Source organism: Orbaceae bacterium lpD02 (assembly GCA_036251875.1).
GTDB classification, from domain to species: domain Bacteria; phylum Pseudomonadota; class Gammaproteobacteria; order Enterobacterales; family Orbaceae; genus Orbus; species Orbus sturtevantii.
Map to the genome: position 1 here is coordinate 461,371 of CP133960.1, position 57,671 is coordinate 519,041.

Sequence of the window (57,671 nt, forward strand, 5' to 3'; positions counted from 1 at the left end):
GCTGAATTACAGCCGGCAGGACAACGGCTATTTAATTCATTATTTGTTTTTGAAAATTATCCACTCGCTAAAAATCACGAGGATAATGAATTAAAATTAAACTTTATTGGCACAGAAGAAAAACAAGATTATCCATTGGTAATGACCGTGCTAGACGAAACGAAGCAATTGATATTAACGCTACATTACGCTGCTGAGCTATTTGATAACACGTTGATCGACAATCTATTCGTGACGTTTAAACAAATCGTGACGCACATTATTAAATCGCCGCAAGCACAGCAAAATAATATCGATTATCTAAATGAGCAGCAGTATCAGATGGTCATTTATGATTGGAATAATACCGCATCTAATTACTATGCAGATAAAACCGTTATTAGCCTATTTGAACAGCTAGTTGATACATATGCTGATTATCCTGCTGTATTGTTTAATGACATTACCTTAACTTATCGGCAGCTAAATCAACAAGCTAATCAGCTTGCTCATTATTTGCAAAGCATTTATCAACTAAAACCAAACGATTTTGTCGGATTATATTTAACACGCAGTGAAAAAATTGTGGTAAGTATTCTGGCGGTGCTTAAAACTGGGGCGGCGTATGTGCCAATGGATATTGATGCACCTGATGAGCGTAATCAATTTATTGTCACTGATACGAATATGCAAGCAATTATCACTGAGCAAATTAATTATGCAAAAGTGAGTTTATTTACATCCAATATCATTGTAATTGATCGAGCTGAAACGACGACAGCACTGTTAACAAAAAATCCTAACGATCCTATCAATAATACCCAAAGCCATGATCTTGCTTACTGTATCTATACGAGTGGAACCACGGGTAAACCAAAGGGAACACTCATTAGTCATCGCAACATTAATCGTTTAGTCGTTAATCCTAACTATACTCATATAACGCAACATGACCGATTATTGGCTATTTCTGGCTACCAATTTGATGCCTCAATTTATGATATTTTTGCTACATTACTTAATGGTGCTAGCGTCGTTATTGCGGAAAAACAGCTGTTTTTAGATCTTAATAAACTTAACATATTAATTCATAAAAATAGAATAACTAATTGCTTTATTACCACGGCTTTCTTTAATACGCTAGTCGACGCAGAACTAAGTAGTCTCGCACACTTAAACTATGTGTTAGTAGGCGGTGAAACGTTATCAACTTATCACATTAATCGTTTTAGAAAGCTTTATCCCAATGTTAAGCTTGCCAATGTGTATGGCCCAACTGAAACCACCACATATGCGACGGCATTTTTAACCAATATGATTGATACAGAATTCAATTATTCAGTCCCTATCGGTAGGCCGATTAATAATACAACACTCTATGTGCTTAACAATGCATTAAAACCTGTCCCTATTGGTGCCGTTGGTGAGTTATATATTGGTGGTGGGGGAGTTGGACTTGGTTATCTCAATAATGCTGAACTAACAGCAAAAGCCTTTATTAATAATCCATTTCAAACAGAAGATCAGCTGCAGCAAGGCTATAATGGTCGGCTTTATAAAACAGGCGATTTAGTTCGCTACCTCTCGGATGGTAACATCGAATATTTAGGCCGAAATGATTTACAAGTTAAAATTCGTGGCTTTAGAATCGAATTAGCTGAAATAGAAGCTCAATTAATAAAATACCCGACTATTCAGCAAGCGCGAGTTATTGTGAATGATAATGGACAAAACGATAAACACCTGATTGCTTATTATGTGGCATTACAACCCATCAGTCGAGAGCAATTATTTGATTATCTACAGCAAAGCTTACCTGATTATATGCTCCCAAAAGCCTTAGTTCATCTTGAGGCTTTACCATTAACGATTAATGGTAAAGTTGATCGTGCCGCGCTATCAGCGGCAACGTTTGATATTAGCCATGAGCATATGGCTCCTGTGACTCTGACAGAACAACAAGTTAGCCAATTCTATAGTGAATTATTAGCTATTAATAGTGATCACATCAGTACTAATGATGACTTCTTTCGATTGGGTGGCAATAGTATTTTGGCAATTAAACTCGCGAGTCGGCTCGCTACAATGAGTGGTAAAGCGGTTCATGTGGCAGATATTTTTAATCATAAAACCATTCAATCACTAAGTCGGCATATTGATAGTTTGAATAAAGAACAACTCGTTATTACCGTGAGTAAAGTTAATCGAGCACAAGAACAATACCTCTCATTTGCTCAAGAACGATTGTGGTTCATTGATAGCTACGAAGGCGGGACTAATGCTTACAATATTCCATTAACACTAAGCTTAAAGCCAACATCATCATTAACGATTTTAATTAAAGCGCTTAATAAAATTATTGAACGCCATGAAATACTTCGTACCGTTATTAAAATAAATGAGCAAGGTGAAGGCTACCAATATGTTTTAGATATCAATAGTGCCAAATGTAATATTGTTAAGCAGATATGCCAAAATATTGATGAACTTAACCATAATATTAACCGCCATGTACATCACATTTTTAATTTATCATCGCAAATGCCATTATCCGCCGAAAGCTATCAGCTTGATGGGCAAACTTACCTTAGTATTGTCATTCATCATATTGCATTTGACGGATGGTCAATCGATTTACTGAATAAAGAGCTCACCTATTACTATCATTTTTATAATCAAAAAACCGATTTACCTGATTTACCCGATATTGCTGTTCAATATAAAGACTTTGCACTATGGCAACGCGATTATTTACAAGGAGAAAGACTCGAGTCTCAATTAGATTATTGGCGGGTAAAATTGCATAATTATCAATCATTAGATCTGCCTATTGATTATGTAAGGCCACCCAAGGTTGATTATAGTGGTGACGATATTTATTTTAGTTTAAGCAAACAGACCAGCGACAAATTAAGGCAAGTAGCGGCTCATTTAAATGTAAGCTTATATACCGTTCTACTGAGCGGCTATTACTTGTTACTTAAAGCCTACAGCAATCAGCTAGATATTATTCTTGGCACGCCAATTGCCGGAAGGCACTATCCGGGTATTGAAAATACATTAGGTTTTTTTGTCAATACATTGGCATTAAGGCGACAAATTAGCGATGAAGAGAGTCTTACTGATTTTATTCAAGCAACGGCCGGTTTACTTAGTGAAGCACAGCAGCAGCAAGATCTTCCTTTTGAAAAATTAGTTGATGCGCTTCAAATTGAAAAAGATCCAGCAAGACATCCGCTATTTCAAGTTATGTTTGGCGTGCAATCATTTGGTTCACTTGCGCAAACTGACTCACAAGCACTGTTTACGTCATATCAAACAAAAATGGCACAATATAAAGTCGCTAAATTTGATCTTTCAACCATGCTTGATGATAGTAAAGACGCGATCAGTGGTATTTTTAACTATGCAACAGCGTTATTTAAAGCCGAAACAATAGAGGGCTATATTAAGACCTATTGTTATATTTTAGAACAAGTTAGTGATTTAGCCGTATTACAAGAACCAATAAAACAATTACGTTATCTTGATGAACGCCAATACCAAACGGTAATTTATGATTGGAATAAAACTGAGTGCGATTATTATGCCGATCAAACCGTAATAAGTTTGTTCGAAGCGCAGGTGATCAAGTCAGCACATTACCCGGCGGTTATTTTTAATGACATCACATTAAGTTATGAACAATTAAACCAGCAAGCTAACCAGCTCGCTCATCACATAAAAAGCCAATACAGTATAAAACCTAATGATTTTGTCGGTTTATACCTAAATCGTAGTGAACAAATCGTTGTAACAATGCTGGCGGTGTTAAAAGCCGGCGCGGCTTATGTTCCGATTGATCCTGATACACCAAATGAACGTAATCGTTTTATTATTAGCGATGCAAACGTTAAGGTGGTGATCACCCAACGGTGTTATCAAACTAAAATTGCGACATTTTCCCCTGATGTACCTTTAATCGTGATTGAACAAAGCGAAACTGATGCCATATTATCGTTACAACGTCACGATAATATTATTACTGCGACAAAATCGACCGATTTAGCCTATTGTATTTATACCAGTGGCACAACGGGTAAGCCTAAGGGAACACTTATTACCCATCGTAATATTAATCGTTTAGTAATAAACCCTAACTATACTGAAATTTCGCCAAATGACCGATTCCTTGATATATCCGGTTATCAATTTGATGCCTCAATTTATGATATTTTTGCCGCCTTACTCAATGGCGCTGGCGTAGTAATAGTTGAAAAACAGCGTTTTTTAAACCTAACCGATTTTAACCAGCTGATTCTCGATAATCAGATCAGTAACTGCTTTATTACTGCTGCATTTTTTAATACGCTCGTCGAGGCTGAGTTACCAAATTTAGGGCGATTAAATTATATTTTAGTCGGCGGTGAGGCATTATCGGTTTATCATATTAATCGTTTTAGGCAGCTTTACCCAACCGTTAAATTAGTTAATGGTTATGGCCCGACAGAAACTACAACATTTGCGGTTACTTATCAAATTAACTCAGCGAACGTGGCCTTTAGGCATAGCGTGCCAATAGGTCGACCGATTAATAATACTTCGTTATACATACTCGATAGTTGCTTGCGTCCCGTACCTGTTGGGGCTGTGGGGGAATTATATATCGGTGGAGCGGGTGTCGGTTTAGGTTATTTAAATAATCCACAATTAACCGCTAAAGTCTTTATTGATAATCCATTTCAAACACTGGATCAGCGGTTAGCTCAATACAATGGCCATTTATATAAAACGGGCGATCTGGTTCGTTATCTTGCTGATGGCAATATTGAGTATCTTGGACGTAATGACTTTCAAGTTAAAATTCGCGGTTTTCGTATTGAATTAGCTGAAATTGAGAGCTATTTGCATCGATATTCGACAATAAAACAAGCATTAGTTATTGCGAATACGGATGATAAAGGTAACAAGCAACTCGTAGCCTACTATGTTGCAGGAAAACCTATCAGTCACGGTGTATTATTTGATTATCTGCAGCAAAGCTTGCCTGAATATATGATCCCGTCAGCATTTATACACCTTAGTGCTTTGCCATTAACGTTAAATGGTAAAGTAGATCGCAATGCACTGCCGACTGCTGCTACTACCGATATTGAGGGTGATTATATCGCGCCAGCTAGCCCTACAGAGCAACAAGTAACTGCGCTTTATGCTGAGTTACTCTCTGTTAATACTGATGAAAGTATTAGTGTGATGGCTGATTTTTTTAGAATGGGGGGGAATAGCATCCTTGCTATCAAACTAGCGAGCCGTTTATCTCACCGTTACAGTAAAATAGTTCATGTCGCTGATATTTTCAGTTATAAAACGGTTCGTGGCTTAAGTCATTATATTGACACTTTAGCCGGCTCACAATATACCATCCAGTCTCAAAAAGTTGAGCATGCTGAACAGCAGCTATTATCTTTTGCACAAGAACGATTATGGTTTATTGATAGTTATGCAAGAGGCAGTAACGCTTATAACATCCCTATAATACTAAAATTAAGCCCACAGATATCACTAGAAGTATTAGCTAAAACGCTAAATAAAATCATTACTCGGCATGAAATCTTGCGAACTATCATTAAAACTAACCGGAGCGGTGAGGGATACCAAAACGTTTTACCTATCGACATGGCAACGCTAACGATTGACCATAAACCATGCCACAATATTGGTGAACTCAATAGCTATATTGCTGAACATGTACATAATATTTTTGATTTAGCTACACAAATTCCATTATCGGCTCAAAGCTATCAACTTGAAAAACAGACTTATTTTAGTCTTGTTATTCATCATATAGCCTTTGATGGCTGGTCAATCGACTTATTAATCAAAGAATTACACTATTACTATAACGTATTTAGCTCATCAACTGCGTTACCCGAGCTGCCCCCTGTAAAGGTTCAGTATAAAGATTTTGCCTTATGGCAGCGTCAATATTTACACGGTGCTCAATTGCAGTCACAGCTAAATTATTGGTGTGACCATTTGCAAGATTATCAACCACTGAATCTTCCACTTGATAATCCGCGTCCGTTGCAAATTGATTATAGTGGAGCTGATCTTTGCTTTAATTTAACCAAAGAGACCAGTCAAAACCTTAGGCAACTTGCCGCTAATTTGAATGTTAGCTTATATACCGTCTTGCTGAGTGGTTATTATTTGCTACTCAAAGCATATAGCAATCAATCTGATATTATATTAGGTACGCCAATAGCAGGTAGACACTATTTAGGTATTGAAAATACGATGGGCTTTTTTGTTAATACCTTGGCATTAAGGCATAAAATTGATAATAACATGCCGGTTATTGATTTTATTAAAGCAACGGGCGAGCTGCTCAGTCAGGCGCAGCAGTATCAAGATCTCCCATTTGAAAAGCTAGTAGACACGTTAGTCGTCGAACAAGAGCCGTCAAGACACCCATTATTTCAAGTAATGTTTGGTGTACAATCTTTTGGTGCGGCAAATCAACCACTTAATGAGTCACTTTTTACCCCTTATCAAACCGATTCTCTTCAATACAATATTGCCAAATTTGATCTGACCACAATTCTCGATGATAGCGCAGAGGCGATTAGTGGTTATTTTAACTATGCTACGGCATTATTTAAGCCAGAAACGATCAGTGGCTATATTGACACTTATTGCCATATTCTCGATGAAATCATTAAACTCAGTGTGCAACAGCAACAAATTAAGCAATTAACTTATTTAGATAATACAACCTATGACAAAGTTCTCTATCAATGGAATCAAACGCAATATGATTATCCTAGAAATAAAACGATTGCACAGATGTTTGAGGCGCAAGTGGCAATAACACCAGACAATATTGCGCTGGTTTATGAAGGTTATCGCTTAACTTACCGAGCATTAAATGAACAAGCCAATCAGTTGGCGCATTATTTACAAAATAGGCTGATGTTGCAAGGTGATGATTTAATCGCGATCTGTTTAGATAAAGCCCCTCAGCTGATAGTCACTATTTTAGCCGTATTAAAAACTGGGGCAGCTTATGTACCATTAAGCCCTCAATTGCCTGCAGAGCGAAAGCATTGGCTAATTGATGATACGCAATGCAAAGCGATCATAACCATCTTAGCCTATCAAACAACCTTAAATAAGGTATTAAACAATAGCAATGCTCTTGTCGTCTGTCTCGATGATGCCAATGTGCAAGAACAATTAACCGCACATCGTATAGAGAATACTGCAACCACTACAATGGCAGACAATTTAGCCTATGTTATTTATACGAGTGGCACAACAGGTAAGCCAAAAGGCGTTATGATAGAGCATCACTCCGTTATCAATGCAACCTTTGTACAGCAAGCAGCAATGGGGCTGCAAACCTGTAATGTTGATACGACCAGTAAAAATACGTTATGGTACTCTGATTATACGTTTGATGCTCATGTACTTGATATTTTCACACCATTATTAACGGGTAATTGTTTACATATTTTTGCTCAGAATAAACGGTTAGATTTACCAGCATTAATTGACTATGCAAGTACGCAACATATCGATTATGCCTTTATTCCACCTGTTTTATTGGATAAAAATCAAGTTATCCCTATTGGCACTATATTGGTAGGTGGAGAGATGATTTCACAAAATATTGTTGATTATTATTATCAGCAGCGACGGCCACTAATTAATGCTTATGGACCAACTGAGGCCTCAATTTGGGCAACTTACCGACAATATGGTGAAGGCGATATTAATAACAATATTGGCAAACCTATTTACAATGTCTCGGTTTATATCTTAGATAGCGAGTTAAGACCGGTACCAATTGGCGCATACGGCGAGCTTTATATAGGTGGAGCGGGAGTTGGACGTGGTTATTTAAATAACATTGAATTGAGTGATAAAGCCTTTATTACCAATCCATTCCAGAGCGAAAAACAAAAAATCACGGGTGAAAATAGCCGGCTTTATAAAACAGGCGATATTGTGCGTTACTTTATTGATGGCAATATTCAGTACCTTGGGCGTAATGATTTGCAAGTTAAAATTCGCGGCTTTAGGATTGAACTCTCAGAAATTGAAACTCGCTTGCTAGAACATCCTTATATCAAGCAAGCGCTTGTACTTGCTCATGATAGTAGTTTAGGTGATAAACAACTCATTGCATATTATGTTGCAGAGAAAACCATCGACCATGAGGAATTATTTGATCATTTGCAACAATCATTACCTGAATATATGATACCTGGCGCGTTTATTTATCTTGATACTTTGCCATTAACATTAAATGGTAAAATAAATAAGGCTGTGCTACCCGCTGCTCACATCAATATTACTGCTAATACGATTAATCCGCTTACTGACACAGAGCATAAAGTGACCGAAATCTATTGCGAATTATTAGCGATTGAGGCCAATGCGATCAGTGTTACAGATAATTTCTTTCGCATGGGGGGAAATAGTATTTTAGCAATGAAGCTTGCTACTAAATTATCTGATAAAACAGGTAAAGCAGTTCATATTGCTGATATTTTTAACTATAAAACAATTCAAGCGATCAGCCAATATATTGATAGTATTGCTAGTCATCAGTTAATGATTATGCCTTTTAATGTGCACCGAGTACAAGATCAGCAGCTTTCTTTTGCGCAAGAACGGTTATGGTTTATTGATAACTATGAAGGTGGTAGTAACGCTTATAATATTCCCCTGACATTAATGTTAGGAAAGCAGGTATCATTGGCTATTCTCACTAAAGCGCTGCATAAAATCATTGAACGGCATGAAATATTACGAACGGTTATCAAAGTTAATATAGACGGTATCGGGTACCAAGATGTTTTAGCCGCAGACAGTATTGAAATGACGATAGAGCATACTATTTGTGACGATACAGCCGGGCTAAATTTACACATCAGCAAACATATTAATCGTGTTTTTGCATTAGCTACGCATATTCCATTATCAGCACAAAGCTATCAACTAGGTGAACAAACATACCTAAGTTTGGTTATTCACCATATAGCCTTTGATGGTTGGTCTATTGATCTATTGATAAAAGAGCTAAATTACTATTATCGCTTCTTTGAGTCACTAAGCGCGATGGACGAGTTACCCGCAATACAAGTTCAGTATAAAGACTTTGCGCTGTGGCAGCGGCAATATCTGCGAGATGAGCGATTGCAATCTCAGTTAGACTATTGGTGTAATCGATTAGCCGATCATCAACCACTAAATCTGCCAACCGATCATCCTCGTCCAATAAATGTTGATTATCATGGTGCCGATATTCGCTTTAATCTAACGCTGGATAGTAGCCAAAAGCTTAGACAATTAGCCGCTGATTTGAACGTTAGCTTATATACCGTTCTGCTAAGTGGTTATTATTTATTACTTAAAGCCTATAGCAATCAATCGGATATTATTTTAGGCACGCCGATAGCAGGGCGCCATTATCCTGGTGTTGAAAATACGATGGGGTTTTTTGTTAATACTTTAGCGCTACGCCGTGAAATTGACCCAATGCAGAGTTTAACTGACTTTATTCAAGCAACGGGCAGATTACTTAATGAAGCGCAGCAGTACCAAGATTTACCTTTTGAAAAACTGGTTGACGCATTAAAAATTGAGAAAGATTCATCCCGGCATCCCTTATTCCAAGTTATGTTTGGTTTACAATCTTTTGGCTTAAACGATAAAACTGGCAGCCAATCACTGTTTACGCCGTATCAAACAAATTCAAGTCAATATAATATTGCAAAATTTGACCTTTCAACGATGCTTGATGATAGCCAAACTGTGATTAGCGGTAATTTTAACTATGCAACCGCACTATTTAATGCTGAAACGGTAAAAGGTTATATTGACGTTTATTGCTATATACTTCAGCAACTAAGTGACTTAGTTGCGCAAAAAAAATCCATCAAACAAGTAAGATATTTAGACGATAACAACTACAACCTCTTAATTAACCAATGGAATCAAACAAGGCAAATTTATCCGACTAATAAAACTATTCATCAAATGTTTGAGGAGCAAGTCGCTAGAACGCCAAATCATACTGCGGTGATTTATAAGGATAATCGATGGACATATTGTGAGCTTAATAGTAAAGCGAATCAATTAGCGGGCTATTTAAGAGATAACTTTACGACTGAGGTTGATAATTTAGTTGCGCTCTACCTTGATCGTTCTCTTTATATGCCAACGGCAATATTAGCGGTATTGAAATCAGGTGCTGCTTATGTGCCAATTGACCCTTTAGCGCCAAGCGACCGAGCGCATTATATTTTAACTAATACTAAAGCAAAGGTAATTCTAACGGTAAATCGTTATTATGATAAATGTTGTGAACTTGCGCAGGAAGGGCAAATCGTTGTTAATTTGCAGTCCTCGATGTTGATTGAGCAACTATCACACTATATAGGCACCAACCTATCACCTCGCGCTAAGCCAAATAGTTTAGCTTATGTTATCTATACCAGCGGTACTACTGGTAATGCAAAAGGGGTAATGATCGAGCATCAAAGCGTCATTAATAAAATTTATTGGCGACAGAAAAAATACCCACTTACTGAAAATGACCGAGTTTTACAAAAAACAAATTACGCGTTTGATGTTTCAGTGTGGGAGCTGTTTTGGGCTAACTGGTATGGGGCAACTATTGTATTTGCTGACTCAGAGCTTTATAAAGATAATCTCTATTTGGTTGAACTTATCATGCAAGAAGGGATCACCACATTACATTTTGTACCCTCTATGCTCGCTACATTTCTTGAAACATTAGAAGGGCAAGTATCACTCAGAACTAAGCTAAAGAGTTTAAGATATTTGTTTTGTAGTGGCGAAGCATTAAACCTTGAAGACGTTAAAAAATGCCATCGCCTTATTCCTGATTGTCAAATTCATAATCTATACGGGCCAACAGAGACAACAATAGAAGTAACATATTATGATTGCAATAACCCAAATCTTACTAGTATTTTCATCGGCAAACCTATCGCGAACACGTCGATATATATCTTAGATGAGTCTTTACAACCCGTTCCCACGGGCGGTATTGGCGAGTTATATATTGGTGGCGATCCTGTCGCGCGCGGATATCTATACAATCAAGTATTATCAGATGAGCGGTTTATTATTAATCCGTTCCAAAATGAGCAAGAAAAACACGAAAACTATAATAGCCGCATCTATAAAACCGGAGATGTTGTTCGTTACATGCATGACGGTAATATCGAATATTTGGGGCGTAATGATTTTCAGGTGAAAATTCGTGGCTATCGTATTGAGTTAAAAGAGATTGAAGCATGTTTAACTAAGCATTCTGCTATTAGCCATGCGATTGCTATTGCCTATGAACGACCAACTAAAGACAAATATTTAGTTGCTTATTACGTTGCGCATAGTGAACTTAATGATGATGTCATTATTCAGCATTTACGTCAAACATTACCTGAATATATGTTACCTGTTGCGTTTGTACATTTAACTACATTACCTATTACTTCAAATGGTAAATTAGATCGGAGCTTACTACCAAAACCCGAGTTTAATAATACGGTGGCGCATATCTTGCCTAACAATGAAGCAGAAAAAATACTTTGTGAAATTTTTTCTGATACATTAAATATTGCGAGCAGCGAAATTAGCATGGAGCATAGTTTTTTTACATTAGGTGGTAATAGTATTTTAGCCATGAAGCTTAATAGCCGAATTAATCAAGTGTTTCAAGTTAGATTATCGTTAGTCGATATTCTAAATTCACGCACCATACGAGAGCTTGCGCTTAAAGTAATGACCACCGATAAACTAGAGTTTAACCCCGTTGTGCCATTAACGGCTATCAGTGATAAACCACAAATTTTTATGATCCATCCAGGCATGGGCGGTTGTTCCGTTTATTTATCTTTAGCCAATAAGCTGGCTAGCCATTATTGCTGTTATGGCGTCGACTCTTATAACTTCTATCATGAGAATAAAATAGATCAACTTGATACATTAGCTAATTATTATTTATCCTATATCGATAGAGTATTAGATGCCTCTAAACCTATCACCCTGCTTGGTTGGTCGTTAGGAGGGCAAATTGCATTAGAAATAGCGACGATATTGGAGGCTCGGAATATTCGAAATATTACCATTTGTGCGCTAGACACATGGTTACTTAATCCCGATGATCTTACTACCGATATACCGATCATTGATTTAGACAAACTGATGGCAGAATTAAATATACCGAAATACTTACGCCCAAACGTGGTATCGGTCACTGAAGTCGATAAGTCAATTTCTTTGCAACCTATTTCGGCTAAGCTCAAAGAGACGAATGTGATTTTATTTAAGGCAATAGAAGAACTGCAATTTGGTGCTTTGCATAAGAAATATTTAGTTAACAATATTGATAGCTATCTTTGCTCAGCGCAACAATTAAGCGTGATTGATTTGGCGACGGATCATTATCGAATGTTAGAAAAAGAGCAAGAGATAATGGATGTCTTAATCAATCTGCTTTAATTCTATTTTGATCGGTGCCGGCTTACGCTTTCTTAAAAGGGCGTAAGTCGGGTTTAAAGAGAGTATAAAATGAATTATATTTATACTATTTGTCTACATGGCGTAAGCTGGGCTGAACTTGCTGCTTATCAATCCATTTTGCCCTTAATTGAGCAGCAAAAAATTAACCAACTACATATGGATGACGATAAATCCCGCTCTCTACTGGGTAAATTATTACTGCTTTACATACTAAAAAAACACTTATCGTATCGAGCATCACAGTTACCTAATTTAAATTATAACCACTATTTTAAACCATTTATCGCAACTATGCCGGGGAGTTTTAATATTTCACATGCGGGTGATTGGGTGGTTTGCGCATATAGTCAGCAGGGGATGATTGGTGTCGATATTGAGCAGCAACAACCGCTCAATATTGATGAGTATCATCAAGTCTTAACGCTCGCCGAACTTAACGCTATTCGACTGGATAAGCTGGAATTTATTCAGTTATGGACCTTGAAAGAAGCCATCATTAAAGCAGATGGTCGGGGATTTCACTTAGCGCCCAATTCATTTGCACTACCAATCCCTTTTATAAACCATTCACCTGTCACGGTAGATGGCAATATCTGGTTTTTACATTGGCAAAAAATTGCCTCTAGATATGCGTTAGCCATTGCCTGCTCAACCCCAACTGATAATACAATAACGAAAAGATTAGATATCAAGCAATTAATTACAACCTGTTATTGTTGAGGCTTTATAAACAGTTGCTCTCTACCGCGGGTTAGGTTGGCAATAAATTTATTCAGCTCTTGAAACTTATCGTCGGTGATGGCGATAAATAGCGATATGCCCTCGGCATCAAAAGTTTGTTCTTCAATGATTGCTTGAATATCTTTAAGTTTATTTTCAAGAATAGGCCATTCATTATATAAACACGAGACTCGGTAAGATTGACGCAAAATAATTGCTGTTAACGGCGCTTGCTGTAAACAATGACTGGCGCTGCCGCCATAAGCGCGCATTAAACCACCCGTACCAAGTTTTATCCCGCCAAAATAACGTGTTACAACAATAACCACATTATCACAACTTTGTCCTTCAATAGCAGCAAGAATAGGGCGTCCAGCGGTACTTGTTGGTTCGCCATCATCACTAAAGCGGTATTGATGCGATAGCTTCCACGCCCAGCAATTATGAGTGGCATTTATATCACTCACATGCGCAATAAAATCGACCGCTTGCTCGGCACTATTAATCGGCGCTGCGTTGACAATAAATCGACTTTTTTTTATCTCTTCGTTGATCGTAAAAGGGGTAATTAGTGTATATAACATGCTTAATTCTGTTAGAATAATCAAACGCCCTTAATCATACTGAACCAGAAGAAAATGTCTATTAATTTAGCACAATTAAAGCTGCAACAAATCGAATATGCTGAGCGTATTATTTTACGCGATGATTTTGCGTTTAAAATTCCCACGATGATTGGTGGGGCGGATGTCGGTTTTGAAGAGGGCGGGAAAATAACACGGGCAGCAATCGTCGTGCTAGCTTACCCTAATTTTGAACTTATCGAGTACAAAATTGCTAAAGTACCGACAACATTGCCTTACATTCCAGGTTATTTATCTTTTCGTGAGTACCCAGCGCTACTTGCCGCGTGGCAACAAATAACAGATAAGCCACAATTACTATTAGTCGACGGTCAAGGTATTGCTCATCCAAGAAAGCTTGGCATTGCAAGTCACTTAGGCTTATTGTTAGATATTCCAACGATTGGTGTGGCTAAAAAGAAATTGTATGGCCAATATGCTCCCTTAGCTAATGAATTATTTGCTTATCAACCGCTATTTAATAAAATAGGCGATGAACAAATTGGTAGTGTATTACGCAGTAAGGTTAAATGTAATCCGCTATTTATTTCATCAGGTCATCGTATTAGCCAATTATCTGCATTAAATTGGGTAAAAGCCTGCTTGAAAGGTTACCGCTTACCAGAGCCGACACGATTTGCTGATGCCGTTGCATCCAATAAACCTGTATTACAAAAACTGTTACACCACTCTTAACACAACGATTAGCGAAATAATTTATGACTGAATTGCGCAAAAATGGCTTTACCTTTAAACGCTTTTTTATTGCTCATGATAACAGCCCCATGAAAGTAACAACCGATAGTTGTTTGCTCGGCGCATGGAGCCCTATAACGGCAAGTACAAAAAAAGTTCTCGATATTGGTTGTGGCTGCGGAATTATTTCGTTAATGCTCGCTCAGCGTCTGGAACATTGTGATAGCCATATCGATGCTATCGATATTGATGCGAATGCGGTTGTGCAGTGCCAAGATAATATTGTTAACTCACCTTTTAATAATATCACGGCTAAGTGCATAGATATCAATCGATACCAGCTAACTAACCCATCTTATTACGATTTAATCGTCACTAATCCCCCTTATTTTGAGCCAGCGGTAGATTGCCGCAATCACCAGCGCCAGCAAGCCCGTTATACTGAAAATTTAAATCATACACAGCTCATTACAGCGGCCAAAAGGTTATTAACCATTACCGGTCGTTTTTGTGTGGTATTACCTTATCATTTATCACATGCATTTATTGAGCTCTGTTTGTCACATAATTGGTACTTGGCGCAGCAGATGCAGATACAATATACCGATAACAAACCTATATCGTTAAGCTTGCTCTGCTTTAGTTTGCAAGCAGTTGAATTACCGGTTCTGCAAAGCTTGACAATGCGCGATAATGAAAACCGCTATAGTCGCGATTTTCGTCAATTACTCAATGATTTTTATTTATTTCAAAAGTAAGCCATCTAAACCGTTCACAATGTAAATACTATAAATATGATTTATAGTATGTTGATTATATTCAAATCGTGACTACTTTATTTATTTGAATGAACGAGAATCGATAGTAAATATTTTGCTATTATTCTTAATGTTATTAAGCCTAATTTGACTTTTCTACTCCTCATGAATCATATGCTTAGCATAATACCATTTTATTTTTCTATCTTATTTCTTCTCTCTATAAGTTTAAATTATAGAACATATAAAAAAACAGACTTAGACAACTAAAAAAACAATCAAGTAATATGCTTAAAATGATATCTGTTGACGGCACGATTAATCATTGCGATATCCATTTATTAATAATTTACCTACAAGGAGAAATCAAATGGTTCATGACAAAGTTGTTTTTATTACGGGTGCGGCAAGTGGCATTGGTAAACAAATTGCTTATACATTTTTGCAAAATGGCGCAAAAGTTGTTTTTTCAGATATTAACGAAAAAATACTTAATGAGATAACCAGCGAATATCAAGCAGCAGGGTTTGATTGCCTAGGTATTAAGTGTGATGTGACTAAAGAAGCTGAAATTAACGCTGCTATCGATCAGGTTGTACAACATTATGGCACAATCGATATTTTAATTAATAATGCGGGTTTGCAACATGTCTCTATGATTGAAGATTTTCCGACCGAGAAATTTGAGTTTATGTTAAAAATGATGCTAGTAGCGCCATTTATTGCGATTAAACGTGTTTTCCCTATTATGAAAAAACAAGGGTTTGGACGCATTATTAACATGGCATCAATTAATGCTGTAGTTGGTTTTGCAGGTAAGTCTGCCTATAATTCAGCTAAACATGGTTTAATTGGTTTAACAAAGGTTGCGGCACTTGAATCGGCTAGCAGTGGTGTCACTGTTAATGCCATTTGCCCCGGATATGTCGATACTCCACTCGTTCGCGGGCAATTTGACGATCTTTCGCGGACTCGTAATATTCCATTAGAAAAAGTATTAGAAGAGGTTCTTTACCCGCTCGTACCGCAAAAACGCTTATTAGATGTGCAGGAAATCGCAGATTATGCACTATATCTATCAAGTGATAAAGCAAGAGGGATCACCGGGCAAGCCTGTTTATTAGATGGTGGTTATACGGCGCAATAACTCAAAGTATATCGACCTAATAAGCTCATATTACTCAGTGATTACAAGGTCGACTTATATAAAAAGGCGGCATAATGGATCTCATTTCATCTTTAGGTGTGGTTTTAGCAGTTATAGCGATTATTTATTTTTCTCTTAAAGAGATTAATATTCTTATTGCAGCGCCAATAGCAACATTGCTTGTCATTCTTACCAACCAAATGGATATTATTAGCGCTATCTTTGGTATCGGTAAAAATGACTATATGGGTGCTTTAGGCTATTATATTATGAATTTTTTTGCTATTTTTTTATTAGGTGCTATTTTAGCAAAATTTATGGAAGAGAGTGGGGCAACGATATCAATAGCTGACTTTATTCTTAAACGATTTGGCAGCCAAAAACCTTATAGAGTATTACTGGCGATTTTTTTTATTAGTGCGATTTTAACTTATGGCGGCATTAGTCTATTTGTAGTTATGTTTGCGATAATTCCGCTTGCTAGAATACTATTTAAAAAACTAGATATTGCTTGGAATTTAATTCAAGTACCATTATGGCTGGGTATGGCAACGGTAACGATGACCATTCTTCCTGGTACTCCAGCAATACAAAATATTATTCCTATCCAGTTTTTAAATACCTCGCTTACCGCTGCTCCTATCCCGAGCTTATTTGGCGCTCTAGGGTGTATTACTTTTGGTCTATGCTACATGAAATACGTACTTAATCGCAGTTTGAAAAAGGGCGAGAACTACGCAACTTATGTCACAAATGATAATTCGGCTGCCTTAGGTCGTAAATTACCTAGCTTTATCACCAGCATTTTGCCCTTAATTTGTTTAATTCTCATTGCTATTTCTGGCAGTATTCTGGGGAATGACGTGGTCAAAAAGAACATTATTTATGTTGCACTGATTGTGGCTATTTTATTATCCGTTTTACTCTTTCACTCATTTTTACCAGATAAAGTTCAGACGTTGAGCATTGGCGCGAGTGGGTCGGTTGGTCCTATTTTTGCCACTGCGTCTTCGGTTGCTTTTGGTACCGTAATTATGATCGCGCCAGGTTTTAGCTTTTTTAGCCAGCTAATCATGTCTATTCCAGGTAATCCATTAATTAGTTTGACGGCATTAACGGCTTTAATGTCGGGGGTAACAGGCTCATCTTCGGGAGCATTAGGGATTGTGATGCCAAATTTTGCACAGTATTATTTAGATACTGGTATAGCTCCAGAGCTGATCCATCGAGTAGCAGCCGTAGCGTCAAATATTTTAACCTTGACGCCACAAAGTGGCGTTGTGTTAACGTTTTTAAGTTTAACTAAATTAACCCACAAGACCGGTTTTAAAGATACTTTTATTGTGGTGACTGTTGGAACGTTAATTGCCGAAGTGATTATTATTAGCCTTGGCTTAATCATCTATTAATTATCTATTTTGTTATGATTTATTTATAAAATATGATGTTAGCTTAAAGTAACGTTTTGTTAAACTAACATCATAATCAACTATCATAACAATGGCATAATATAAAAATAAATAGCAGCAACAATAGCCAATAAAATGATGGTAATAGCATAAAACTTATCATGTAAATAGCTAAACGCGCTTAGTTTTCTTTGTTTCCGGGCATATAGATAAAATGCTAGGCCAACAGCATATAAGATCATCGAAAGCAATAAGTAGACAATTCCACCAGCATAAATTAGCCAGAAGCCATAAATTGTTGCTGAACAACCAATGAAAACCAAATAAAGATTACGGCTTTTTAGCGCTAATTTAAGCACAAATACCGCCGATAACAGGTAAGGAATAAGTACCATGGAGGTTGATAACTGAATTAGGGTGTTATAGCCACTTTGATAAAAGTGGGCAAGGATCATTAAAATGGTAATAAAGAAACTCGTTAACCACAGTGCTTTATAGGGCGTTCCAGTAGAATTTAATTGACCAAAGCAGCTTGGCACTGTGTTTTTATCCCCTCGACCAGCCAGATAGAGCATTTCAGCTGCTAACATAAGCCATGAGAGTAACCCTCCACATACTGAAACAACTAAGCCGATATTAATAAATGTCGCTCCCCAGCTCCCCACGACTCGCTGAATAACTAATGCCATAGATGGGTTTTTCATCATAGCTAGCTCTTCTTGCGGAACAATTCCCAATGATAAAACTGAAACACAAACTAATAATATACTGGTAATTAGAAAACCGAAAAATGTCGCTCGGCTAATACTAATCATATTTTTAGCTCTTGATGCATATACCGTTGCGCTTTCGATGCCCAGATAGACCCAAACGGTATAAAGCATTGTATGTTTTATTTGCTGCATGATTGAACCTAGTTGTGGTGACCCCCAGAAGTCGAGTCGAAAGGTCTCGAACCTAAAAGCCAAAACAATACAGATAATAAATAAACCGATTGGCACAATTTTCGCTAACGTAACTAAGCAGTTCAAGGTAAATGCGGTATATATACCTCGTAAAACGAAAAAATGAACGATCCATAAAAAGCTTAAACCCCCTATTACGGCAGATAACGTTGTACCATCGCCAAAATAGCTAAAACAATCAAATGAACCTAATGCACTAAAGAGTATCACTAAGTAGCTTGCGCAGGCCATCCACGCTGAAATCCAATAGCCCCAGGCCGCATTAAAGCCAATATAATCACCAAAACCTTTACGCACGTAGCCATATAATCCATCATTAATTTTATAAAAACGTAATGACAAATATTGAAATACGCGAGTTAGCATTAACATGCCAAAGAGGGTAATTACCCAGGCAATCAGAATTGAGGCGGCACCCGCGCCTTCTGCCATATTTTGTGGCAGGCTAAAAATACCGCTACCGACAATGCCTCCGACAACAAGCAATGTGAGCGGTAATAGCCCTAGTTTTTTTCTAACGGGATTATTCATCATATAATCTTATTGTTTTATTTTAATAATTAAAATCGTAATGACATGCAGCTTACACCGCCATCTATTTTACGGTATTCAGATGTATCAACTTCGATCACCTGATAACCTAATGCCACAATTTTAGCTTTAGTAAGCGGATAACCAGATGGCATAATCACGTTACCATTAACCCAAATGCAGTTAGCGGCATAGCTCTCTTCTTCAGGAATTTCGATGATATTTAGATGGCTAAATTCTGCTTTAGTTATAAATTCACCTGCGGCAAGTAAGTTATTCTTTTCTAAATAAGAGAGCCCGGTTTTTAAGTGTAAAACTTTATCTAGCGTAATAATTGAGCCAGTTAATCCGTATTTATTTAATATTGCGATCATCTGCGTGGCGCCTTCATGATTGGTTCTAGCCGATAAGCCGATATAATAATGAGTACCAACCATCATAATATCTCCAGCTTCAACGTTGCCTGGTGCCAAAATTCTTTCAACATTATTAGGGTAAAATTGAGTAATAGCGCTTTCAATAATTTCAATTTCTTTAAGGCGGCTTTTAGCGCCAGGTCTTGTGATAATCGCACAGTGAGGGGTACAAAGCGCGGTATCTTCAACAAAAACAGAATCAGGAAATTGTTCATTAGGTGGCAGTATAGTTACCTCAACAGCGCATTGCTGTAGTGCTTTAATATACTCGTGATGCTGCTGTAACGCTTTTTGATAATCGGGTTTACCAAAATTGACAGAGGTTAATCCATCCACTAATGTTTGACTCGGGGTTCTTACTATGGCATGTTTAAATTTAAGCATAATGCGTCCTTTTTCGTTATTTATTCTTAATTTGTGCATAATAATTCATTTTTGAATAAATAATCAAGTTTTTATTGATTATTTATTCAAGTTGATCGTAAAAATTAAAAAACAATCCGGCTTTGAATTCACATTGTTGATAATAAAAAACCGCAAATAACTTTAGTTATTTACGGTTTTAGCCAACTTGCATCAATAATATCGATGCGAAATAGGAATTGAGTAAATGTTACAATTAAGCGAACTCAACTAATGAAAAACAGTTAACGCCCATAGCGGTTAATTTTGCTTGACCTTCTAAGTCAGGTAGGTTAATAACAAAGGCTGCATCTTCAACAATGCCGCCTGATTTACGAATTAATTTAGTCGTTGCAGCAACCGTGCCGCCAGTTGCTAGTAGGTCATCAATAATTAGCACGTGTTCGCCAGACTTAATTGAGTCAGTATGAATTTCTAATGTGTCAGTGCCATATTCAAGTTGATACTCTTCTTTAAATACATGACGGGGCAACTTATGCGGTTTTCTCACAGGGATAAATCCGACACCTAAAGCCAAAGCGATTGGCGCTGCAAAAATAAAACCACGTGCCTCAGTACCCACAACTTTATCGATTTTTTTATCTTTATAGTGCTCAACAAGTAATTCAATGGTCAATTTAAATGCTTGTGGATTTTCTAATAAGCTGGTGATATCCCGAAACAACACCCCTTCTTTCGGGTAGTTTGGGATGGTAATGATACTCTCTTTTATAATGGCTAATTTAGTTTGTTGGTTTTGCATAGCGCATTTTCCTTATTTACAATTAAATTATTTTCTAACAATACATTTACTATAAACATAACCAAGTAGCGCCCCAACTAATGCAGGAACAATCCAACCAAGACCTTGTTCATATAGCGGTATATAACGGGTTAATATCTCATTACTATATTGAATACCCTTTGTCACATTAGGCAAATAGATAGATAGTTCAGAACCTTGGGTCATTGCCGAATTAAGTTCAAACAAAATACTGGTTAATAATGTTAGATAAATTGCCCCAACATAAATCGATTTACGGCCGTTAAATAATCGATGGAAGAACATTAAAATAATTAATACGATAGTAACGGGATAAATAATAGATAAAACCGGTACTGAAAATGAAATTAGGGCTGTTAAACCAATATTTGCAAATAGTGCACTAACAACTGAAAAAATAACCGCATATTGGCGATAAGATAGCTTAGGACAAAGTGAAACTAAATAGTTTGCACATGCATTAGTTAATCCGATATTTGTTGTCATACAAGCAACCGTAACCATTATTCCTAAAATTAAATTACCCCAGACACTAAAATAGTAGGTTGAAACCCTGGCTAAAATTTGGCCGCCATTTTCGAGAACACCTAATTTGGTGACACTTGTTGCACCCATATAGACTAACGAGATATAGAAAAAAGCTAAAATAGCACCAGCAATTAAACTTGCTTTAAAGCAGGCTATCATTATCTTAGTTTTATCTTTAATGCCATAATTCATAATACTTTGTACGACGATAATACCAAAAACAAGGGATGCAAGAGTATCCATTGTTAGGTAGCCTTGAGTAAAGCCAGTAAAAAAGGGTAAATTTTGATAATCCTCATTGACCGCCGGTAAGGTTTCGCCCATCGGGAAAATTAAGGCGGCTAAAATTAATATCAGAATAAAGGTTATTTTTAATGGTGTAAGAATTTTACCTACTATATCAATAAACTTCCGAGGATTAAGGGCTAGAAAACAGCATGTACCATAGAAAAAAATCGTAAATAAAGCTAAACAAACGGTATCAAATTTTTCATCTACAAATGGTTTTAGGGCAATTTCATACGAAACACTGCCGGTTCGAGGCATAGCAAATAAAGGGCCGATAGTAAGATAAAGCGTGGTTGCAAAAATAAGCCCGAAAACAACACCACAGCGCTGAGCAATTTTTAAGAAATCTTTTTCCCCAGAGAGACCTACCGCCATAACACCAAGCAGTGGCATCATTACCCCAGTGATAACAAAGCCTAACGCAGCGAGGTCAAAATTATCGCCAGCTAGCTGACCTAACATAACAGGAAAAATAAGATTACCTGCACCAAAAAATAAGGCAAAAAGAGTGATGCCGATTAGAATAATACGCATAATGTTTAATTTTTTAATAACAAAGTGAGCGATTATAGCGTAAAAATTCAGTTATACACACAAAAAAATATGTTTCACGATCAGTCATTAATCGTTATTAATGCCTTTTTGTTGAATTTTTTCTAGACTAAAAAAGTCTTAATATTGAATAATAGCAACTACAAAATAGTTACTAATAAATGGTAAGGATAATTATGAAAAAAATACTATTAGCATTATTCACACTAATTCTGGCTAGCAATGCTCAGTCAAGAACATTTACAGAAATTAAATCATCGGGAATGCTAGTCATTGGGGTGCCTGCTGATTATGCACCGCTTGCCTATTATAACAAACAAGGAAAATTAGTGGGTTTCGATATTGATATGGCTAAAAATTTAGCTAACTCACTTAATTTAACAGCCGTTTTTTTTATAACTAGTTGGCCAACGCTTTCCCAAGATTTAATCGATGATCGATATGATATTGCAATGGGCGGGGTTACCTATACTAAAGCGAGAGCGGAGCAATTTGCACTTTCTAACCCAATTGTACCTAATGGCAAAATTGCATTGGCCAGCTGTCAGTCAGCAGCTAAGTTAGTCGATTTAGACCATATTAATCAAGCCGATGTTAAAGTCGTTGTCAATCCAGGTGGGACAAATGAAAGCTTTGTAAATAATTATATTCATCAAGCACAAATTATTAGAGTGAAAAATAATATCGATAATATTCAATCGTTAAGAGACAAAACCGCTGATATGATGGTTACTGATTTAATCGAAGGGTACTACTATCAATATTCGGAACCAGGAGTATTATGTTTAGCGACTAAAACACCATTTTTAGGTACTAAAAGTTATAAGGTATACATGCTTAGTCAGCAAAATCTGGATCTGCTTGATGCGATAAACAACCAGTTAACTCAGTTAGATATTCATAATATTGCCCAAAAATGGGGAGTACATACCCAGCTTGAGTAAGTTTTTTTGGATAGCGCTTAAATTGTGCTGTTACAGGTATCGACTTCTATTAACGTTGATATCGATATGAACGGCATTTATGATTACGGCGAGCAGAATTAATAGTAATCTTGTTGTCTATACGTTAAATTAAACGATTTTAAATTAAAAGCGCCTTATTTATTACAAAGCGCGTTTACTATGGCTACATTTTTTCGATAGTTTTTATCCCTAACATATCTAAACCAATTTTTAATGTTTTAGCCGTTAAGGCTGCTAATTTTAAACGGCTTTGTTTAAGTTGCTCTGTTTCCGCTGATAATACAGGGCAATGTTCATAAAAACTTGAAAATAGGGTAGCGATATCATAAAGATAAGCACACAGTACATGCGGTAAGCCATCATTAGCTACCACATTAACGGCCTCATTAAATTGTAATAATTTAACAGCTAAAGCGCGTTCTTTATCATGTTTGAGGTTAATATAACCATCTAAATTATCTACCGACAAATCGGCTTTACGGAAAATAGATAGCACTCGTGTATAAGCATACTGTAAATAAGGTGCCGTATTGCCTTCAAACGATAGCATGTTATCCCAATCGAATACGTAATCAGTGGTTCGATTTTTTGATAAGTCTGCATATTTAACTGCACCAATAGCTACGGCATCAACAATTGTTGCGAGTTCTTCATTAGATAAATCAGGATTTTTGGATTTAATTAATGCTGTTGCGCGTTCAGTTGCTTCATCTAATAAGTCATTGAGTTTTACTGTATCACCCGAGCGTGTTTTAAATGGTTTGCCATCTTTACCAAGCATCATTCCAAACATATGGTGTTCAAGTTGTAATGATGATGGAATGTAATTAGCTTTATGGGCGACTTGCCAGACTTGTTCTAAATGTTGATGTTGCCTTGAATCGGTATAATATAAAATACGATCAGCATGCAGCTCTTCATAACGGTATTTTACCGCTGTAATATCGGTTGTGGCATAAAGGTAGCCACCATCACGTTTTTGAATAATCATGGCCATCGGTTCGCCTTCTTTATTCTTAAACTCATCTAAGAATACAACCGTTGCGCCATCACTTTCAACTGCAATTCCTTTTGCTTTAAGGTCAGTAACTACGTCAGGTAACATCGAATTATAGATGCTTTCCCCCATGGTGTCTTCTAGTGACAATGTCACATTTAGTCGTTTATAGGTGGCGATATTTTGAGTCATAGTAATATCTACCAATTTACGCCACATAGCGCGACAATACTCATCACCACCTTGTAATTTAACCACATAATTACGTGCTTTTTCTGCAAAAATCGGATCTTCATCATAATGTTTTTTGGATTCACGGTAGAAGCTTTCCAAATCGGATAGCGCCATATCATTGGCATTTTCATTTTGCATTTTTTCCAGATAAGCAATTAGCATACCAAATTGCGTACCCCAATCACCGACATGATTTGCCTTAATGACATTGTGCCCTAAAAACGATAACACACGCACCGATGCATCACCAATAATAGTCGAACGCAGGTGACCGACATGCATCTCTTTAGCAACATTAGGTGCGGAATAGTCAATGACAATATTTTGGGGTTTGTCTGCGAGTGTTAGATTCAGTTTTTCATTGAACAGTGTTAGATCTGCTTGCTTAGCAAGCCAGTGTTCATTTAAAAATAGATTAATAAAACCTGGCCCAGCAATTTCAATTTTACTGACATAATCAGCAATCGATAGATGCTTAACGACTTCTTCCGCTAATTGTCGAGGGTTCATGGATAATTTTTTAGCTGCCGCCATAATACCGTTGGCTTGATAGTCGCCAAATTGAGCTTTAGCAGATTGTTTTATTAATGCATCACAATCGCTTGGTGCACCTGCTGCAACCATAGCTTGTTTGATCTTGTCAGAGAGTAATAATTGAATATTCACTGTACTTACCTAAATATTGATAAAATATTGGCGCATATAATACCTGCAAAGGTAAAAAAAGTCATTCTTCCAATAAAGATGATTTACTTTATCGTTTAATCCGCTAGAATAAATTGTTCTCAACGGGGAGCCGTGGTGAAAACCAAAGCTGAGAGTTGCGCAAGCATGACCCGTCGAACCTGAACCGGCTAATACCGGCGGAGGGATTGAGCATGTCAAAGATAGTGTTATCTTTTATTTACTCAAACCTTTTGTCTTAAAGTATATATTATTTATATACTTAAGTTGTATAGCTAAGTTACATAATTAGGTTACATAATTAAGTTACATAGTTAAGAGGGCAAAATGTTACGTATTATCTCTTTTTTTATTATCTTATTATTAGGTCTGCCACTGTTTGCTAAAGATAAACCGGTATTAACTGTCTATAGCTACAGCTCTTTTCTATCGGAGTGGGGACCGGGCAATAAAATTAAACAAGACTTTCAAACGAAGTGTGACTGTTTAGTTAATATGGTGAGTATCGATGATGGGGTGATGATCCTAAATCGCTTAAGATTAGAAGGTGAGCGGAGTAAAGCTGACATTATTATTGGTCTCGATACTAGCTTGATAGGTCAGGCTAACAAGGCTGATTTAATTCAGCCCCATCAAATGACAAGACCCACTAATTTAGCTATAGATTGGTGGGATAAGCAATTTATTCCTTATGATTATGGTTACTTTGCTTTCATCTATAACAAAGAGCATATTACTTCACCACCACAGAGCTTTGCCGAACTACTTAATCACCCCGAGTGGAAGATCGTTTATCAAGATCCCCGTACCAGCACGCCGGGGCTAGGTTTACTACTTTGGGTTAATAACATTTATGCGCAAGATTCTGCCAATATCTGGCAAAAACTTGCCAAGCAAACATTAACGGTAACCAAAGGATGGAGTGAATCGTATGGCTTATTTTTGCAAGGTGAAGCCGATTTTGTGTTAAGTTATACCACATCACCCGCGGTACACATGATTAATGATAACGATCATCGTTATCAAGCCGCAATATTTGATGAAGGCAATTATCGACAGATAGAGCTCGCGGCGATAACTAAGTATTCCCAGCAACCAGAGCTCGCCAAGCAGTTTCTGGCTTTTTTATTAACTCCTGCAGTACAACAATTAATTGCTGAAAAAAACATTATGTATCCAGCAGTTAATACCACTGTACCAGCGGCTTATGCCGAAATACCGCAAGTAACTAAATCGTTATCATTTAATGAAAATGAGGTGTTTAACAATCAAAAAAAATGGATTAAACAATGGCAACGAGCCGTCAGCCAATAGCGGCGTACTTACCGGGTATAATGGTGGTGATATTTATCACTACCATTGTTGTGAGCGCTCTAGCCTCATTATGGTGGTTCGCTTTTACTAATAGCGATGAACCTTTTTATTTTGATAGCTACCTTTGGCAAATTATCTTATTTACCTTTATACAAGCTACATTATCAACGATTATATCCGTCATCTTAGCGGTATTTTTTGCTAAAGCGATATATCAAAATCATTTCATTGGTAAAGCATGGCTGCTACGGCTGCTATCATTAACCTTCGTATTACCGTCATTAGTTGTTGTAACAGGTTTAATTGCGGTTTATGGCGCTCATGGCTGGATTGCTAAATTATGTCTGTATATGAACATGGATTATTCATTCTCGATTTATGGATTAAATGGTATTTTAATTGCGCATGTTTTCCTCAATTTCCCTTTTGCCAGTAAATATTGCTACCAATCATTATTATTGATCCCTAATCAACAAAGGCAGCTAGCAGAACAACTCGGTTTAAGCCCTGTATATACTTTTCGCTATTTAGAGCTACCAGTATTAATTAAGCAGCTGCTACCTCTTAGCGGGCTTATCTTCATGTTATGTTTTTCAAGCTTCGCGATCGTTTTAGCGCTTAGCGGTGGGCCTAAATATACCACGATAGAAGTTGCCATTTATCAAGCTGTACGCGATTTTGAGCTTAACCAAGCCGTCATTTTATCATGTATTCAATTACTCTTTTGTTGTGGTTTTTTATTACTATTAAAACGCTTAGAGCCTAAAAAATCACCACTTTTGATTAATAATAACCAGCCTTATGTTAGTCGCCGCAATCAATGGCAAAATTACGGTAGTTATAGCATCGTAGCCGTTGGTGCTTTATTTATTAGCTTGCCATTATTAACGATTGTTTTTGAAGGAATTTATCATGCTTCCTATCTTTTTTTGACGAAATCACTCGTTGTTGCAACATTTACCTCGATTATTGTTGCGGTATGCTCGGCCGTGTTGGCGATGTTGCAAGCCATTTTGCTATTATGGACAAATAGTCGATTACAATTTGTGGGCAAAAATAAGCTAAGTGAAATATTAATGCTATTAGGTACACTCATTTTAGCTGTACCGAGTATGGTGCTATCAGCGGGATTCTTTATTGTATTTTATCGCTTTAGTGACACATCAGGAGTTATCTTTATCTTAGTGGTGATTAGTAACAGCCTATTAGCATTACCGTTTATTTTAAAGCAACTCTCAGTACCGCTAACTGATTTGACTAAACAATATGGCTTTTTGAGCCAATCACTTAATATCAAAGGCTTTCGTTATTTTTATTTAATTGAATTTAAGGCACTAAAAAAATTATTTGTTTATAGTTTTACCTTAGCGTGCATTATGTCGCTGGGCGATTTCGGTATTATAGCACTGTTTGGTGGGCAGCAATTTATGACCTTACCTTATTACCTTTACGAACTCATTAGCCATTATCGTTACCCAGAAGCATCATTTAGTGCACTGTTATTATTGCTAATTAGTTTTTTATTTATGACACTATTTGAGTACTCCCATGATGATCGAACTTAATCAGGTTGTTTATCTTTATGATGCTAAAAAAATGACGTTTAACTTTAGCGCTGAGCGAGGTGAAATTGTCACTATACTGGGTCCGAGTGGCGCAGGTAAAAGTACCCTATTGAGTTTAATAGCGGGTTTTATTCGCCCTACATCAGGCGACATTCTATTAAATCATCAAGATCATACCAATACGATGCCAAGTAAAAGACCCGTATCAATGCTGTTTCAAGATAATAACCTATTTACACATTTATCGGTGGAGCACAATTTAGCATTAGGGCTATCACCAACCTTAAAGTTAACTGCGGCTCAGCGTCAGCAATTAACGTTTATTGCCCAACGGATTGGGTTAGATGATTATTTGGCGGCTTATCCCTCTCAACTTTCTGGCGGGCAAAAACAACGCGTTGCGATAGGGCGCTGCTTATTGCAACGTCGCCCCATTTTACTGCTTGACGAGCCATTTTCTTCGTTAGATCCTAAACTTAAAAAAGAGATGATTGAACTGATGCAGCAAATTCAGCAAGAGTATCAATTGACCGTTTTAATGGTCACTCATCAATTAGACGATATTAGCGCGGTTAATAATCGCTGCGTTGTGATTGTAGAAGGGCGAATTATATTTGATGGCAACTATGACCACCTCCAAAATAATAGCGATATTGCTGCCTATTTGGGGTTGGGCAGTTAAATTAACTTTTATCCAGCTATTTTAGTCATAGTTTCATTTTAATGCTAAGTTATCGCATTAAATAAAAGCATCAAATCCTGCCACATATTTGGCCGGTATAAATTCAATGATCTCGTAGTTAGCAATGTGGTGTAAGGAAAAAGGGTCCGCTTGTATAATATCGATTACCTGCGCTTTACTTTCCGCTCTACACAGTATAACGCCGCCTATTCGAGGCTCTTGTGGGCCAGAAGCAATAAAATGACCAGAAGCATAATGCTCATCAAGATAATCGCGATGCGCGGGTAAGTATTGTTCAACTTTATCAAGTGGCTGTTGGTAAGTTAGTGTAATAATAAACATAATATTTTTACTCAAATGAAATCAATAATTGTATTCGCAAATTAGCAACGAGCAAGCTAAAAATAACAATTTTCAAGCAAAATATATTTTGCTATTTTAATTAAATCATTATATAACTTTGACAGTTCAATTTTTAATGATAAAAGGTGAGTGAAATGGAGCAACAAATCGGATTTATTGGACTTGGTAATATGGGCAGTGCAATATTACAAGGCATTTTAGCCAGTGGCACCGTTTTACCATCACAACTGCATGTCTATGATATTAACACCGAAGCAACTGACTCGTTGACACAACAATTTGCTATCAATGTTTTGGACTCAGCAAAAGGTGTGGCTAGAGACGCCGATATTGTGTTTATTGCCGTGAAACCCCATCATGCACATGATGTGTTAGTTGAAATCCAAAAAGAGCTTAAAAAATCAACCGTAGTTGTATCTATTGCTGCTGGTATTACACTAAAAGCGATTGAAAAAGTAATCGGTTATGAGCAAAAAGTTATTCGGGTTATGCCAAATACCCCAGCATTAGTCAATTCAGCAATGTGTTCGATTACCCCAAATACCGAAGTTTCGGCCGAAGAGCTACTAACGGTAAGGGCGTTACTCAATTGTGTTGGTCTAACAGAAGTCCTGCCTGAATACCAAGTTCATTCGGCAACGGGGATCGGGGGAAGTGCGCCAGCATTTGTATTCATGTTTATTGAAGCATTAGCCGATAGTGCAGTTAAAGGTGGCATGACACGCAAGCAGGCTTATAAATTTGCGGCACAAACGGTTATGGGCTCAGCCAAATTAATGTTAGAAACCGGTAAACACCCTGGTGAATTAAAAGATATGGTCTGTTCGCCAAGTGGAACGACGATAGACGGTGTTCAGGTACTAGAAGAAAAAGGCTTTAGGGCGGCGGTGATGGACGCGGTTGAAGCTTGTATTAACCGCTCTAAAATTCTTAGCGGTGAAAAATAATCCTATTTAATCGATTGGCTCATTAACGCGCGAGCCAATCGCCATTCTTTTTATAGCAAATTTACTATATCAACCAACTAATTAATTAAATATTTCGTAATTTATTCTCTTCGTTAACATAACGATAGAGCGCCATATAATATTCCAAACTTAAAAACTAAATTTAGATTTTTAGTTTGATAATAGTAATTTTAATTTTTTTTAAATTAAAATTTATTGTAAATAATTTGAAATTATTTTTTTTCTTTGATTTAATGGCGAAGATTTTTTATTTATGATAAATCATGCAATCTATTTCAAATAAATACTAATAAGGAAAAATTTAATGCGTTTTAAGCAGTTAGCAATCGCTATTACATTAGCGTCAATTTCAACCGCAGCTCTTGCTGAAAATACTGGATTTTATGTGGGCGGTAAACTTGGTGCCAGTATTATGCAATCGAAAGATATTCAATCGCGTGGCTATGATCGTACTAATACTGATTATGACTATATTTTATTGGGGAATAAGAATAAGGCTGTTTTCAATATGGGAGTCAATGCTGGTTATGACTTCAACGTGTCTTATCAACTGCCAATTCGTGCCGAACTTGATTACACCTATCGTTCAGATGCTAAAATTAGTACATCGGAGTATGTTTTCTCATCAATAGCTGGTAATGCTGGTGGTGCTTATAGTGATGAAGATGCTAATTTAAAAATTGGTCAATCGACATTAATGGTAAATGGCTATTATGATTTTTATAATAGCACTGACTTTACGCCTTACGTCGGTGCCGGGCTTGGCATGAGTTTTATTAAATATAAAGATGAATATACTAATGTATCAAAAACACAACTAGCCTGGTCTGCTATGGCTGGTGTAAGCTATAAGGTAATGCCTGATTTAACAGCAAGTCTTGAGTATCGTTACCTTGACAGTGGTAAGGTGAAAGATAATGAGAATGATGGTGATTGGCAAGACAAACATTCAGCGAAACTGAATTCAAATGATATCAGCATTGGACTTCGTTACGCATTCTAATCTAGCTATCGATAGGGTGTAATTTTACTATCGATAATTATGACAATCTAGTTTTGTAATGATAATTACAAAACTAGATTATTTTCAAATAGCTTTCCCACTCAAATAATCTTTTATAGCAAACCATGCTAATGACTTAATTAGCGTAATATTAGCGTACATATAACCATTAATAGCAGAGTAGCTAACGCGATAGTATATTTGCGTTTTACTCTATACTGTTTGGTTTGTCCAAATCCTGAGTCGATGTGACGGTGTTTGTTACTATAATAGTAATAAATAGGCAAACCAAGTAGCGTTACAATAATAGAGATAACACCGTTTAAGGTTTGGTAAATTAGCATGCCATAAATAACATAAGCTGCGCCGCAGATCGCAATTAGCGGTATAATTGGATAGCCAATCACTTTATAAGGTCTTGGTACATTAGGGAATTTTTTGCGGCCAATGATAACGCCAATAAAGGTTAATAAATAAAAAATCCAGATCGAAAACATCGATATTTCTGATAATCGATCGGCATCAAGTAACGTGACATACAAAAATGCTAAAACAGCTAACAATAAAATCGCATTAATCGGTGAGCGGCTATCATCATCAATGGTGCTAAGGAATTTTGCGCCAATAATATTACCACGCTCGCCCATACCAAAAATCGTACGCGACAAGGTCATGATATAACCGTTAATTCCCCCTAAAATCGATACCATAATACCTACCGCAATAAGGTTACCGCCAAGCTGACCAAACATATGTTGCGAAGCAACGGCTGAAGCATCATGCCCAAGCGAAACCATTTGTTGAACTGGTAAAATTTTAAATAGTGCAATATTGATACAAGCATAAACAATAATTAAAAATAGGATCCCTAAAATAATCGCTTTCGGCAAAATCTTAGCAGGGTTATTTATTTCCCCTGCGACTGATGCGACTTGCGCCCAACCATCATAAGCAAAAAGTGTCGCAAGGATCGCTACCGCAAATGGCGCCATTGATTCAATACCTTGACCGCTGGCGTTAAATATTGCTACTTGGCCATTACCTTTAAACAAGCCAAACACGGTGAGTAACAAAATAGGGATCAATTTACAGATGGTAGCAATCGTTTGTAAGTAGGCAGCTTGCTTTACACCAATCGCATTAATAACGGTGATAAAACCTAACACCGCAATACTAACCACCATTTGATAATCATCTGAAATCGCAAACAATAAACAAAACACCGAGCTAAAATAACCAACTAATGCCCCAACAAGAGCGGGCGAAAAAATAATAGTAATCATCCAGCCATACAGATGGGCAACTTTTGGACCATAGATTTTTTCTAAATAAACGAGTAGACCGCCAGTACGAGGGAACATGACACCCAATTCACATAGAGTTAATCCGCCACAAATAGAAACGATACCACCAATAATCCATGCCAATAATGCATAATTATAATCACCAGCGATTTCGAGTACGGCAGGGGGTTTCATAAAGGCACCGGCACCAAGTACCATGCCAACAACTAAGGATAGAGCTGAAACAAGTCCTAGATCTTTACGTAATTTGTTTTCTATATTATGGTTTTTTTCAACATCTGCCATGCAGATCTCCTAAACGAATAGCTTTTGTAATGGCACAAATACCTATTAGCCATTATAAAAAAGTAGTCTCATTTTTTTGATTGAGGGCTATTTTAAAGAAATTTATCACACAACGCACCGATTTTTATCGATTATGACGGTTTACTATTATACGTTGCTCTCTTTCATTAATCGTTAAGCTATTTATTTGTCTCAAAAAAAATACTATAACATTTTCATTTATTTATATTTTTTATAAAATTAAAGAGTTGATATTCGCTATTTTTGCATTAAACTCGCTGCAGTTAATATCAATTAGGTAAGTGGATTTGAAACGCTCGCTCGTAAAAACGATAGAATTATATTTTGCACGAACTATTTTTATCCGCATTTATTCTAATTTCATCTCCTCCATTTGGGGGATTTTTTTTGTCTAAAACTTAACTATCACACTCGTTAAAAATGGGGATTATTATGACTAATAAAGATGTTCTATTAGCAAGTAGAGATCAGAGCTTAAAAGCTTTCTTGATGAAGAGTATTAAAAATCAAGGTGGTTGGATTAATGCGCATATGCATGCCGATCGCGCTTTTACCATCTCTCGTGATAGTTTTGATATCTACCAAAAGCAAACGCTAATTGAAAAATGGGATACATTAGATAAACTAAAAGCAGCCATGACTGAGGATGATTATTATCGTCATTTTAGCATGGCGGTTGAACGTATGATTGAGCAAGGCGTCACGGCGATGGGATCATTCGTTGATATTGACCCAATTGCACAAGAAAGGGCAATTAGAGGAGCCCTTAAAGCGCGAGAAAACTATAAAAAAGAGATTATTATTAAATTAGTTAATCAAACCTTAAAAGGCGTGATTGATAAAGAGGCGCGTTATTGGTTTGATAAAGGTGCCGATTTAGTCGACATCATCGGTGGGCTACCAAGACGTGATGAACGCGATCATGGGGTAGGAATGGGGCTTGTTCATTTGGATGTATTAATGCAAACGGGTAAAAAACTCGGTAAAATGGTGCATGTGCATGTGGATCAATTTAACTCTCCGGATGAAATTGAAACCGAACAATTAACCGACAAAACGATTGAACACGGTATGCACGGTAAAGTTGTTGCGATCCATAGTATTTCCATTACGGCTCATAGTCTTGAATATCGGCAAAAACTTTATACTAAAATGAATGAAGCAAAAATGATGGTTATTGCATGTCCGTTTGCTTGGATTGATAGCCCAAGACGTGAAGATCAGGGACCAACACGAAATTCACTCACTCCAGTAGATGAATTGTCCGCGGCAGGAATTCCTGTTGCGATAGGGACTGATAATATTAGCGATTATATGTTACCTTTCTCAACGGGCAATATGTGGGAAGAGTTAAAGCTGCTGGTAACGGGGTGTCGCTATACCGATTTAGATAATGTTATCAATGTTGCAACAACAAATGGCCGCCTTGTATTAGGCATATAACAAGTTATCAACATTTAAATGATAGGTTAATTAATGAAAAACGCAATTATTCCTTTTTATGATCCATTATTAAGTTATGAAGATAATTACCAGCAGGGGCCTTTTGGTGATTTTGCTCGTCAGCCTAAGCATATCATTGAGATGGCAAAACCTACACATTTTTTAAATTTAGCGGTAAATTTACCATTTGGTATTCCCGCAGGTCCTTTACTGAATGCAAAGTATGTCAAAGCGGCTTTAGCATATGGCTTTGATTTATGCGTTTACAAAACAGTGCGCACCAAAGCACATAAAAGTCATCCATTACCGAACGTATTATCAATCCACCCTAAAGGACAATTATCTCATCAAGTTGATACCGTGCTTGCTGATCGTAATTACCCATCGCCTATTTCAATTACTAACTCATTTGGTGTACCATCATTTGACCCTGAAATTTGGCAAGAAGATTTAGCCGAAGCGGTGACGGCAGCTAAAAAGGGCCAATATATTATTGGTAGTTTTCAAGGGACAATCGGCAATCAAGCAACGATAGAGAAGGATTATGCTTTAGCTGCCCGTTTGGTCGCCCAAACCAACGCGCCTATTCTTGAAGCTAATTTAAGTTGCCCTAATGAAGGTGTACACAAATTGCTCTGCTTTGACTTTGATAAAGTTGAACGAATTGCCAAAGAGATTAAACATGCCGTGCCCGATAAGCCATTATTTTTAAAGTTAGCCTATTTTGCTAACGATGATGATGTAATGCCATTACTCAAAAAATTACAGGGTACAGTTGATGGATTTAGTACTATTAATACGCTGTCAGCAAGACCTATTAATGAAGTGGGGCATCCTGCACTTGGTGATGATCGGCCAGTCGGCGGTGTATGCGGTGATGCTATTCGTTGGGCAGGGCTCGAGATGGTCAAACGCTTGGTACGATTGCGTAATGAACTTGCAAGTAATTTTGCCATTATCGGTGTTGGTGGGGTTAGCTCGGCTTTACACTATCAACAATATATTGATGCAGGTGCTAATGCGGTAATGAGTGCAACAGGCGCGATGTGGAATGCCAATTTAGCTTTTGATATTAAAAATAGCCTTACCAAGTAACCGTATCAATTATTTTAACTATCTACCCAATCGACAGGAGATAAATATGAGTAAGTTAAATATTGTCGCAATTTTGACGATTAAACCAGAATTTAGTCGCGACTTTCAAATTGAGTTTAAAAAAGTCGTGGCAGCAAGCCGTAAAGAACCAGGTTGCATTCAATATGATCTTAATCAAGACACAAAAGACTCTCATACTTATATATTCACTGAATCGTGGCAATCAGCACAAGCGATTGATGAACACAACACTACCTCACATTACAAAAAATTTGCCGAATTTGCTGATGGTAAAGTAGCAAAAAAAATAGTTCATATTATGAAACAGGTTATTTAATTGATTAGCGACAATTCTCACTTCTTTACATATATAACTGCTATTCCAAAAATTAAGCCGTGTAGGCTCATTCTATTTTTATAAATCAAAATTAACACTAAAACCATAAATATATGGTTTTTTTGTTTTTTTACGCATTTAAAAATAATTAAGTATTGAATTTTATTGTTTTATTTACTATATTGAGCGGTTTGATATTTTAGTAACGGTAAAAGTATAAAAATGCGAGTTATAACCAAGATTGTATTAGCCATACAAATCCTATTTCCCTTATTTGTTAGTGCGAGCTCTGTCTCGTCTGCCATCGAGTTGGATGCAGAGGCCACCAAAAATCATGCCGCACTGTCAAAGGTTAAAAGTCGTTTACCCGAATTAGCGAGCGGGTCAAAATTTGATAGCCATTTTTCAAGTGAAGACCAGTTTGCCTCGGCTCTATCGCAAACCGGTCAGATTATGTCGGGTGATAATCGTCATGATACCGCTAAGAATTGGCTAGAAAACTCAGCGTATGGCTATTTAAGCGGTCAAATGCAAAGCTGGCTTAATCAATATGGTAATAGTCGTATTCAAATTGATAACAGGGCCTTTAGTGCTGAACTGTTATTGCCGTTATTTGAAAATAGTCGTCATTTAATTTTTTCTCAATCTCGACTCAGTCGAGAGGATGAAAATAGAAAAACGCTAAACGTCGGATTAGGCTATCGACACTTTGCTGATGAGTGGATGTGGGGATTCAATAGTTTTTATGACCGAGATTTAAATAACAATAATGCGCGATGGGGAGCGGGTTTAGAGCTTGGCGCTAATTATGTCAAACTTGCAACCAATGGTTATTTTCGTTTAACGGATTGGCGTCAATCAAAATTAGCTAACTTTGCCAGCTATGATGAAAGGCCAGCCAATGGGTTTGATATAAGGGCGGAAGGGTTTTTACCTATTTACCCTAATATCGGCGCCAATTTACAATATGAAAAATATTTTGGTGAAAATATTAACCTTAAGAGGTCAAACTCACTAAGTAACCTAAAAGATGATCCAGAAGCTTACCGTGTCGGCTTATCGTATACGCCGGTGCCTTTAGTATCATTTAAGCTAAACCAAACGATGGGCGACGTTAATGAAACAATCGGCGCCTTTGAATTAAATTACCGCTTAGGTGTGCCGTTAAATCTGCAACTCGATAGTCAATTTGTTGCAGAAATGAGGACACTCAAAGGTTCGCGTTATAATTTCGTCGATAGAAATAATGCCATTGTAATGCAATACCAAAAGCAAGCCTTATTAAGACTTTCGTTACCAAAAGCGTTAGTCATGCGGGCAAATGAACCAGCACACTTGCAGCCAACGATCAGCAAAAATGAGTATCAAGTCGATCATATTGAGTGGTCAGCCTCATCACTAACCGCGAAGGGCGGGACATTAGTATCGACTAGCTCTTCTCCTTATTTGGCCACAATTACGATGCCGTTTTATGATGCAACCGACTCGTTGGATAGCAATCGTTATGAAGTTACGGCGGTAGCGGTGGATATCAAGGGTAATCGCTCAAATATGGCTACCACCCATATTACGGTCACACCCGCGGCGGGTAATGAAACGATTGCCAGTATCGATATTTCACCAAGCTCGGATATTGTTGCTGATGGTGAAATAGCTGGGATCGTGACCTTACAGGTAAAAGATACCTCGAGTGGGCAGGCATTAGCGGATGTTGCGGTTGATTTTAGCTTAGAGAGTTACGATGGTAAAAAAGTCAGTGGCGTTAAACTTGATGGCAAGGACGAGGCAACCTTAACACGAATAACCGACAGCAAAGGGTATATCTCTTTTCCTATTACCAGTGTTAAAGCGGGTAATTACCGATTAAATAGCTCAATTGATGGGCGAGAGCCAACTAGCAGTGATATTTCATTTATCGCCGATAGCCGTTATGCACAAATCAGTGAAAATAACATCACGACCATTGGCGATAGTACCATTGCTAATGGAGTGGAGACCTACCGCCTAAAAATCAGAGTCACCGATGCGAATGATAATGGTATCGCAGATCAACTTGTTGATATCACGGCGGATAATGACGCTGTGGTTGCGCCAGTTAAGCCGACAGATCCTAACGGTGAAGTGATTGCCACAATTAGTAGCACCAAGCCCGGCTTGAGTAATGTTACGGCAGCGATTGGTGAGTTTAAACAGGTTTTTGCAGTTGACTTTACGATCAACCGTGTTCCAGCGCAGATTGCCGATGGTGCGATTAGCGTAGAAACTAATCATGCGGTCGCTGATGGAGTAAATACAAATAAAGTTAAAGTCAAGGTCACCGATACTGAGGGTAATGGCTTAGCAGGTAGAGTAATCAGCTTAACAGCTGATAATAGTGCGGTGGTAGGTACAATCAGCCCAACCGATGTTAATGGTGAAGTGGTTGTGACGCTAAGCAGTATTAAATCTGGCTCAAGTAATATTAAGGCGAGAATAGATGATTCTACACAAGCGTTCACAGTTGATTTTATTGCCGATAGCAGTACCGCGCACTTCGATGACGAGTCATTATCTTCCAGTTGGGATTCCTTTCCAAAACCTAATGGAATCGACTCGCACCATATAACTGCAAAAATTGTTGATGCTAACGGCAATCCAATTGGCGGTACTGCGGTTAATGTAACTGCGAATAATGGGGCAATAGTTGAGTATTCTGGTTTTGCTAATGAAGCTGGGGAGTTAAGTATACGTGTAACTAATAAAAAACCTGGTGATACAATTACGACCCTATCAGTAGGTAAATCACAAAAGACAGTATTGCTTAAATTCTGGTCGGATAGAAGTAAAGTTGAAATTAAGGCTGACTCACTAAATGTGATAACTAATGGGGCCTTAGCAGATGGAGTAAGCACCAATAGCGTTAAAGTAAAATTGACTAATAAAGATGGCGAGCCGGTGGAAGGAGTATTAATTGCCTTAACGGCGGATAACGGTGCCATCGTGGGTCCGATTGATTTTACTGATCAAAATGGTGAGGTGATTGTCACATTGACGAAAAAAATAATAGGCACAAGCACGGTTACGGCAACATATATAAATCCTAGCTCCAGAGAAGAGAGTAGCCAAAAAACTAGCGTTTATTTTATAGGGCATGATAAGGGTGCTCAGATTGATAACAATAATTTTACGGTTATAGATGACGGCGCGATCGCCGATGGTATAAGTTCTAACCGTGTTAAAGTCAAAGTAATCGATAAAGACGGTAATCCATTAGCGGGAGAAGTTGTTTATTTGACCGCTAATAACGATGCTATCGTAAATGATGTTGATTTGACGGATATAAATGGTGAAGCGACTGCAACGCTAACCAGTATGAATGCTGGAGAGAGCGTAGTGACCGCTATCGTTGGCGGATCTAAACAAACAACGATAGTTAATTTTGTTGAAGATAGTGCTATTACTAATATTAGCAATATTTCTCTTTCACTTATCAAAAATGATGCAGTAGCAGATAGCGTAAGCACTAACAGTATTAAAGTTAAAGTACTTGATGCCAATGGTTTTCCATTGAAAGGGAAAAAAATTAAGTTGAAATCATCTCCTTTAGATTTTTATCAGAAAAATAACCTTGTTTTTGGTAACATTAATCCAACGGATGACAATGGTGAGGTGATTATTACTTTAACTAGTAGTCACTCTGGTGGGCATGAAATTATTGCTAGTATGGGTGAATTAGAAGAGCGTATTAATGTTAACTTTACCATAAATAACCGTACAGCTAAAATTGATGATATTTATGCAGTAAATAGGAACGCAATTGCAGATGGTATCAGTTCTATTGTAGTAACAATAACAGTAACTAATGCGGATAATAAGTGGTTAGAGGGGCAAGTTGTTAACGTAATCGCTGATAACGGTACTGTTGTAAGTGCTATTGAACCAACTGACAATTATGGTCATACATATGTGACATTAACAAACACATCGATAACGAATTCGACAGTTAAGGTCTCTCTCACAAACCAAGAGGGCCAAACAACGAGTGAGGAAATCAACGTAACTTTTAGTGCTGATAGCAAGAGTGCTCAAATTGATAGCGGAAACTTAACCGTTATAAGTAATGGTGCGGTAGCAGATGGTGTAAGCACGAATAGTGTCAAAGTTAAAGTGACTGATGCAGAAGGTCATCCACTCGCTAACCAAGGCATTAGTTTAGATACGCATATGATCTTTGATTTTGACAAAATAGATTTAACCGATGAAAATGGAGAGGTGATTGTGATGTTAACTAGTCACATTGCAGGCGATTATCTAATTACTGCGTTTATTGGCGAATCTAAACAAGAGGTAAAAGTTAGTTTTATTGCAGATACTAGCACGATATCAAATTATTTAACGTTTGCTATGGAAAAAGATGGTGCATTGGCTGATGGGATCAGTACTAATAAAATTATCTTTATGCTACTCGACGGTAACGATAATCCAATAGCGGGAGAAAAAGTTAATTTTACTGCTGATGATGTAACCTTTGGTGAAATAGGTTTAACTGATCAAGATGGTATTGTAACAGTAAATCTGACGAGTAATAAATCAGGTTATATCCCTATAACAGCAACTTATGGTTCATTTAAAGGCACAATTAAAACCTATTTTAGCCCATATATTAAGCCATAGGATTTAGATACGTATTTATATTTAATTAAGTATTATTATAGATATTTTGAATAAGCGCCCATCACGGGCGCTTAAACTATTTATCGAGCAAATCGGTAAGGTTCGTCAAAAGGGATAAAATCTTTTTCTGCAAGGGCATCTGATATCCACTTTGCCACCGCTTTAGTTTGGCAGATAGTATTAATGTAATTATTTAAAATGTCTGATGTTGCAATTTGATACGTTTTTAACCTTAAACACATAGGGGCATAAAAAGCATCAGCAATAGTAAAATCACCAAATAAATATTGGCCATTCGACTGCATCAAAATTGACGATATATGTTGATCAAAAAATTCAATTTCACTTTTAACATTAAGGTGATCACGCAGAATAATTTGGCCGACTTCCGGTAACGATGCTTCGATATTCATTAATAAATGAGTCCGAATCTGTGAATAACCATTGTGCATTTTAGCAACGATATTTCTTGCTATTGCTCGCTGTTTGGTATTTTTAGGCCACAGGGTTAAGTCATTATGTTTTTCGGCCAAATATTCACAAATTGCTAAAGAGTCGGTGATTGTAATATCATTATCGACTAAAACTGGTACGGTGCCATAAGGGTTAATTGCTAGGATTGTGTGCTTAAAAATTGAATCATTGGTAAAGTTGTCAAATCGAACGAGTTGTTCATCAAATTCAATATCGAAATGCTTTAGTATTAACCAAGGACGCATTGACCATGAAGAGTAGTTTTTATTACCAATATAGAGGATCGGCTTCATTTTAAATCCTATGTTTAGGTGAGTTATACTGAAATAGTATAGCAAAATTATTGTCTATAAGAGGTGTTATTCCAATAACTCAACTTTAACGGCTCGTGAGTCACTGCGGCCTAAATCATCAACAACTAAGAGTCTAAATAAACCGCTTTTATTTGGTAACCATTCTAAGGGTTGGTTTTGCGGGCTATTACCAATAAATTGATTATCAATAAACCAGTATACCTGTTTAACTTCGCCATCAACATTGGCATTCAAGCTAATACGTTCATTGTTTTGGTTATTGATTCTAAACTGATAGACCACATTTTTTAATGGTGAGGTTATGTTGGGTGACTGACCTAAATAGTTTTGTGGTGATAAACAATGCGAACTATCAGGAGGCGACTTTTTGGGTACACCTGCTTTAGCAAAAATTTTGGCTAAGTCAGATGGCCAATATTCAAATACTTCAACATGTGATGTTTGAGGGTTATATGGTGGGCAGGCAACCGCACCCGTTTTATTATCGACCATTATTGGGCGATAAATATTATCAACCGTAATTGGCGAGACGCCAGGAATAAACCATGTTTTGCCTTTTACTTTGCACCATTTAGTGACCAAATTACCGCTCGTTAAACAGATATCTACTTTTTTCATATTTTTAGGTAACTCGTTACGTGGTGCTTGCGTGTTTGGGTAGTAATTATTAATCGCATCAATAATATTAAAAAATAGCGGTGTTGCGGCATCTGCGCCAACAAAGGCATTATTGCTCGTCCCGTCAAAGTTACCCAACCAGACGATTAATATATATTGTTTAAAACCTCCAGCCGTCCAAGCATCACGAAATCCCCATGATGTGCCAGTTTTAAAATAAATGGGGAGTGCGGTATTTTGTTTTTTAAATAAAATATCTTGTTTACGCGTATTTTGCCGCAGCATATCTTTAGCCATAAAGCTAGCTTCAGGGCTTAAAAGTTGTTTAATGGTTGATTGATTATTCGTTTGCTTAGCGGTAAATCGCAGTGGTTGCCATTTTCCTTGATTTTCAAGCATCGCATATAATGATGCTAACTCTTGTGATGTTACCTCTCCACCACCAAGTACTAGGGCTAAACCATAATGCTCTTCGCTAGCTAAGTTTTGAATATTGGCTGCTGTCAAAAATTGATAAAATGAGGGTGTTTTAAGTTTGGACGCAATAAAAACGGCTGGAATATTACGGCTTCTAATTAGCGCTTCAGTCGCTGAAATAGGACCTTTAAAATTACGATCAAAATTTTCAGGGGTGTAAAAGCCAAAATCAGTTTCAACATCTTTTAATATACTCATCGGATGCAAAACGCCTTGGTCAATACCTAATGCATAGATAAACGGTTTTAATGTCGAGCCAGGCGATCTTTTGGCTAGCGTACCATTAACTTGACCTTGTATTTGATTATTAAAATAATCAGCCGATCCAAGTAATGCTTTAACTGCCATTGTTTGGCTATCAACTAATAATACCGAGGCATTTTGGATACCTTTTTGCTGATTTCGTTCAATAAAGATATTTACTTGATCTTGAATTATCGTTTGTAAATTGCTATCTAGCGTTGTAATAATGTTCGATTGATTGCGCTCACTTAATTGCTGTTGAATAATTTGATTAATAAAGTGCGGCGCAATAAAAGGCAGTTGTTCAGGCTGACGCATAGTCAATGGTTGGTAAAATAGGGCGGCGATCTTATCGTCGACCAGATAGGTTTCTTGCCAACGCTGGAATAATTGGTTTCGCGCATTTGTTAAGGCCTTACCAGCGACACCCGTTTGTTTATCGATCCGAAAAGTGGGCGATTGCGGTAAAACGGTGAGAGTTAAAGCTTCGGGCAAATTAACTGCTGAGGCGGGTTTATCAAAATAGATTAACGACGCCGCGCCGACGCTTTCGATATTACGACCAAAAGGCGCATAATTAAGATAGGCCTCTAAAATATCATTTTTAGAGTACATTAATTCTAGTTGTATGGCTCTTACTAGTTGGATTAATTTGCCGTCAATACTTTTAGTATTAAGCTTCCAATGCATTCTTGCTAGCTGCATTGTTATTGTCGATGCACCTTGTCTATTTCCACTACCAATATAGGTAGCAAAAAAAGCTCTTATTAAACTAATTGGATTAAAGCCAGGGTGATAATAGAACCACTGATCTTCATGTAGCAGTAAGCTATTAATTATATTGGGTGATATCTGTGCAAGAGGGGTCCATAATCGATATCGTTCATCTTCTGCTAAGGTTATTCTAAGTAGTTTATTATTAGCATCATAGTAGGTGTTTGAGAAACTTAAAGGTTTAGATAATGGAGGGTGAGGGTAAAGTCGCACGGCCAACACAACAATAACGAATAGCAGTAACACCATCAAACTATTTTGACGTCGTTTAATAAAATTTATAATTATTGACATAAAACCTTATCTAATAAATCAAAGGGTACTTAGGTACCCTTTATTGTGCTGTTAAATCGATCATCTAGCTAAGACGGTGATCTTCTCTCCACCTTTTGACACTGCTTGAATATCCCGATTGTACATAGCTTCACCATAAGCTGATGGTATGCTATATTCACCTATATTGGTGGCCTTAATTTGATAGTTAAATGTTTGAGTTGTATCATCTTCTGTCGAGCCATAGATAATCACGCGATCTTCTCTCACATCAGTATAATCAGGGTACCAAGTGTAATTGCCAACTGCGATTGGCGAGATCCAGTGATACTCATTATCTTCTGGATAATTTTCCTCATCTTCGCCATCGTATTGCTCGTCTTCTTGACTGTTATCCTGACTATTATTTATTGGTTGTTGAACAACTTCAAATCCACCCGGTAATAAGTCGACGATAGCAATATTGGTTGCACCTTGTTTGGATAAGGTTCTGATCCTGACGGTAACATTGACGGTATCACCAATTGTAACTTTATTAATAATGTTACCTTTTTCATCAGTATACTGACGATATACTTCAAGTCCTTTTGTGATCGGTTGTTTTTGTATTGTTTTGTCAAAACCTTGCTGTGACATCAAATACCACGCTGGCAAATTTGCGTTATTATTAAAACTAACTGTGCGAGTATCTGCCACAAATGTGCCTTGGGCTAATAATCCTTTTAATCTCGCAATCGTCTGTAGCTTATTTTGCTGGTCAATATTAGATTCACTAGTAATGGTTAAGTCATCAGCATTGAGTTTATCAGTATTAATGCTTGATGAATAGCTATCTAGCGCAAGTAACGTTATTGCTGATGATTGAGTGGTATAGCGCTCTTGATTAAGCATTAATACCAGATTTTCTAACGCTTGGGCTGGGATATCCTTCGCCTGCTTAGGAAAATGTTTAGCAATTAAATAAATTTTCCCTGCATCTAACACTAATGGGTCATAATAGTTGTGATTCCACCAAGCATTATCATAGGCATTCGATAATTGCTGCCAGACCGGTTCCAAGAGCTTATTGGCTTCTCTATCCATTTTTAGCATCTGGTAAGAGGAGGCTAAATAGAGGGCGGTTAAATCAGTTTGCCACTCTTTACGTTTTTTATCATTAAGATCAGCCATTATTGAAGCTAAATAACTGGTTGTAACCTGATTTTGCCTAGTTAGTAGATAGATCGCATAAGCACGCAAACGCAAGCCATATTGGTCAGTTTGTGTTGATGACGCGATTTGTTTAATATAGCTATTGGCATTGTTAAGCATTTTATTTGGTATCGATTGACCCGCCTCTTTTGCTTCAAGCATAAAGTTCACTGCATATAAGGTAATAAACGGATCAACACTATAGGTAGAATACCATAAGCCGATTGCACCTTCACTATTTTGACGTGTTTGCAGCATTTGGAACAGGCTATCTAATTTGACTGGATTATTTTTAACTAACTCAAAATCAGGGTACTTACTATCGATCAGTAGCGGCATTGCTTGGCTTAATATTTGCTCTGAACATAAGTGAGGGTAATTAGCCAGATAAGTTGCTAAGCCTTTGCTTAAGATAAAAGGAGAATACGATACGGCTGCATCACGCTGACTAAATGGGGCATACATATCTCTAATATCGGAGAAACGTTGTTTGCTACCATCCATTCTTCCCATCACCGTTTGAAGTCGATATTGGGAAGCGGGGCGCACAGAGGTACTGACACTGCGTTCAACAACCTTATCATGGTATGTTGCGCTAAAATGAAGATCGCCGCTGCCTAAATTATCGGTCGCTTTTAGTTTGAATTTAAGGGTACCTTCTTTCATCGGACTAAGGTTAATTGTTTTCACCGCGTCATCGACGATTGTTAGTTGTGGTGTTGTTTTAAGTGTCACCGTAATCGGAATTGCATTATCTTCTGCATCTTCTAAATTATTTGCTACACTTAAACTTATTTCAAATTCGTCATTTGGCGCGACAAAATAAGGAATATTTGGGCTGAGTACAAAATCATTACGAACAGTAGCTGTAGTTTGCGTGCTTCCCATAGTTGCTTGGCCAACAGAAACCGCCATAATCCGAATTTTACCATTAAAATAGTCAGGAACTCGGTAATCAACTGTTTTTGTACCATCAACATCAATAATCCCTGACCAATACGCAACAGGTTCATCCACTTTGCGTTTAAATGGGTTTAAATGACCTGCAAGTTCATTACTTTTTTCGTCAGCATCTCCGCCAGCTGCCGATAAATTCAATAATAAATTATACTCTGGTAAGATTAAATCGAGTATTTGCAATGTTTTAACCGATAACGCTTTTTTACGGAGAAATTCATTTAATGGATTTTTTAATTTATAACCAGAGACTTGCAAAATACCTTCATCAACCGCAAAAATAACCACTCGTTGTTCACTATTAGTTTGAATAGTGATCGGTAAGGTATCGCCAGGTTTAATTTTTTCTGGGGCAGTGAGTGTTATATGGTCATTAAATTTATCATTAGAGATCTTAAATGGCGTGACGGCGTAACTTAATGGGCTCATGAAAATTTCATCTGAGCTTGGGTCACGGATAAATTGCACGTTAACATAGGCATTACCATCAATGCCTTCAGGTACTATAATTTTTTGTACTGAGCTGGTTGTGGTGGTTTTAAACCATTGCCATGTATATACTTTATCACGCTCAATGGTAATAATACCGCTACCAACATAAGGCGCAGTAATAGACACTTCTATTTCGTCACCGGCTTTATATTGATTATCGTTAATTTTTAATTCTAACTCCGCATTTCGATCTAAATTACGCGTTATATTTGCTGTACCGGCAACAGAGTAGGCCGCTTGGTAAATGATATAACCATTTTTATTTTTAATCTGTAATAAGTAATTACCTGGTTGTTCGTCGCTAATCGTATAGTTAGTCGATGTCTGATCGATGCTAAATGGAGTCTGCGACAAGACAATATCTTTACGTTTAGATTCATATTTATAAACGCCAGACGGTTGTTTAACTAATACTGATAAATATTTTTGTTCTAGCTTAACGAGTGTAAGATCAGTTAGTGATATTTGTTCTAGATTAGGGGCTATCGCTATCAGGTTAATTGTACGGGTTGAATCTTTCTTAATATAATCTAATCTTCCATCGGCTTTAGCGCCCACTAGATAATCATTTGGTGACACAAAAATGGTTGATGTTGCAGAAACACTTCGACCACTATCAGGTTCAAACACTTCCGTTAAAAGTTTAGCGGTATAATTGCCTTCAAAACTAGTAATAGGTAGTGTTAACTCAGCGACGCCATTTTCATCGGTTGTCGTTTCCTCAATTGCAATATTGAAGCTATTTTGATAGCGATTAATATTTTGGTAAAACGCATAACTATCATATTTTTTAAAATAAGGCGCTGAGGGCTCTAAGTATAACTGGCTTTTTACCACTCGATTTTGTGCGGCAGTACCAAATAGGTTTTTAGCATTAACTTTCGCTGATAGCGCATCTGGGTGCACCCAACCAGCTTTAATTTCAGGCAATAATGTTAATGATACCGCGGTTTTATCAGGTTCAAACTCGCGTATAACAACCGATGTTGAACCTAATAGCGTACGATAATCTTCATTAGGGTTTTTTAGATATAAATTAATGTACCATTCACCGGTTGGTGAGCTGTAGTCGGTTTTATAAGAGAGTTCTTCAAAGCCATATTCATCTAATACAATCGATTCAGTTTTAACTCGATTTGACTTAGGATCGTAAATATCGGCTTCTAGCCGAATCCCAGTAAGTGATTTAGACCAGTCTTGTGCCCTGACAATCATACCAATATTGAATGTATCACCTGGTCGGTATACACCACGATCAGAGAATAGGTGAGTACGCAGTTCACCGCCATCGATGGTTTCATAGATCCCACCGACATCAAAGCGCGAAAAATTAAGCTGGCGATCATAGCTTGAAATCGGTAAAAATGAGAGATCTTGTTCTTTTTCAACCACGAAATATAACGGTTTGATCCCTTGATAATAATCAGATAATGGTGCGAAATGAACGTGGCCAGTATCATCAGTTAGTTGTGAGGTAATTTCGATGCCATTTACACCTAACACCGACACTTTGGCATTTTTGATTGGCTCTCCGCTACGGATTGATTGTACAAAAATATCTTGCGATTGATCTAAGGATTTTTTATTAATAATCCCGAGATCGGTAACGATGATAAAACGTGAAGCGAAGTGATTAAATGACTCTTTTTTATTATTTTGATGATTACCATATAAATTAACTAAAAATACCCCTCGAATTTCATCACCGTTGACCCCTTTTTTCAGGTATTGGCTCAGGTCAATATCACTGTATTTAATCGAATCCGCAGAGCTATTAATCGATTTGGTTACGCTATATTTTTCAACAAAGTTATCACTATCAAGATCACCAAAATCCATCCATTGAAAATTATTTTGATTGAAGGCAACTAAATGCTGCAATTGTGATGGAATAACGCGCTCAATCTCTAATTTTAATTTAGACATATTACGTGAAACAATAGGAATTTTTCTGTCACCACTTAGCGATAATAGTGAGCCGCTAGCGGCAAAGTTCATTATAGCTGGGTACATTGGCACTTTTTTTACATCATGATACCGATTCGACAAATAATAACCACCATCTGACACTAAAGGTTGGTTAATTTCAATATAAAGTTCTTTATCTTGATCTGCTTTAAATTCAAAGCTAATTTGATTTTGGTAGTTTTGTTCGGTATCGATAGCTTTGAGTGATAATAGTTTGGATTTGGCTAAGTCACTTTGATCAACGTTGAATTTTGTTTTATACGTTCTATCGAGCTGATCGTAATAACGTTCACTATACACTTTGTGTTTATTGACGGGCAGTTGCCAAACTTTAATAACTTTCGATAGATCCTCTGCATTCACATTGTAATTAAATAATACTGTTAGTACTTGCTGGATTTCTTGGTTATTGACTTCAACCAATGAGATATCAAATGAGCTAATATTCAAATTGAATTTACTTGGGATAAATAAGGAGCTACGATTTAGTGTCGTTGAAGGTGACCCTCCAGCTGATGAATTGACCCCTTTTTCAATCGATAATAGCAAATAGCTGTCTTGGTTAGGTAAACCTAATTGTGAACTTTTTATATAAGCTGCGGTTAATTTATCATTATAGGTAACTGTATAATGATAGGATTTAACAAATTTATCCTTTTTGCGCGCATCACTATTTTTTTCGTAGAGAGCGAGATTAATTTTATTTTCAAAAGATTGTTTATCAATCGGATGCGAAAAATTAACCGTAAAAATAGCCATTTTATTATTAGGGTTGGTCGGATCTTGATAGAGCTCTTCATTGCTAATCGAGTAGCTGAAATCCCGAGTTGTAAAAGTATAATAGCTTGAATCATCTTGCAATTTATTATTTTCAGCGAATAGCTTTTGAGCGTCTAAGTTAACCGTATATTTTACACCTAACGGCCATGATTCTGTTGGTTTAAACTCAATTGTATTATCGCTATTCCAGCGCCATACGCCATCAATATGCGGACTGATTGATACCCCTTCAGTAATTGGTTTGCCAACTAATGCTAATGGGGCAGGAGAACGACTATTACCAGCAAAACTGATGTCTAATGCGGAATGATTATAGTATGGTTCATTATAATTGGCATAATAGGTGTTGATTACAATTGGAGCTTGAACAATGGGTTGTGGGCGATTTAAGTACCAATGATAGGCGTAATTAGCTGAAAAATAGGCAATAATCATAATAATAATAACACTGCCAATAAGCGTTTTACGTTTAGTTAGCCTAGCATTTAAGCTTTGGTAGTACTGCTTTGCGTTAGGATACCACTTTGGGGTGGACCAGTTAACATCACCAACAATAGGACTAATCGCCCATAAAATAATTCGTAATAGCGCCAATAAAAATAGTGCAAAATAGAGGCACGCTTCACAAATAATACTTAAAATATAGAAAGGAATACGAAGAAGTAAACGTAAGAATCCCATTGTTAATTCATCCTCATTATTAAACTCATTTTATTATTGATAAGTGAAGATTATATGAAGAATAATTGCTGCTAGATGCAAGGAATCCTCTTTTGAATCTTACCTGTATGATGTTCATCTTTTAATCAATCAACATTATACTTGAACTAGGGTTAATTTCACCAAATTAGATAAAAATATCATAGCGACGCAATAAAAACCGCGCGAATAGGGGCCGCATAACCTTCGATAGTTTTAGTATGATCATTTGGGTCAAGAAAATCAACGAGCGAATCAGATGTCATCCACTCAGTTTTACGCTGTTCTTCTAAATTTGTTTTAGAAATATCAACCACATCAATATTCTTAAAACCACATTTAGATAACCAATTAATCAGAGTGGGTATTGAGGGAATAAAATAGACATTCCGCATTTGAGCATAGCGTTCACCAGGTACTAATGCTTGATGTTCTTTACCGTCAATAATTAACGTTTCTAGCACTAATTGGCCATTACTCGTAAGCTGATTTTTTAGTTGGTAGAGATGATCAAGTGGCGAGCGTCTATGATATAACACACCCATGGAAAAAACGGTATCAAACGCATTAAGTTTTGGCATATCCTCAATGCCAACAGGAATTAAATGTGCACGTTGATCATAACCAAGAAGTTTTCTTACGGCCTCAAACTGGCATAAAAATAGCGCCATAGGGTCAATACCTACCGCAAATTTTGCTCCAGCGCCAATCATACGCCATAAATGATAGCCACTATTACAGCCTACATCTAATACCGTCTTACCTTCTAAATTATTAATATGTGGGGTAAGTCTTTGCCATTTCCAATCAGAACGCCACTCTGCATCGACATTGATATCATAAAGTGAAAAAGGACCTTTACGCCAAGGGGATAATGACATCAGTAAATGTTTAATCCGTTTTTTTTCACCCTCAGACAATGGCGATAAATTTTTAGCTGTCACACTATGTAATAAATCTAAAATATCTGGTCTTATTGCAGGTAGGTGATCGATGCTATTAATCCAATGATTAAAACGAATATCAATATTGTGTTTTTGCCAGTTTGACAATTGGGCGGGTAAAGTTTCTAACCATGGGGCTAATTGGTTTTTTGCAATAATCTGATAAAAGTTACCAAAATCAATCATATAAATATCTTCTTATCTCACTAATTTATTATTACTTTTTTATTGCAATAATTGAACCGAAGTTAAAACACTGGAACCAAGTATTAATATGCTGAAATCCGGCGCTAACTAATCTGGTTTTATGTGTTTCGATCGAGTCGGTTATCATAACGTTTTCTAACATACTACGTTTTTGGCTTATTTCTAATTCGCTATAACCGTTCGCTCGTTTAAAATCATAATGCATATCAAACAATAAATCATTAATGATATTGTCTGTAAAACTAAATTTTTCTGACAAGACTAAAATACCATTTGGATTTAAAGCGTGATAGATTTTATTTAATACTTGTTGGCGCGCATCGGGTGTTAAAAATTGTAAGGTAAAGTTTAATACTACCATTGATGCGTTTTGCATAATAATACTGTTTATATCAGCACAAATCACCTCAACAGCAGTTTTTGCTTTATAGGCACTAATATGTTTCTGACAACGTTCAACCATTGCATTTGAGTTGTCTATAGCATAAATTATACAATTATCATGTTTTATGTTGCGCCGAATTGACAAGGTCGCTGCGCCTAAAGAACATCCTAAGTCGTAAATATTACTGTCTGCAGTAACAAATCGAGTGGCTAACATGCCAATCATTGAAATTATATTTGAATAACCAGGAACGGATCGTTGTATCATATCAGGGAAAACTTCAGCAACTTTATCATCAAAAGTCCAGTCGCCTAAGCTCTCAATTGGTGCAGAAAAGAGCAAATCTTTTTTTGGTTCCATAATTATATTAATGCGTATTTTTAAACTATTTCTGTTATCATATCATTTTATCATCATTAATATGTAATTTTTATGAACTGGTTTTTAGCGGTAGCAGTAATCACAAGTTTAATCATTGCCTTTTATTTAGGTTTCAGGGTTATTAATCTGTTTAATCTATATAAACAAGGGTATTTTAATACTATTTCCAAAAAAATAGTGTGGTTAATGATTGTTGTCGGTTCGCTGTCCTTTGTGTTAAGTCGTGTATTTTTTTCTGTTTCGGATTATTGGTTACCCTTAATTAGTAGTCTTGTTTTTTCATTCATTTTATGCTTGTTCTATAGCATTGTTATTATTGATGTTCTTCGTTTGTTTTTATACCTTGTCTTTAGAAGAAAAGGCAACTATCGTCTAATCTTGCAAATCATTTACATTACTATGACCATGGTATTTTTTATTGTCGGTCTATATATGGCAAGTGCTCCACGTATCATCAATTATCAAATTACTATTGATAAGCCGGCACGAGTTAAACAATTAAAAATTGTACAATTAAGCGATATTCATCTGAATCAGACGACATCAAGACATTTTATTCAGACCATGGTTAATGATGTAAATAGCCTAAAACCCGACTATATTTTTATTACCGGAGATACTTTAGATCAACGTTTAAAACCCTATTTAGATAAAAATTTAGCCGAGCTTTTTGCTCAGCTAAAATCGACTTATGGTACATTTATTATTTTTGGTAATCATGAACATTACGGTATAGAAAGAGAAAAAAATAATAGTAATGAGGATGTGATCAAGGCTTTTACTGCTGGGAATATGAAAGTTTTGCAAGATAGTGTTTTTTACGATAATGCTACAGGTATCACAATCATCGGCCGAGATGATTATGTGGTTAAAAATTTTGGTAAAACCCGAGCAGATTTACCTACATTACTGAGTCTAGTTGATGAGAACGATCCAGTTATTTTGCTCGATCATCAGCCACAAAATTTGACAGAGCCCGCTGATTTAGGTATTGATGTTATGTTTTCAGGACATACTCATGCAGGGCAAATATTCCCAATGACGCTAGTGGTTAATGCTATGTATAAAAATGCTTGGGGGCTTGAACAACCTGTTGCTAACAATCCATTTATGAGCATTGTTTCTAGTGGTTATGGGTTATGGGGGCCGCCAATTCGTTTAATGACACGTGCTGAAATTGTGGTTACTGAGCTCACGTTTAAATAGTATCAAGCTAGATACTTAAATAACAATTATAGTTAATGATATATTGGGAATTATTTTGTCTTATCACCTTATTACGACTAATCAACAACTTAATGATTACTGCTCTCAAATCGATAATAATATAGATGCGATTGCTTTAGATAGCGAGTTTGTAAGAACCAGAACATTTTATCCTCAGCTTGGTTTAATTCAGCTTTTTGATGGCAAGCAGACTGTGCTCATTGATCCACTAAATATTACCGATTGGCAATTGTTTAGCGCTTTTATTAATAACCCCAATATTGAAAAATATTTTCACGCTTGCAGTGAAGACATTGAGGTTTTTTGTCATCAGTTCAGTTTTGTGCCAACGCCGATTTTAGATAGCCAAATTTTAGCTTCATTTTTAGATAATCCATTAAGTGCAGGTTATGCAACATTGGTGAATAAATATATGCATATCGAGCTAGATAAAAGTGAAACACGAACAGATTGGTTACAAAGACCTTTGTCAAGTAAACAGTGCCAATATGCAGCTAATGATGTGATTTACTTACTCCCATTAGTTAATAAGTTAAAAGCTTTATTACGTGATAAAGGCTGGTTAAATGCTGCTTATCAAGAGTGTGAAAATGCTGTTAAACGGCGATGTGAATTTATTCAAGCTGATAAAGCGTATTTGCACATTAAAAATGCATGGCAGTTGCGAGGTGAACAGTTAAGCTATTTACAAAAGTTAGCTAGTTGGCGGCTTAATTATGCTAAGCAGCATGATATCGCTTTAAATTTTGTGGTGCATGAAGACGTATTATGGAAACTCGCACGCTATAGACCAACATCATTAGCTGAATTATCAGCTTTGGGGTTAAGAGGAAAAGAAGTCAGATTGTTTGGTGATTTATTATTATCAATATTATTAGAAGAGCCTAGTTTTATTGAACCAATTGACCGAATTATCACCTATCCTGATTATAAAAAATGGACAACATTGATCAAAGAATCCGCTCACAAGATTGCACAGCAAACTCAATTAAGTAATGAAATTTTAGTTTCACGTCGCCATATTGAACAATTTATTCGCTGGATTAATAGTGATAAAACAGGGCATGCGCCTGATTTACTCTCCGGTTGGCGAGGAAAGTTATTTGAACCTTATTTGAATTTATAAACTCAATACTACAAATATTCATTTTAACCATTCTAAAGCAAAAATATCACATGTAATATTTACATGTGATATTTTTTATGCTATTGTGCATATAATATTTAACATGCCGAGTCGAAGGATAACGACATGAAAAAGTCGAAAGAAACAAAAAGCTCTGCTTTCTATCAGCAACAATATCGACAGCGTTTACGTGAGCAAGGTTTAATCAAAAAAGAAGTATGGATATTGCCAGAGCATACAATAGAGCTGCTAAATATGGAGAAACAGCTACGGGTATCACAGGTAAATGAAAATAATAAAAGCACCGTTAAACAACAGGAAAATAATGTGATGAAAAAACAAATAGTTTGGTCCGTTTCTGAACTTTATCAGGCGTTAACTACTGTAGAACTCTTTACACAAGCTTCTGCCAGTGTCGAATTAATTGACGGTGTTGACGCTTGCTTGCACGTCGTTATGCATGAGTATGGCGATTTACCGCTATTTATGAGCGTATCAAATCAACAAATTGTCGTGGAAGCTTTATTATGGCCGACAAATATGGTCAAAAACCAAGAACAGTTTAATCAAGATATTCTCTATTCCCGTAAGCTATTCCCGCTATCAACCATTGCCATTGAACAAAGTGGCGATGGCTCATTAAATTACATTATGTATGGTGCGTTAAGCGCTTCATCATCATTAAGCGGTATTGTTTACGAATTGGAAATGCTAAGTGATAACGTGATTAAAGCAACTGAAGCATATCACAACTTACTCAATTTTGATTAAATATTAATATCAACCAAATAAACGGAGTAAATTATGGCAATTTTTAATAAATTAGTAACAGCGTTGCGTGGTGGTATTAATGATGCCGGTGAGTCAATTATTGATACTCAAGCTCTACGCATTTTAGATCAAGAAATTCGCGATTCTGATGTTGAATTAAAGCAAGCGAAAGAATCATTAGCAAATATCCTTGGGCAGCAAAAACTGGCAGAGAGAGCAGTTGTTAAAACTCAAGCGAGTATTGCTGAATATGAAGGTTACGCAATAAAAGCGCTTGATAGCAATAATGAACCACTCGCTCTCGAAGTTGCTGAAAAGATTGCTGAATTAGAAAATGAACTAAATTCTCAACAAAGCCAACTTTTCAATTTTACTGAAAGTGTAAAATCATTACGTCAATCGGTTAGCCAAGCAGAAGTTAATATTAAAAATTTGAAGCAACAGGTTGATATTGTTAAAGCAACAGAAAGTATGCAAAAAGCACAAACTGCGGTTGCTATGCGCTATGGTAACTCTAGTGCTAAGCTACATACCGCGCTTGACTCTTTAGATAGAATAAAAAAACGCCAAGAAAAAACAGCTGCGACGATCGAAGCTAAAAATGAATTAGAGCAGGAGGCAAGTACCAATAGTTTAGAGAGTAAATTGCGTGCAGCTGGCATAAAATCAACAACCCAAGATGCAAATGCTATTTTAACGAGGTTAAAAAGTAAGAAAGAAAAAGAGATAAATTTATTTTAAGAATAATCTTGAGAGAATGACAAGATAAATAGTCGCAGTTTAATTAGATTAGGCTGTATTAACCATATAAGGATGTTTAATGGAACTCTTTTTTGCTATTTTTTTTTCTTTTCCAGTCATTATTTTTAGTACCTTACTTACTTTATGTGTATTGTATTGGCTGGTTGCTGCAATTGGAATTTTACATATCGATTGCTTAGATGTCGATTTTGATGGTATTGATGCATCCCCATCAACAGGGTTGGGTGGTTTATTGTTAAAATGGGGATTTAATGAAGTACCCATGACTCTCATTATTACACTAATTTCTCTGTTCGGATGGATTTTTTCTTATCTATGCTTGCGTTATATTTTAATCCATTTCATAACCATTTCATGGTTATATTATTTAGCCGGGATAATTATTTTTACCATCAGCTTTATTATTGCCACTTATCTAACGGCTAAGGTCATAAAACCTATCCGCCCATTTTTCAATAAAATGGGCAGCCTGAATTCACATAAAACCCTTTTAGGGCAAGTTGTTGTTATCCGTTCTAGTGTCGTTAACGAACAAAAGGGTGAGGCATTTTATGAAGATGGTGGTGCAGGGCTCATTTTGCAAGTAAGAGCAGATAGTCGTTATCTATTTCAGCGAGGAGATAAGGCAGTACTGTTGAGTTATGATAGTGTATCAAATAGCTATGAAATAATTAATGAATCAGATTTTATGGAAAATATTAAATAATTAAATTAAAACAATAAAATATTTGGAGTTTTACTATGTATATTAGTACTGATGCGGTTATGTTCTGGTTAATTATAGTTGGAGTTATATTTCTTGCTATTATTGGTTTTTTTCTACTATTTAAAGCTTTTTATATTAAAGTACCACAAGGCACAGCTTTGATTGTTAATGATATGACATCAAAGCCTAAAGTGCATTTTACAGGGGCCTTAGTTTATCCAGTTATTTACAAAAAAGAGTTTATGAAAATTTCATTAATTACTTTTGATGTAGAAAGGAGAGGCAAAGATGGTTTAATCTGTAAAGATAATTTACGTGCAGATATTTGCGTTGCTTTCTATCTTCGAGTTAATGAAACGACTGAAGATGTATTAAAAGTTGCAAAATCAATTGGTGTTGACAGAGCCTCCGACCAAAAAGCGGTCAGTTCATTATTTAGTGCTAAGTTTTCAGAAGCGTTGAAAACGGTTGGCAAGCAATTTGAGCTAGCAAAACTATTTGAAGACCGGATGGATTTCCGTGAAAGAATTATTGATGTCATTGGTAAAGACCTCAATGGTTATGCTCTAGAAGATGTCGCTATTGACTATTTAGAACAAACGCCTATTAAATCACTTGATCCTGATAATATTTTTGATGCGGAAGGGATTAATAAAATAACCTCAATTACCGCAGTTCACAAAGATGAAACGAATAAGCGAGAAAGAGATCTTGAACTCGCGTTAAAGAAAAAAGACACTGAAACCATCGAAGCAAAATTAGAGCTTGAGCGTCAACAAGCAGATGCGGAAGCGCGTCAAAAGCGTGAAATTGAAACAATTAGAGCTCGTGAGCAGGCAGAAACGTTAAAAGTACAAGAAGAAGAACGCTTAAAAGCTGAACAGGCGAGGATTCAATCACAACAAGAAATTGATGTTCGTGAGGAAAATCGCCAGCGCGAAGTCGAAGTCGCACAGCAAAATCGCCTGCGCGCCGTTGCAATCGAGCAAGAACGTGTTGAACGAGCTCGTTCCTTAGAAGTTGTTGCTAGGGAGCGTGAAGTCGAATTACAGCGTATTGATAAAGATAAAGCGCTAGAAGAAGAGCGAAAAATCATTGCCAATGTCATTCGTGAACGAGTCGCCGTTGAAAAAACAGTGGCAATCGAAGAAGAACATATCAAAGAAGTCCGTGAAGTGTCAAAAGCTGATCGTGAAAAACAGACTATTGTTATCGCTGCCCAAGCAAAAGCTGAGCAAGAATTAGTCATGCAAGTCAAACAAGCTGAAGCTGATGAGCAATCTGCTAAGCACCGTGCAATTGAAATTAGCACGATGGCTCAAGCAGAATTAGAAGCCGCAGCTAAACAATCAGATGCCAAAAAACAGTTAGCAGAAGGAACTGAAGCCGAGGAAGCGGCAATTGGTTTAGCTGAAGCCAAAGTCCGCAAAGCACGGGCAGAAGCAGAAGAGAAAGAAGGATTGATTCGAGCGCACGTGACAGCCGAAACACTATTAGCGGAAGCGAAAGGTACCCAAGAGAAAGGATTATCAGAAGCTAAAGTTATTGAGGCAAAAGCACTTGCACTTGAAAAACAAGGCTTAACAGAGGCAAAAGTATTAGAAGAAAAATTATCAGCACAAGCTCGTGGTGATGAACGAATTGGGTTAGC

The 57,671-nt window shown here is 36.8% G+C and carries 35 protein-coding genes and 1 riboswitch (2 of these 36 only partly in view); of the genes, 22 read left to right on the plus strand and 13 right to left on the minus strand.

Translation table 11 applies throughout. The features are described from left to right. Together RHO12_02035 and RHO12_02040 are read left to right on the plus strand one after the other, a co-directional pair. A protein-coding gene (locus RHO12_02035; protein WVD66560.1) for an amino acid adenylation domain-containing protein crosses the window boundary here: on the plus strand, positions 1 to 12,498 show its 3' portion. 5,520 nt of this gene lie to the left of the window's left edge; 12,498 of the gene's 18,018 nt are visible here — the last part of the coding sequence; its start codon lies beyond the left edge, outside the window; the stop codon is at positions 12,496 to 12,498. Positions 12,499 to 12,567: 69 nt separating this feature from the next. After that, complete coding sequence (locus RHO12_02040; GenBank protein ID WVD66561.1) at positions 12,568 to 13,239, plus strand: 4'-phosphopantetheinyl transferase superfamily protein; 672 nt, start codon at positions 12,568 to 12,570, stop codon at positions 13,237 to 13,239. On the opposite strand, the gene RHO12_02045 is transcribed toward RHO12_02040, so the two are convergent. Continuing rightward, positions 13,230 to 13,823 carry a YigZ family protein gene (locus RHO12_02045; protein WVD66562.1) on the minus strand — a complete coding sequence of 198 codons (594 nt, stop codon included), beginning with the start codon at positions 13,821 to 13,823 and terminating at the stop codon, positions 13,230 to 13,232. The two genes, RHO12_02040 and RHO12_02045, sit on opposite strands and share 10 nt — an antisense overlap. A gap of 54 nt (positions 13,824 to 13,877) precedes the next feature. Between RHO12_02045 and nfi the strand changes: the two genes are divergently transcribed. From nfi to RHO12_02065, 4 genes are all read left to right on the plus strand, one after another. After that, positions 13,878 to 14,558, plus strand: a complete 681-nt coding sequence (gene nfi / locus RHO12_02050; GenBank protein ID WVD66563.1) for a deoxyribonuclease V — start codon at positions 13,878 to 13,880, stop codon at positions 14,556 to 14,558. 23 nt (positions 14,559 to 14,581) lie between these two features. Continuing rightward, positions 14,582 to 15,316 (plus strand): methyltransferase, encoded by a 735-nt coding sequence (locus RHO12_02055; protein WVD66564.1) that lies wholly within the window; start codon positions 14,582 to 14,584, stop codon positions 15,314 to 15,316. 370 nt (positions 15,317 to 15,686) lie between these two features. After that, the gene (locus tag RHO12_02060) at positions 15,687 to 16,463 is read left to right on the plus strand and encodes a 3-hydroxybutyrate dehydrogenase (GenBank protein ID WVD66565.1); all 777 of its coding nucleotides are present in this window, start codon (positions 15,687 to 15,689) and stop codon (positions 16,461 to 16,463) included. 74 nt (positions 16,464 to 16,537) lie between these two features. After that, positions 16,538 to 17,872: a hypothetical protein gene (locus RHO12_02065; protein ID WVD66566.1), complete on the plus strand. Its 1,335-nt coding sequence runs from the start codon at positions 16,538 to 16,540 to the stop codon at positions 17,870 to 17,872. 83 nt (positions 17,873 to 17,955) lie between these two features. On the opposite strand, the gene RHO12_02070 is transcribed toward RHO12_02065, so the two are convergent. The 4 genes from RHO12_02070 to brnQ all read right to left on the minus strand — a co-directional run bounded on the left by RHO12_02070 (position 17,956) and on the right by brnQ (position 22,320). Continuing rightward, positions 17,956 to 19,371, minus strand: a complete 1,416-nt coding sequence (locus RHO12_02070) for a basic amino acid/polyamine antiporter (GenBank protein ID WVD66567.1) — start codon at positions 19,369 to 19,371, stop codon at positions 17,956 to 17,958. 26 nt (positions 19,372 to 19,397) lie between these two features. Continuing rightward, positions 19,398 to 20,168 carry an arginine deiminase family protein gene (locus tag RHO12_02075; GenBank protein WVD66568.1) on the minus strand — a complete coding sequence of 257 codons (771 nt, stop codon included), beginning with the start codon at positions 20,166 to 20,168 and terminating at the stop codon, positions 19,398 to 19,400. 235 nt (positions 20,169 to 20,403) lie between these two features. Then, entirely contained in the window at positions 20,404 to 20,949 is a 546-nt protein-coding gene (gene apt / locus RHO12_02080; GenBank protein ID WVD66569.1) for an adenine phosphoribosyltransferase, read from the minus strand. 27 nt (positions 20,950 to 20,976) lie between these two features. After that, positions 20,977 to 22,320 (minus strand): branched-chain amino acid transport system II carrier protein, encoded by a 1,344-nt coding sequence (gene brnQ / locus RHO12_02085; protein WVD66570.1) that lies wholly within the window; start codon positions 22,318 to 22,320, stop codon positions 20,977 to 20,979. A gap of 194 nt (positions 22,321 to 22,514) precedes the next feature. Between brnQ and RHO12_02090 the strand changes: the two genes are divergently transcribed. After that, entirely contained in the window at positions 22,515 to 23,282 is a 768-nt protein-coding gene (locus RHO12_02090) for a transporter substrate-binding domain-containing protein (protein WVD66571.1), read from the plus strand. A 184-nt stretch (positions 23,283 to 23,466) separates the two neighbouring features. On the opposite strand, the gene argS is transcribed toward RHO12_02090, so the two are convergent. Next, the gene (gene argS, locus RHO12_02095) at positions 23,467 to 25,200 is read right to left on the minus strand and encodes an arginine--tRNA ligase (GenBank protein WVD66572.1); all 1,734 of its coding nucleotides are present in this window, start codon (positions 25,198 to 25,200) and stop codon (positions 23,467 to 23,469) included. 113 nt (positions 25,201 to 25,313) lie between these two features. Next, positions 25,314 to 25,423, plus strand: a riboswitch (TPP riboswitch). Between the two features lie 122 nt (positions 25,424 to 25,545). Between argS and thiB the strand changes: the two genes are divergently transcribed. The 3 genes from thiB to thiQ are packed head-to-tail and all read left to right on the plus strand — an operon-like array spanning position 25,546 to position 28,779. Beyond that, positions 25,546 to 26,532 carry a thiamine ABC transporter substrate binding subunit gene (gene thiB, locus RHO12_02100; protein WVD66573.1) on the plus strand — a complete coding sequence of 329 codons (987 nt, stop codon included), beginning with the start codon at positions 25,546 to 25,548 and terminating at the stop codon, positions 26,530 to 26,532. Beyond that, positions 26,508 to 28,097, plus strand: coding sequence for a thiamine/thiamine pyrophosphate ABC transporter permease (gene thiP / locus RHO12_02105; GenBank protein WVD66574.1), 1,590 nt, complete (start codon positions 26,508 to 26,510; stop codon positions 28,095 to 28,097). Before thiB ends, thiP begins: the two co-directional genes overlap by 25 nt. Beyond that, entirely contained in the window at positions 28,081 to 28,779 is a 699-nt protein-coding gene (gene thiQ, locus RHO12_02110; GenBank protein ID WVD66575.1) for a thiamine ABC transporter ATP-binding protein ThiQ, read from the plus strand. The genes thiP and thiQ overlap by 17 nt, the downstream gene beginning before the upstream one ends. Positions 28,780 to 28,836: 57 nt before the next feature. Here thiQ and RHO12_02115 read toward each other — a convergent pair whose 3' ends face one another. Beyond that, a complete protein-coding gene (locus RHO12_02115; GenBank protein ID WVD66576.1) occupies positions 28,837 to 29,121 on the minus strand; it encodes a YciI family protein in 285 nt (94 codons plus the stop codon). 155 nt (positions 29,122 to 29,276) lie between these two features. Here RHO12_02115 and proC point away from each other — a divergent pair, with 155 nt between their 5' ends. Both proC and RHO12_02125 read left to right on the plus strand, forming a co-directional pair. Beyond that, positions 29,277 to 30,089, plus strand: coding sequence for a pyrroline-5-carboxylate reductase (gene proC, locus RHO12_02120; GenBank protein ID WVD66577.1), 813 nt, complete (start codon positions 29,277 to 29,279; stop codon positions 30,087 to 30,089). Between the two features lie 325 nt (positions 30,090 to 30,414). Next, a complete protein-coding gene (locus tag RHO12_02125) occupies positions 30,415 to 31,113 on the plus strand; it encodes an outer membrane beta-barrel protein (GenBank protein ID WVD66578.1) in 699 nt (232 codons plus the stop codon). 140 nt (positions 31,114 to 31,253) lie between these two features. Here the strand turns inward: RHO12_02125 and RHO12_02130 are convergent, their stop codons facing one another. After that, the gene (locus RHO12_02130; protein WVD66579.1) at positions 31,254 to 32,702 is read right to left on the minus strand and encodes an amino acid permease; all 1,449 of its coding nucleotides are present in this window, start codon (positions 32,700 to 32,702) and stop codon (positions 31,254 to 31,256) included. 453 nt (positions 32,703 to 33,155) lie between these two features. Here RHO12_02130 and RHO12_02135 point away from each other — a divergent pair, with 453 nt between their 5' ends. The 4 genes from RHO12_02135 to RHO12_02150 all read left to right on the plus strand — a co-directional run bounded on the left by RHO12_02135 (position 33,156) and on the right by RHO12_02150 (position 40,251). Further along, on the plus strand, positions 33,156 to 34,166 hold the full coding sequence (locus RHO12_02135; protein ID WVD66580.1) for an amidohydrolase family protein: 1,011 nt from the start codon (positions 33,156 to 33,158) through the stop codon (positions 34,164 to 34,166). A 33-nt stretch (positions 34,167 to 34,199) separates the two neighbouring features. Continuing rightward, positions 34,200 to 35,261, plus strand: a complete 1,062-nt coding sequence (locus tag RHO12_02140; protein WVD66581.1) for a hypothetical protein — start codon at positions 34,200 to 34,202, stop codon at positions 35,259 to 35,261. Positions 35,262 to 35,307: 46 nt separating this feature from the next. Continuing rightward, the gene (locus tag RHO12_02145) at positions 35,308 to 35,598 is read left to right on the plus strand and encodes a putative quinol monooxygenase (protein WVD66582.1); all 291 of its coding nucleotides are present in this window, start codon (positions 35,308 to 35,310) and stop codon (positions 35,596 to 35,598) included. Between the two features lie 222 nt (positions 35,599 to 35,820). Then, positions 35,821 to 40,251, plus strand: coding sequence for an Ig-like domain-containing protein (locus RHO12_02150; protein ID WVD66583.1), 4,431 nt, complete (start codon positions 35,821 to 35,823; stop codon positions 40,249 to 40,251). A gap of 80 nt (positions 40,252 to 40,331) precedes the next feature. Here RHO12_02150 and RHO12_02155 read toward each other — a convergent pair whose 3' ends face one another. The 5 genes from RHO12_02155 to cmoA form a co-directional block, all read right to left on the minus strand. After that, on the minus strand, positions 40,332 to 41,018 hold the full coding sequence (locus RHO12_02155; protein WVD66584.1) for a glutathione S-transferase N-terminal domain-containing protein: 687 nt from the start codon (positions 41,016 to 41,018) through the stop codon (positions 40,332 to 40,334). A 66-nt stretch (positions 41,019 to 41,084) separates the two neighbouring features. Further along, on the minus strand, positions 41,085 to 43,445 hold the full coding sequence (pbpC, locus tag RHO12_02160; GenBank protein ID WVD66585.1) for a penicillin-binding protein 1C: 2,361 nt from the start codon (positions 43,443 to 43,445) through the stop codon (positions 41,085 to 41,087). Positions 43,446 to 43,505: 60 nt separating this feature from the next. Further along, positions 43,506 to 49,493 (minus strand): alpha-2-macroglobulin, encoded by a 5,988-nt coding sequence (locus tag RHO12_02165; protein WVD66586.1) that lies wholly within the window; start codon positions 49,491 to 49,493, stop codon positions 43,506 to 43,508. A gap of 179 nt (positions 49,494 to 49,672) precedes the next feature. Next, positions 49,673 to 50,641, minus strand: a complete 969-nt coding sequence (cmoB, locus tag RHO12_02170) for a tRNA 5-methoxyuridine(34)/uridine 5-oxyacetic acid(34) synthase CmoB (GenBank protein ID WVD66587.1) — start codon at positions 50,639 to 50,641, stop codon at positions 49,673 to 49,675. A gap of 31 nt (positions 50,642 to 50,672) precedes the next feature. Further along, positions 50,673 to 51,407 (minus strand): carboxy-S-adenosyl-L-methionine synthase CmoA, encoded by a 735-nt coding sequence (gene cmoA, locus RHO12_02175; protein ID WVD66588.1) that lies wholly within the window; start codon positions 51,405 to 51,407, stop codon positions 50,673 to 50,675. Between the two features lie 72 nt (positions 51,408 to 51,479). Between cmoA and RHO12_02180 the strand changes: the two genes are divergently transcribed. The 6 genes from RHO12_02180 to RHO12_02205 all read left to right on the plus strand — a co-directional run. Further along, on the plus strand, positions 51,480 to 52,634 hold the full coding sequence (locus RHO12_02180) for a metallophosphoesterase (protein ID WVD66589.1): 1,155 nt from the start codon (positions 51,480 to 51,482) through the stop codon (positions 52,632 to 52,634). Positions 52,635 to 52,689: 55 nt separating this feature from the next. Then, a complete protein-coding gene (rnd, locus tag RHO12_02185) occupies positions 52,690 to 53,781 on the plus strand; it encodes a ribonuclease D (protein ID WVD66590.1) in 1,092 nt (363 codons plus the stop codon). Positions 53,782 to 53,907: 126 nt separating this feature from the next. Beyond that, on the plus strand, positions 53,908 to 54,552 hold the full coding sequence (locus RHO12_02190; GenBank protein ID WVD66591.1) for a DUF2170 family protein: 645 nt from the start codon (positions 53,908 to 53,910) through the stop codon (positions 54,550 to 54,552). A gap of 33 nt (positions 54,553 to 54,585) precedes the next feature. Beyond that, the gene (locus RHO12_02195) at positions 54,586 to 55,293 is read left to right on the plus strand and encodes a PspA/IM30 family protein (GenBank protein ID WVD66592.1); all 708 of its coding nucleotides are present in this window, start codon (positions 54,586 to 54,588) and stop codon (positions 55,291 to 55,293) included. Positions 55,294 to 55,372: 79 nt separating this feature from the next. Then, positions 55,373 to 56,020: a hypothetical protein gene (locus RHO12_02200; GenBank protein ID WVD66593.1), complete on the plus strand. Its 648-nt coding sequence runs from the start codon at positions 55,373 to 55,375 to the stop codon at positions 56,018 to 56,020. A gap of 35 nt (positions 56,021 to 56,055) precedes the next feature. Continuing rightward, positions 56,056 to 57,671: the 5' portion of a flotillin family protein gene (locus tag RHO12_02205; protein WVD66594.1), read on the plus strand. Its footprint extends 418 nt past the window's final position; the window shows 1,616 of its 2,034 coding nt (coding positions 1-1,616); it begins with the start codon at positions 56,056 to 56,058; the stop codon falls past the right edge of the window.

Bases quoted from the DNA above. Each gene is read 5' to 3' on its own strand.
- RHO12_02040 (WVD66561.1), top strand. From the start codon at position 12,568: ATGAATTATATTTATACTATTTGTCTACATGGCGTAAGCTGGGCTGAA.
- RHO12_02045 (WVD66562.1), bottom strand. From the start codon at position 13,823: ATGTTATATACACTAATTACCCCTTTTACGATCAACGAAGAGATAAAA.
- nfi (WVD66563.1), top strand. From the start codon at position 13,878: ATGTCTATTAATTTAGCACAATTAAAGCTGCAACAAATCGAATATGCT.
- RHO12_02055 (WVD66564.1), top strand. From the start codon at position 14,582: ATGACTGAATTGCGCAAAAATGGCTTTACCTTTAAACGCTTTTTTATT.
- RHO12_02060 (WVD66565.1), top strand. From the start codon at position 15,687: ATGGTTCATGACAAAGTTGTTTTTATTACGGGTGCGGCAAGTGGCATT.
- RHO12_02065 (WVD66566.1), top strand. From the start codon at position 16,538: ATGGATCTCATTTCATCTTTAGGTGTGGTTTTAGCAGTTATAGCGATT.
- RHO12_02070 (WVD66567.1), bottom strand. From the start codon at position 19,371: ATGATGAATAATCCCGTTAGAAAAAAACTAGGGCTATTACCGCTCACA.
- RHO12_02075 (WVD66568.1), bottom strand. From the start codon at position 20,168: ATGCTTAAATTTAAACATGCCATAGTAAGAACCCCGAGTCAAACATTA.
- apt (WVD66569.1), bottom strand. From the start codon at position 20,949: ATGCAAAACCAACAAACTAAATTAGCCATTATAAAAGAGAGTATCATT.
- brnQ (WVD66570.1), bottom strand. From the start codon at position 22,320: ATGCGTATTATTCTAATCGGCATCACTCTTTTTGCCTTATTTTTTGGT.
- RHO12_02090 (WVD66571.1), top strand. From the start codon at position 22,515: ATGAAAAAAATACTATTAGCATTATTCACACTAATTCTGGCTAGCAAT.
- thiB (WVD66573.1), top strand. From the start codon at position 25,546: ATGTTACGTATTATCTCTTTTTTTATTATCTTATTATTAGGTCTGCCA.
- thiP (WVD66574.1), top strand. From the start codon at position 26,508: ATGGCAACGAGCCGTCAGCCAATAGCGGCGTACTTACCGGGTATAATG.
- thiQ (WVD66575.1), top strand. From the start codon at position 28,081: ATGATGATCGAACTTAATCAGGTTGTTTATCTTTATGATGCTAAAAAA.
- RHO12_02115 (WVD66576.1), bottom strand. From the start codon at position 29,121: ATGTTTATTATTACACTAACTTACCAACAGCCACTTGATAAAGTTGAA.
- proC (WVD66577.1), top strand. From the start codon at position 29,277: ATGGAGCAACAAATCGGATTTATTGGACTTGGTAATATGGGCAGTGCA.
- RHO12_02125 (WVD66578.1), top strand. From the start codon at position 30,415: ATGCGTTTTAAGCAGTTAGCAATCGCTATTACATTAGCGTCAATTTCA.
- RHO12_02130 (WVD66579.1), bottom strand. From the start codon at position 32,702: ATGGCAGATGTTGAAAAAAACCATAATATAGAAAACAAATTACGTAAA.
- RHO12_02135 (WVD66580.1), top strand. From the start codon at position 33,156: ATGACTAATAAAGATGTTCTATTAGCAAGTAGAGATCAGAGCTTAAAA.
- RHO12_02140 (WVD66581.1), top strand. From the start codon at position 34,200: ATGAAAAACGCAATTATTCCTTTTTATGATCCATTATTAAGTTATGAA.
- RHO12_02145 (WVD66582.1), top strand. From the start codon at position 35,308: ATGAGTAAGTTAAATATTGTCGCAATTTTGACGATTAAACCAGAATTT.
- RHO12_02150 (WVD66583.1), top strand. From the start codon at position 35,821: ATGCGAGTTATAACCAAGATTGTATTAGCCATACAAATCCTATTTCCC.
- RHO12_02155 (WVD66584.1), bottom strand. From the start codon at position 41,018: ATGAAGCCGATCCTCTATATTGGTAATAAAAACTACTCTTCATGGTCA.
- pbpC (WVD66585.1), bottom strand. From the start codon at position 43,445: ATGTCAATAATTATAAATTTTATTAAACGACGTCAAAATAGTTTGATG.
- RHO12_02165 (WVD66586.1), bottom strand. From the start codon at position 49,493: ATGGGATTCTTACGTTTACTTCTTCGTATTCCTTTCTATATTTTAAGT.
- cmoB (WVD66587.1), bottom strand. From the start codon at position 50,641: ATGATTGATTTTGGTAACTTTTATCAGATTATTGCAAAAAACCAATTA.
- cmoA (WVD66588.1), bottom strand. From the start codon at position 51,407: ATGGAACCAAAAAAAGATTTGCTCTTTTCTGCACCAATTGAGAGCTTA.
- RHO12_02180 (WVD66589.1), top strand. From the start codon at position 51,480: ATGAACTGGTTTTTAGCGGTAGCAGTAATCACAAGTTTAATCATTGCC.
- RHO12_02190 (WVD66591.1), top strand. From the start codon at position 53,908: ATGAAAAAGTCGAAAGAAACAAAAAGCTCTGCTTTCTATCAGCAACAA.
- RHO12_02195 (WVD66592.1), top strand. From the start codon at position 54,586: ATGGCAATTTTTAATAAATTAGTAACAGCGTTGCGTGGTGGTATTAAT.
- RHO12_02200 (WVD66593.1), top strand. From the start codon at position 55,373: ATGGAACTCTTTTTTGCTATTTTTTTTTCTTTTCCAGTCATTATTTTT.